The following is a 55,460-nucleotide window of genomic DNA, read 5'->3' as shown; positions in this document are numbered from 1 at the left end:
CGATCGCCCTCGTCCAGACCGCCGCGCGGCACCACACCGCCGAGGATCCGGACGCGTTCGCCGCGGACGTACGCCGTGTCGCCGAGGCATACCCCGGTGTCCACCTGCTCGCGTATCCGGAACTGCACCTGTGCGGTCACGAGCCCGAGGAGGACCCCGCCGCGGTCATGACCGCGGCAGCCCGGCCCCTGGACGGCCCCCGCGGTACCCGGCTGGCGGCACTCGCCAGGGAACTGGGCATCTGGCTCGTGCCCGGCAGCGTCTACGAAAAGGGCGCGGACGGCCGGATCTACAACACCGCCCCCGTCTACTCGCCCACGGGCGAACGGGTCGCGGCGTACCGCAAGATCTTCCCGTGGCGTCCCCACGAGACCACCGCGGCGGGGAGCAGTTTCGTGGTCTTCGATGTGGCCGGCCACGGACGCGTCGGTCTCACGATCTGCTATGACGCGTGGTTCCCCGAGACCACCCGCCATCTGGCGTGGCAGGGCGCCGACCTCGTACTCAACCTGGTGCGCACCCCCACCGCCGACCGCGCGCAGGAGGTCGTGCTCGCACAGGCCAACGCGATCGTGAACCAGGTGTTCATGGCCAGCCTCAACGCCGCGTCACCCGACGGCGTCGGGCGCAGCCTCGTGGTGGACCCCGAGGGGCATACGCGTGCCGAGGCCGGGCCAGGCGCGGAAGAGGTCCTGACCGACGTGCTCGACCTCGCCGAGGCCCGACGGGTGCGCACCCGGGGAACAGGGGGCCTCACACGGGTGTGGGACCCGTTCGAAGAGGGCGACACCCCGCTCGAACTGCCCCTGTACGCAGGCCGGATCGATCCCGAACGGTGGCGCCGCGGAGGGCGCCCGTGAGCGGTCCGCCGGCGCGGTGCCCGCTCGTACGGGCTCCCTCGGGAGACTGCCCCGCCAAAATGTCTCGGTCAGTTCGAAGTCCTTGGCGACCTGACCTACCGAGCGGTCACCTCGTCGGCACAGCCCGAGTGTGTCCCGGTGATTCCCGGTCAGCGGCGGCCGGTGGTCAGGATGACGAGGAACTGGCCGCCGCCCGGCTCGATGTCGGCAGTCACCGGCAGCCCCGGAACCAGTCGGGAGAACCGGTCCACCAGCCAATCCGCGGCTTCCTGGGCGTCCCGCCTGGTCGGGCAACGGCCCACCATCTCGCGGCCTCCCTTGCGCTCCAGCCTCCCGGCCACGGTGATCAGCGGCGCGGGTTCGACCACGTACAGGCGATCCGGCCAGGCGATGGTCACCTTGACCGCGCCCTTGCGGGTGTTGCATCCACGGTGCGCGAGCCGCTCGGCGACCTTGGCCTTCCGGTCGGCAGTCCGGCTGTCGACACTGGGCCCCCGCGGGTCGTTCACCGACTCCTTGGGGTCGACCGCTTCGTCGCACACCCAGCAGCGCCAACCGTCGCGCTCGGCTACATCATCAAGCAGACTCATCCGAGCAAACTAGCCTGTCCGGCCGCCACTCCGCGCATCAGGGTCCGGCAAAGTGGGGACGCGGGCCAGGAGCGGGCCGACGTCGACGCCCGGCCCCGGGGGCCCGATCAGCACCGCCAGGGCGTTCACCCCCCGGCGAAGTGATGTCATACCCATCATGACAGGTCAGAGGGTGTTTTCGTAGGACGAACGGCACAGGTGAACCGCCTTGTTCGGCCTCTCGGGCGCACCCAGAATCTTCGTCATGAATCACCCGGCGAAAGTTGATCAGGACGACATCGTGAGGGCGCGGAATGTGCTGCTCGCGTCGGGACGCCGCACTCCAGGCGAGGAAGTAGACGCCTATCGGGTTCTCGCCCAGGTCAGCCCCGCCTCGTACCTGCCGCTCCTGGCGAGGGCGCTGCAGCGTCTGAGCTACGACGCCGGCCGCGGCAGGCCGCGTCCGGACAGTCTCGCGCTGTGTGAGGAGGCGGTGGCCGCGGCGCGGTCCATCGATACGGCTGAACCCGCCCGTGCGGATGTTCTGTACGGGGCCCTCGACTCGTGCCAGAGAGAGCTGTACGCCGTGGGGCGACGCGCCGAAGGGCTCGCCATGCGCGCCGAGATGCTCGCCCTCGGCCGCGCACAGGCCCAACTGTCTGGAGCCCCCGTGGCCAGAGGGCTGAACGGGTGGGCCGCCGGCCTTTCCGAGGAAGGGCGGTATGCAGAGGCTGCCGATGCCATGGGTGAGTTGATCGCCGCGATCCTGCCGGGCGGGCCCGACAGCGGGAGTCTCGCCTGGTCACTCCTGGAGTGGATTGCCGCTCTCCGTGACGCCGGCCGTTCCGACGAAGCACTTGCCGCGTTCGAGACGCTCGTCAGCATGGAAGCGGCCGAAGCCGCGAACGACCGCGGCTCGATGGCCTGCCATCTCTACACGCTCATCGGATACGCGCACATGCTCGACACTCACGGCCGAGGGGAGCGTGCCGCCCTCGTACGGCAAGAGGCGCTGGCCTTGCTGACCGAGCTGGCCGATACCGGTGAGCGGAAGTCCTGGAGTGGCTATCAGGCGTCGTTCTGGGCGGTGCTGCTGTCCTTCTCCGGCGCCGAAGGCGATCGGCCTGCGTCGGATGGACCGCGTCCCCCTTCAGGGGCGGCGCCCATGCAGTGGTCGCCCGATGCCAAGCGGCGCTACTTCGACAGCCGCCATGCGCTCCGCGAAGAGGTGGACGGCCTTGCTTCGCGAGCCACCGAGGATCCGGACCGGCATCTGGCCGAACTGGTCCGGCTGCATCGGATCCTCACCGTCCGCTCCGCCGTCTACTGGGAGCACCGCACCCATCTCTTCGCGCAGCAGGTTCGCTCCCTGTTCGACGACGGAGTGGGCCTGGCCACCCGGCTGTCTCAGCACGACCCGGCAGACGGAACGCGAACCCTGGCCAGGATCCTGATCGACCGATCGACCTTCCATACCGCCGCCCGCGAGTTCAGGCCTGCCCTCAATGACTTCCGCCTAGCCCTGAGCTACCTGGGGGAGGTCAACTAGAGCCTGTCCGACGAGCCAAGTCGCAGCGGGGGTCTGCCTGTTCGCGGAGATCGTTGCAGGTGGCAGATACCCTCGCGTCGCGGTGTCCAGGTCATGGCTTCCGAGGTGCGCCGGACGATTCCTCGCGGCGGCAGGATCGATGTGCAGCACGGATATCTCGTGGCGAACGGGGACGAGCAGACCTTGTGGCGGCGTGGGATGTCGACCGAGCCGGCGGGGCTGGCAGGGGTTGTTTACGACCCGAGCAAGCCGAAGCTAGCCGATTTCACCGCCGACATGCCCGAAAACGTGCAGCGCAGGGAAATCACCCTGCTGTGCCTGACAGCGGTGGCCATCGCGATGCTGGTGCTCATGGCTGTGGGGGCTCTGCCCTGAGAGCCAGATGACCGCGCTGGTGCAGGCGTGGGCCGTGGATTCGCTGATTCGCTGTGCTCTCGCGCCCCTGACCGTGGGGTGGGACCGGTGCGGAGGGGTGGGTGGTTCGGTTCACGGCCCAGTCGGCCCGGCGGATGGTGCGGGGCCGGTGAAGAGGACATGGTCGACGGCGGCGTTGAGGGTCTCGATTTCGGCGATGAGGACGGATTCGCGGGTGGGCAGGGCGCGTTCGACCGAGAGTCCGTTGAGGACGGTGAGAAGGAACCTGACCTCGCGGGTGTGGTCTCCCGGGGGCAGTGCGCCTTCCTCGGCGAGCACGGTGAGCCAGTGCTCGACACGACGCTCCGCCTCCCGCTCATGGGCGAGGTAGGCGGCGCGTACCGGTTCGGTCGGCTCGGGTTCGATGAAGCTCCGATAGATCGTGCTCCATGCGGTTCGCGCGTCCTCGTTGGTGCCGAGCGGTGCGAGGACCTGGCGCAGACAGTTCAGCAGCCGTTCGCGGGGCGGCAGTGCCCGGTCCCGGATCGGGTCGTCGGGCAGGAGGTGTTCGTAGATCCTCGCGAGCAGGCTGTCCTGCAGCGCGCGCTGGGTGGGGAAGTGGAACCTCAGCGAGCCAGTGCTCACTCCCGCACGCGCGGCGACCGCTCGCACGCTCAGCTTCGCCGCGATGTCCTCGGCGATCATTTCCGCGGCGGCCTGGAGGATCTTCTCGCGTGTTTCCATGCTCAGCTCTCCCTCACTTCTCCCAGCTTTCTCAACTGTACTGGCACGCCGTACTAGTACAGCGTGCTAGCGTCTCCTCTAACACGCTGTACTAGTGATGTTGCGGCTGATGGGCAAAGGGGTGTGCGGAGAATGGCGTGGAAACAGTGGGCGGCGTCGAAGCGCCTCAAGCCGGGAGACGGCAGGGAACTGCAGCGGTTCCGCTGGTGGCAGCTCCCGCTGCGCTCCCTGTTCTGGCTACGGCTTCCCGGTGCCGACGGGCACGCCCGCGTGCACGCCGTCGACGTACGGCACTGGGCGCGGTTGGACAACAGCAGGATCCGGGCGCATCTGTTCCTGGACGGCAGGCACGTGGCCGAGTCGAAATTGCCCGCGGTCTTCCCCATGGACGGGGGTGTCATCGAGGTGGCGATGAGCAACTACGGCATCAAACGCTGCCACTACCGCCCCTTGGGCGGACAGCCGCGCCAGCTCACGCCCGACCCGGCCTCGGCGGAGGGACGGCGGGCGCGTTTCGGCGCCCGCCATCCAGGACTGAGCCGGGCGATCAGCATCGGATCGGTGTTGCTGCTTGTCATCGGTGTGGGCCTGAACCTGTTGCAGCTCGCTGAGCCGGTCTCTCACATTCCTCCCGTCGCGCAGCGGGTCGGAACGTTCGAGTCGCCGATACACCTGCCGATCTGGCTGAACCTCGCACTGGGGTGCGGGGCCGTTCTGGCGAGCATGGAGCGCGCGCTCCGCCTGCGGTACTCCTCTCTGCTCGACGCGGCCGGTCACTGACCCCTCGAAACGAGGAAGGCACGACCACGTCAGCCCTCTTCGGCCGGCTTCTTGCGCGACCGGCACGGCCCGGTCATGCGGAATCGCACGGAATGACACGAGTACGGAGAAAGGAAGCTCATCATGATCCAGTCGAGGCCAAGGCCCGCCACCCGGTACGGGGTGGCGTTCGCCGCAGCCCTCATGGTCCTGACCGGGTGTTCGTCCGGCACCTCGGGGGCGCGCGGCACGTCCGCAGTGGGCGCGTCGGCCTCCGTCCCGTCCCCGGAGCCGCTCACCTGGAGCACGTGCGGGAAGAACCTCCAATGCGCCACGATCAAGGTGCCGCAGGAGTACACCGAGCCTGACGGCGCGCGGATCCCGCTCGCGGTCATGCGGCACCGGGCCACTGATCCCGACCAGCGCGTCGGCAGCCTGATCTTCAACCCGGGCGGACCCGGCGTTTCCGCCACCGAGACACTGCGTAATCTGCCCAGGACGGCGGGCACTCCTGGCGCCTTCTCGCCTACGGTGCTCGCCAGATTCGACATCATCGCGATGGACCCGCGCGGCGTCGGCGGATCGCAGGCCGTTCGCTGCCTGACCGACAAGCAGCGAGCTGCCGCCTCCGGCACCGCCTTCGACCCCGCTGTCCCCGGGGGCAAACCGCTGCCGCGGCTGCTGACCGACGCCGCCGCGTTCACTGACGGCTGCGTCAAACACCAGAGCAAAAGGTTCCTGGCCGGCCTGTCCACCGACAACGTGGCCCGCGACATCGACCAGGTCCGCTCCGCGCTCGGCGAGGACAAGATCACGTACTACGGTCTGTCCTACGGCACCGTGGTCGGCCCGATGTACGCCACCCTGTTCCCGCACCGCGTCCGCCAGATGGTGCTCGACGCACCCGTCGACACCAACCTGTGGTTCGGCGACTCCCTCACCTTCCTCAACGACGTCGCCGTGGCGAGTGAACGGACGCTCGACGCCTGGTTCAAGACCTGCCGCACCGAAGGGACCGCAGTGTGCCCGTTCGGAGCGGGAGACCCGCAGGCGGCGTTCGACACACTGATCGACACGCTGGAAGCGGAGCCGCTGAAGATCGCACCCGCCAAGGGCGTCACCCCGGGTGGTGAACTCGACGGTGCCATGGCCCTCGAGGCCACCCGAGCCCTGGCCGGCGACCAGAACACCTGGCCGTTGCTGACCTCGGCGCTGTTGGCCGCACAGGACGGCAACGGTGCACCCCTGCACACCCTGTGGAGCAGCGTCACGGTATCCCCCTTCCCCGTCCCCACCGCGATGTTCGAAGCCCACACCGCGGTACGGTGCGTCGACTGGCAGACCCCGGCCGGTATCGCCGCGCACAAGGCCGCAGCCACCAAGGCCGTCGCCGAGGCCAAGCGGATCGGGACCCGGGCCGCCTACTCCGCCCTGAACTGCGCTCGGTGGCCCGCGCCGAACAAGGACCGCGTGACCAAGCCGCTCACCGGCGCCGGTACGCCGCCGGTACTGGTGGTCGCAGGCCGACTGGACCCCGTCACCCCCCACCACTGGGCCGAGAGCATGACCCGAACCCTGGACTCCGCCGTCCTGCTCACGCGCGAAGGAGTCGGACACGGCTCCTATGGCACCAATACGTGCGTCAACAGCGCAGTTGACGCGGCCCTCGTCCACGGCACCCACCCCGCCGACGGCGCCGAGTGCAAGGCGGACACGCCCGCCACCACCCGCCCCCTGGTCCCGTCGAACCGTTGAGTCACAGCCGGCTTCACCCCCGACGCGTACGTACGAGCCGAGGCGGGGGGCAGGCGTGCGGTCTTCTGCTCTACGGGGCCGCCGGGCAGCATCGGCAGCGCGGCCCCGGGGTCCGGGGCCGGCCACGAGGACGACACGGCCGCCTGTAACGCCGGCTCAGCCTTTCGGTGGAGCGGGGACGGGTCATGCCTTGTCCAAGACGTTGGGCGAAGCAGGCTTCGGGACGTTCGGGGCCGGGGCGTACTGGGCGGCCTGGGTGTCGAACATGGCGGCGTACCGCCCGCCTGCGGCCATGAGTTGGTCGTGGGTGCCATGCTCGACGAGGCGCCCTTGGTTGAGGACGTAGATGTGGTCGGCGTGCCGGACGCCGGACATGCGGTGAGTGACCAGGACGACGGCCCGGTTCGGGGCGGCCAGGCGCCGGATACGGTCGAAGGCGGCGATCTCCGCTTCCGGGTCGAGGGCGGAAGTCGGCTCGTCGACGATCAGGACGCTGTCCGATCGCGATGTTGCGCTACGCCAGTGGGTGCGAGCCAGGCCCACCTTCTGCCATTCCCCGCCGGAGAGTTCGATGGCTCCGCGGAACATGCGGCCGAGCATGCTGTCCAACCCGTTGGGGAGTCTGGCGGTGACGGAGGCGGCTCCGGCGTAGTCGATGGACGTCTGCAGGTCGTGGGCCGACGCGTCGTGGTCGGGACGGCCGATGCGTATGTTCATCGCAGCAGTCACGGGCCAGCGCTGGAAATCCTGGGTGAGAAGGGAGACGCGGTTGAAGACCTGGGCGCGTTCCAGCTCGACGACGTCGGCCTGGCCCCACTTCACCGAGCCCTCGTGAGGTAGCAGCAGACCGGACAAGATCTTCATCAAGGTGCTTTTGCCGGAGCCGTTCTCGCCCACGACGGCGGTGACCGAGCCCATGGGGAAGGTGAGCGTCACATCGTCCAGGGCCGGTGCGTCGCGGTCGGGATACCGGTAGGTGACGTGTTCCAGGGAGACCTGCCTGACCTGGTCCGGGACGGGGTCGCCGGTCCGGGGGATGGCGCGTTGGGCAGCTTCGGCCAGGAACTGTCCGTGATCCCGGACGTAGAGGGACTCTTCGTGCAGCTGGTTGATGTTCATCACCAGGGCTCCCAGGCTCGCCGACCCGGTCCGCACCGCGATCACGGCAGTGCCGGCGACGGCGAGGCTCATATGGCCGGCCATGATCAGCCAGATCATGCCGCCGTAGGTGGCTGCCATGGCCGTTCCGGAGAGGGCGGAGGCGACCCATTCGGTGACGGCTTTGCTGGAGGCCAGGCGTTCCTGCTCCGCTTCCGCGCTCGCGGCCATGCGACCGTACCGGTCGAGGAGAAAGGGGCCGACGGCGTGGATACGTACCTCTGGGGCAGCCGTTCGCTCGATGAGGAGGTTCCCGATGAGACGGCTGGCCCGCAGGTGCTCGATCCAGCTCATCATCGACACATAGCGTTCCTGCGCCACCCGCATGGCGCCCCAGCCGCGGGGCGCGGCGATGACCAGCAGCATGGGCAGCAGCGCCGGATGCAGGATGGTCAGCACACCGGCCGTGGCGATCAGCGAGATGCTGCTGTTCAGGGCGGAGACGCAGGCGCCGATCATGCGGCGCGCGGAGGCGGGCCCGTACTGGGCGATGTCGATCAGGCGGCGGAAGTCCGGGTCGTCGATGGCTTCGAGTTCGACGGCGGTTGCCGCGGCCAGGTACTGCGTGGTGGCGATCCGCTCGACCTTCGGCTCCAGACGGCCGGCGCGAGAGGTCGACCAGCCGGCCAGGGCGGAGTTCACGACAGCGATGCCTGCGGCGGCGAGCAGGCCCGGCACCAAGCCGTGCAGCCGCTCGACGGCGTCACCGGCGCCCAAAAGCGCGTGCATGACCGCGTTGATGGCAAGCAGGCTCACCGCGGCGGCGATTCCCTGGCCGAGTTCGCTGATCGCCACCACCGTCAGCGCGCGGCGATCGGCGCTCCAGGCCATCCGCAGGGCGGCGCTGACGAGCCCGGGCATCTGGCGCAGCGCGGACCGCATGGTCAGGTCCAGGCCCGCGTGCTCGTGTTGGGACCAGCCCGTGTCGTAGCGCAACGGCCCGCCGAAGAGTTCGTGTTCCGCATCGGAGATCTGCGGCTCCGCCATGCGGACCTTGCCGAAGAATCGCTTCACTCACTGCCTCCCTGTGAGGACCAGTTCAGGGCCCGGTAGAACGGGCCTGGGTGAGCATGTGGAAGACGGCACTGGTGCGGGGGGTGGCAGTCCGGCGGGGAATTCTCCCTCGGTACCCCGAACAGCCCTTCATGCTTGTCCGGATCGAGTAATCGTCAAGACCTTTGGATGGGCAGTCAGAAGAAGCCGATCGAGTCCTTGAGGAGCCGAAGGGCTTTTGCGCGGTAGGTGGCGCCGTCGCGCCAGGCCGTTTCTGCCTGCACGCTGGTCGTCGTGACGCCCGCCCTCCCGGCCGAGTTCTCCGCGGGTACCAGGTGGCCGCAGGCGATGAGTGCGCCCACGCGAAAGAGGACGATGCCCAGTTGGCGGGCGGCCTCGGGCTGGGACAGCCAGTCCTCGTCTGTCACCCGCGGAACCCGCAGGAGCTTGGGATAGCGGCGTTCGTCTCGCGGTGTCATCAGGCAGCCCCCGCTACGCGGCGTTCGACGAGGTGACCGTTCTCGAAGCGGGCGCCGTCGCGGACGAGAGCGACGAGGTGGGGTGCGGTGATCGCGCACCAGTGAGCCTGAGCCTGGGCGGACTCGACGAGCTCGCACACCATCGCCATCGCCGCAGCCGGTCTCCCGGCCCCGCGGGTGGCCTCGGTCCTCGACATCACGGTACTGAACGTACCCTCGATGGGATTGGTCGAGCGCAGGTCCGCCCTCAGCGTTCCGCGAGGTACCCCTCCGAGGCTGATTCACAGGTCTTGAGCATGGCTCACCGGACGCGGAGCGATGCGATGCGCGTCTTCTTCGAGCCCGTGGGGAAGTCGCCTGATGGGCGCACCATGAAGTGCGTCAAGAATGCGGATTACGAGGCGCGCACGTTGATTTGGGGGCCGGAGCCCGGCGGCTCGCCCCCGCGGAGCGAGTCGTCGGGCCGGGCCGGATCAGGCTGCCGGAGAAGGTGCCAGCAGGTCCGCCGGGATGCCGCCCTTGTCAGGGGCGTAGAAGTTCCTGATCTCGGCCTCCCAGACATCCACCCTGATCCGGTTGGCGTCATCGGGCTCGAAGGCGTCGAAGAGGGCGTGGATGTTCGGCAGGTCGAAGCCGACGCCTCTCATCATGTCGGTGAACACCGGCCGGGTGACGGTACCGCTGCCGTCCAGGTCACCGAGGCGGGCGAAGCCGGCGGCGAACTCGCCGACCGCCCCGTTGAAGCGCTCCGGAGACAGGACGCACTCCTGGTACTCGTCGTAAGTGATCCGGCCGTCGTGATGGGCATCCAGCTCGCTGGCCAGCGTGTTCCAGTAGCGAGTGAAGCCGGCCCGCATGGCCTGCTTCCGTGCCTCGTCGGCTCCGGGCACAGCCGCGGCGACCCGGCTGCTCATCAGATGGAAGTCGTCGGCTTCCAGGACCCCGTTGCCGTCGGCGTCGAACAGGGTGAACACGAGTTTCACTCGGTTGACCGCTTCGCTTCGCATGGACTCTTACCTTTCGTCGGTCAGGAAGGCGGACGGCCGTGCGTGTACGACGCGGCATGCGGCGCGCGATGGTCCGGTTGCGCAGCGGTGGGCCGCTGACAGGTGCGGCGAACACCGCGCAGGGCTGGGACGGGCCGTGCGGGCCGGTCGCTTGATCGTCGCGCTCTCACTATGTGGCCTGCGCAAATCCCGTGTCGCCGGCAGAACTGCGTGTTCAACAGAAGGAATGAACATGGCGCCGCTCCGGCATGAACCGGTCGTCCGCCGCTCAGTAGGCGGCGCGTCCCGTGCCTCCTCAAGGCGGGGGCCCCGCCCATGTCGTCGGCCGGTCCGCTGGGCACCAAATGCACCTGGCCCCCACCCGTCGCCGTGCTGCACGCGGCGAGCCCCCGGTGGGGCCGCCAGGGGCGGCGCGCACGGCGCACTGGGTACGCCGGCCGTACCCCGTTCGGTCTCCGCGCGCCCTACCGAGGGGCTACGGGCCGCCTTGATGATGAGCGGACCGCACGAAATCCCAACGATTCCGCACACCTGCTTCCCGGCCAGGTGCTTACGCGGTGGACGGAGACCACGTTGTTGCTTCTCATCTCCCCGGACAGTGTCGAAGAGGCCCTCGACTGCGCGAAGGCGGCGGACCATCTGGACATCGTCGATGTCAAGAAGCCCGACGAGGGCTCCCTCGGCGCGAACTTCCCCTGGGTCATCAGGGAGATCCGCGAGGCGGTGCCGGCGGACAAGCCGGTATCCGCCACCGTGGGAGACGTACCCTACAAGCCCGGCACCGTGGCCCAGGCGGCACTCGGTGCGGCCGTCTCCGGAGCCACCTACATCAAGGTCGGCCTCTACGGATGCACGACGCCCGACCAGGCTATCGATGTCATGCGAGGGGTAGTCCGGGCGGTGAAGGATTTCCGGCCGGACGCCCTCGTCGTGGCGTCGGGGTACGCCGACGCCCACCGGGTCGGCTGCGTCAACCCGCTCGCCCTGCCCGACATCGCCCTGCGCTCCGGCGCCGACGCGGCCATGCTCGACACCGCGGTCAAGGACGGAACCCGGCTGTTCGATCACGTTCCGCCGGAGGTCTGTGCGGAGTTCGTCCGGCGGGCCCACGAAGCCGATCTGCTCGCCGCCCTCGCGGGCAGTGTGAAGGTGGGAGACCTCGGTGTACTGAACCGCATCGGCACGGACATCGTGGGGGTGCGCGGGGCGGTTTGCGAGGGTGGTGACCGCAACACCGGCAGGATTCAACCGCAGTTGGTGGCCGCCTTCCGAGCGGAGATGGACCGCCACGCCCGAGAACAGGCGGCTGCCGTCACCGCGGCGAGGTGACCGCCGGCATGGCCACGCGTCAACCCCGGCAGGCGTGCCCGACCCCCGGCGCGCGCTTCGCGGTCCTCGACCCGGCAACGGGTGAGGAGTTCGAAGAGGCCCCCGACGAGCAGCCGGACGAGCTGGACGCCATCGTGGGCCGGTCCCACGAGGCCTGGCGCGGCTGGCGGGCTGACGCCGCCGCCCGCACCACCGCATTGCTCGAGGCAGCGGACGCCGTGGAGGCGGCCGGGACGGACATCGCTCCCTTGCTCACCCGGGAGCAGGGCAAACCACTGAGCGAGTCGTACGCGGAGATCGCCCGCACGGCGGCCCGCCTGCGCTACTTCGCCGAGTTGGTCCCCCGGTCCGAGGCCATCACGGACGGCCGCCCCGTACGCAGCGAGATCCGCTGGCGACCGCTCGGGCCCGTCGCCGCGATCACTCCATGGAACTTCCCCCTCCAGCTCGCCTCCGCGAAGTTCGCGCCCGCGCTCGCCGCAGGCAACACGATGGTGCTCAAGCCGTCCCCCTACACACCCCTCGCCACACGGCTGGTCGGGTCCGTCATCTCCACCGCCCTCCCCGAGGACGTACTGACGATCGTCACCGGCCACGAACCCCTCGGCGCGCGCCTCGCATCCCACCCGGGGATGCGCCACGTGACTTTCACCGGTTCGATTCCCACCGGACGGGCCGTCGCACAAGGTGCAGCGGCCTCACTCGCCCGCGTCACCCTGGAACTGGGGGGCAACGACGCGGCCATCCTGCTGGAGGACGTGGATGTGGAGGCAATCGCTGAAAGGCTGTTCTGGGCGGCGTTCCGCAACTGCGGGCAGGTCTGCATGGCGGTCAAGCGCGTCTACGCCCCGGTCCGGCTGTACTCCCGCGTGGTCGAGGCCCTTGCGCAGCGTGCGAAGAACGTCGTCGTCGGAGCCGGCCTCGACCCGGGTACGCAGCTGGGGCCGGTCAACAACGCCCCCCAACTCGCCCGGATCGAGGACTACACGGCGCAGGCCCTGGCAGGCGGCGCCCGTGCCGTCGCCGGGGGCCACCGGCTGGACCGACCGGGCTACTTCTTCGCCCCGACGATCCTGGCCGACGTCCCAGCCAGTAGCCCGGTGGTGACGGAGGAGCAGTTCGGGCCCGTCCTGCCGGTGCTGCCGTACGGGAGTGTCGACAAAGCGGTCGAGGCAGCCAACGGCACCGGCTTCGGACTGGGAGGCTCGGTATGGGGGACCGACCTCGACCGGGCCGAGGAAGTGGCCGACCGGCTGGAGTGCGGAACGGCATGGATCAACCACCACGCCGAACTGTCCCTTGCCCAGCCCTTCGCGGGTTCCAAGGAGAGCGGCGTCGGCGTAGCGGGCGGGCCATGGGGGCTCTACGGCAACCTCAGACCATTCGTCATGCACCGGCCGCAGGAGGCGAGGTGATGAAATTCGACGCGGCGGTGTTGCGTTCGCACGAGAGCCGGTTCGCCGTCGAAGAGGTGCTCCTGCACTCGGGACCGGCCGACGGCGAGATCCTGGTCAAGATCGCGGGCTGCGGAATGTGCGGGACCGATCTCGCGGTTCGGCGTTCGGCGGGCCGCTCACCGCTGCCGGCGGTGCTCGGCCACGAAGGGGCCGGGGTCGTGGCGGATACGGGCGGTCCGCACACCGGCCTGAGCAACGGCGACCACGTAGTGCTGAGCTTCGACTCCTGTGGCCACTGCCGGAGCTGCATGGGCGCCGCCCCCGCCTACTGCGACTCCTTCGGCTCCCTCAACCTCTTCGGAGGGCGCAAAAAGAACGCCGCGCGGTTCACCGACGCGGCCGGGGGCGGACTGGCTCCCCGGTGGTTCGGCCAGTCCTCGTTCGCCGCGTACGCGGTCGTCCCGGCCCGCAACGCCGTGCGGGTCGACCCCTCGCTGCCCATCGAACTGCTCGGACCGCTCGGCTGCGGATTCCTCACCGGTGCCGGAGCGGTCTTCAACTCCTTCGGCGCCGGGCCCGGCGACACGATCGCGGTCTTCGGCGCAGGAGCGGTGGGCCTGGCCGCGGTGATGGCGGCGACCGCCTCCGGAGCCGTGACCGTGGCCGTCGACCGGCACCCCGAACGACTGGCCCTGGCCGAACGATTCGGCGCTGCCCCGCTGCACGCCGCCTCGCCCGACCTACCCGGCCGTATCAGGCAACTGACCGACGGCGGCGCGCACTATGCGCTGGACACCACGGCCTCCGCCTCGCTGATCAACGACGCCCTCCGGGCTCTGCGCCCGACGGGCCACCTCGGTCTGGTGGCACGGCTCCGCACGGCGTTGCCACTCGAACCGGGCGCACTGGACCGAGGCAGGAGAATCTCCCACATCTGTGAGGGGGACGCGGTGCCGGGCCTGCTGATTCCACGGTTGAGCGCGCTGTGGCAGGCCGGGCTGTTTCCCTTCGACGAGCTGATCCGTACGTATCCGCTCACCGACATCAATGAGGCCGAACGCGACTGCGAGGCGGGCCGCGTGGTCAAACCGGTCATGATTCCGTAGGGGAGAAGACGATGAGCGAGGCACACAGCGCCTCCTGCCTGCCGATCACCCCTCAGGGAGGGACAACCGATCGGACGCCACACCATCGCAGCGCCCCTCGGGTGAACAGGGAGACCTGAGCGGTCCAGTCGCGCGTCCATCTCCGAACCATCATTCGCAACCCTCGCTGTTCGTGTCTCGATTCGCCGACGGAGGAAACGTGGCCGGCACAACGCATCACAACACCGGTGTGGAAGGCGTGGAAGGAGGGGTGGGGGTGACCGCTCTCCTGGTCGCCGCGGCACGGGCGATCGAGACTCATCGCCACGACGCTCTGGCCCAGGACCCCTACGCGGAGCACTTCGTGCTCGCCGCACCGGCGTCCGCCGACTGGCCTGTGCGCATGCAGCAGGTCCCGGACGGGGACGCGAACCCCCTGTGGGGAAGGTTCGCGCGATATTTCGGCCTGCGAACGAGGGTGCTGGACGACTTCCTTCTCCGGTCGGTGCACTCGGGAAGCGCCCGCCAAGTGGTATTGCTCGGGGCGGGTTTGGATGCGCGGGCCTTTCGGCTCGACTGGCCTCCGGGCTCTGTGATCTTCGAGATCGACAGGAAAGAAGTGCTGTCGTTCAAGCACCAGGTGCTCGACGGACTGTCGGCCACCCCCAAGGCAGCGCGCGTACCCGTGCCGATCGATCTGCGCGCCGACTGGGTCGGAGCACTTGCCGGCGCAGGCTTCGACCCGGCCGCACCGAGCGTCTGGCTGGCCGAGGGGTTGCTGTTCTACCTGCCGCCTGCCGTCGAAACACACCTCATCGACATGGTGGGGCGTTTGACTACGGCAGGGAGTGCTCTGGCGTTCGAGGTCAAGCTTGACAAGAACTTGCTGGAATACCGCGACAGCCCGCTCTACACCTCGACGACTCAGCAGCTCGGCATCGACCTGCTCGACCTGTTCGACAGGGAGCCCCGGCCCGACTCCGCCGGTGATCTGGCGAGCAAGGGCTGGTCCACATCGGTCCGTACCCCCTTCGACTTCACGCGCCGGCACGGACGCGGCCCACTGCCTGAGCAGAACGACGCCCTGGCGGGCAACCGGTGGGTGTTCGCGAACAAGCCCGGACCGTGACGCGGCAGCCGGACGGCCGGGCCGTCGGCGCGACTCGGACACGGGCCCCTGCCCTCCGCCGGCCAACAGCCGGACTGGTCTCGGCGCAATCCCGGACGGCGCCCGCCCTCGCGGGGGACGGCGGCCCGGGTCAGTGAGCCTTTTCCAACCTCGTGGTGAGGGTGGCTGGTTGGTCGCGGACGTCTGTACAGCGCAGTGAAGCTCCTGGTAGACGGGTTCACGACCAAGATCACCCGTTGTCTTCCAGGAGCTTCCGTGCTTGTCTACCCGTCCGGGATCGACCTGTCCAGTTCGACCCTGCGGTTCCTCGCCCGTCACCTGCGTCAGCGCCGCCATGAGATCGGTAGCCGGTGGCGCCGACTGCCAGCGGGGCGCCAGGCACTCCTCACCCTCGCGCACCTGCGATGCGGCGACACCTACGGCCGGCTCGCCGCGGCGTTCAACGTCGGCATTCGCCACCGTCTACCGGTACATCCGCGAAGCCGTCGACGTCCTGGCCGCCCTCGCCCCAACGCTTGAACAAGCCGTCAGCACCGCGGCGACGAAAGCGTTCGTGATCCTGGACGGCACCCTGCTACCGACCGACCGACCGACCGCATCGCCGCCGACCGCCCCTTCTACTCCGGCAAGCACAAGAAGCACGGCATGAACGTGCAGGTCATCACCGACCCCTTAGGCTGCCTGCTCTGGGCATCGCCTGCACTGCCCGGAGCGGTCCACGACATGAAGGCCGCCCGCACCCACGGCATCCCCGCCGCACTGACCCAAGCGGGCCTCCGCTGCTGGGCGGACAAGGCGTACCAAGGAGCAGGCGGCACCGTCCGCGTCCCCTACCGCGGCCGCTGGGACAAACTCTCCGCAGGCCAACGAGCCGTCAACGCCTCCCACGCCAAGATCCGCGCGCTCGGCGAGCAGGCCATGGCCACCCTCAAGACGTGGCGCCTCCTGCGCAAACTTCGTTGCAGTACGACCCGCGTCACCACCATCGTCAAGGCCGTCCTCGCCCTGCAACTCGCAGCGCACTGACGAGACCGGAACCAACAACGCAGAAAGGACCCCAGCATCGTGCCTGACGTCAAAGTCACCTACGACAAGACCGTGAACGCGGCGTACATATACTTCACCGACCCGCAGGTCAGCGTGAGATCAGCACACACCTATCCCTGCGATCCGATCGATGTCGACGGCATGATCAACCTCGACTTCGACGAGCAGGGCCGCCTCATCGGCATCGAGGTCCTAGCCGCCACGTCGAAGCTCCCCGAGTACGTGCTCCAAGCCGCCGAGCCGCCGGACTCCGAGGGCAGTTGAGCCCGGGAGCAGCCCGGCGATTGTTACCCTGCACAGCCGCCAGCACAGGTTGGAAAAGGCTCAGTGTTCGCAGAGCGAGAATCGTCGCTCGTAGAGCTGCTCGTTGTGCTCGGCGACGAAGAACTTGCGTTCCCGCATGAGCTGTTCGCGATAACCCTCGGCCTGCTCGCGCGTCATAGTCGCGGTGTCGGACCATGGCTGCTGGGGTGGCACATCGGATGTCGGGACGATTCGTGCCGAGGGGCCGACCAGGAAGAAGGCGAGAATTTTGCGGTGTCCCGGGCGGGCGGCATCCGTGAGGCGGAATGAGCCGACGCGGCGTTCCGCTCGCCTCCTCCACCAGACAGAACAGTGAGGGGTGAACCAGATCCAGCACCTGACCCTCGGATCCGGGATGCCAGTCCTTTTCTGCTTCGGGGGCCTGTTCCAGTACCCGGACCGCCTCACGCAGCCGTGCCGTGCCCTGAGCTTTTCGTCGACGAGTGTGTGCGACTGCCACACCCCGTCGACGGCGGACACCTCGATGCCCGTTCGTCCGTCCCGCAGTCCGGCGTAATGCACGAGTTCGTCGAGTAAGGGCTGTCCCGTAATCCCTGGTGGATCAGCGCGCGGCGTCAGATGCGGTGCGTCGCAAGGCGGAGGGAACGCGGACAGGGCAGTCAACCAACTCTTCTGATCCTCCGAGGCGGCGTGCGGTGGCGGGAAGGATACTTCAGCGGACCGACCGTGCAGTCACCGTCACACTTCCTGTCGTGGCCGGTGCGGGCCCGCCACCGCTGTGGTCGGGAAGCGGACGGGGGCGGTTGCTGTTCTTTGGACCGCCAGTCCGGTGCCGCACCGGACTTCGGTCCGGCTATGACCAGCGCTCGAGTTCGGCGTCGATGCGTGGGTTGGCGCGGGCTCACTTCTCACCGGGGCGAGCTCCCGACGGGGAGGTCGACGCCCGCGGAGTCCCCGTGTTCGGACCGACCTCAGAAGCTCGTCCCGAGCTTCGCCGGCCGCACGCCTGCCGACGGGCTGCCTTCCGCGAAACGAATACTCGAAAGGCGATACCGCAGTGCCTGCTGGGTAGGCGCGTCATGAAGATGACCGATGCAGACCGAGGAAGGCAAGGTGACTGTGCCATGAGTACGGCGGAGCGGCGGGCCCACAACGCCGATGACCCGGTGAACGTGCTTGTTTCGCGTGCCTCGCAGCAGCTCTCGGAGCTGGTCCGGGAGGAGATGCGGTTGGCCCGGGTGGAAATGACGCAGAAGGGCAAACGCTTCGGCAAGGGTGGCGGTCTGTTCGGCACTGCGGGGTTCCTCGGCATCCTGGCGGCTCAGGCACTGGTGGTGACCGCCATAGCCGTTCTCGCGTTGGCGTTGCCGGTGTGGGCCGCGGCCCTCATCGTCGCCGCGCTGTTGGCGGCAACGGCCGCGGGGACGGCTATGGCAGGAAAGAAGCAGATCGCCCTGGCGGGCGCCCCCGCTCCCGAACAGGCCATCGACAGCGTCAAGGCGGATCTGGCCGAGATCAAGGAGAAGGCACACCGATGAGCGACGAATCCCGAACCAATACCGGAAACCCCACCCCCGAGGAGTTGCGCGAAAAGGTGGAGCGTACCCGTGACGAACTCGGGCAGACCGTCGAGGCTCTGGCGGCCAAGGCCGACATCAAGGAGCAGGCGAAGGAAAGGACCGCCGCCGTGAAGGAACAAGTCGCTGAGAAGGCCGCCCTGGTCTCCGACCAGGTCCGCGACAAGGCGGGGCAGGCGGTGCAACAGGTGAAGGAGACCGTGCCCGACCCCGTCCTGGCGAAGGCCACCCAGGCGGCGGCGCACGTGCGGGAAGGCGCCGGCCGGGCGGGGCAGTACGCGGCAGCGGCGACTCCCGATCCGGTCCGCGAGAAGGCGGGGCGGGTCGCGGCTTCCGCACAGGCCAACCGCACACCGCTGATCGCGGGCGGTGTGCTTCTCGCGGTCGTCCTGCTGGTGCGTCGCAGCCGTAGCGGCCGCCGATGAACGCGTCCAAGATCGCCTACAAGCCGGTCGGGATGGCCCTGGGTGCCGTGAGTGGTGTGATCGCGGGCGCCGCGTTCAAGCAGACATGGAAGATCATCGAGGGCGAGGGCGACGCTCCCGATGCCATGGACGAGCATCGCTCGTGGCAGCAGATTCTGATCGCCTCGGCCATTCAGGGCGCGATCTTCGCTGTGGTGAAGGCCGCCGTCGAGCGCTCCGGCGCCGTGGCCACACGACGTGTGACCGGAAGGTGGCCGGGCTGAGATGCGTCGGCCGCACCTCCGTTGACCGGGCGGAACGCGAACGAGGGCGGGCCGAGGGGAGGTGCCGCACATCGGTCGCGAAAGCTGTCGACTCGGACGTCCCAGGCCTGCGGAGCGGCGGGCAGTGCGGCACAACGGCAGGAGCTCGTCCCGGAGGTGCGGCACCGCGGGGGCTCCGCGGGGGTGCGCACGTCTCGCAAGGATTTTTGGGGGCATCCGGAGTACAGGAAAGGAGGGCCGCCGGATGACGACTCCTCTCAGGCACTTACCCAGACGCATGCCCGCTTGGGCGAAGGTGGTGACCGCCTTCGTGGTGGTGCTCGCGGTTCTGTTCGCCGGCATCAGGCTGGCTGTGCTGCCGGGCATCAAAGATCTGCTGGGCACCGAGACGACGGACCGCTCGGGCCCCGCTCTCCTCAAGTCCATCAAGGACATGAGCCGTTATGACGCCGCCTCGGGCAACTTCCAGGTGGTCGTCGACCTGGAGAAGGACGCCAAGTTCCTGCCGGACGCCGTCCGCGGCTCCCGCACGCTCTACGTGGGTGCGGGCACGGTGGAGGCGTACGTCGACCTCGGCAAGGTCGGCGAGAACGACGTGACGGTGAACGACGACCGCACCTCGGCCACACTCCGGCTCCCGCACGCGCAACTCGGCAAGCCCGCGCTGGATGCCGACCACTCCTACGCCGTCTCCAAACAACGCGGCCTGCTCGACCGTCTCGGAGACCTGTTCTCGGACAACCCCAACGGTGAACACGCCGTGCAGAAGCTCGCGGTCTCGCACATCGGTGATGCCGCCAAGGGCAGCGGACTGACCACGAGGGCCGAGGCCAACACGACCAGCATGCTGGAGGGCCTGCTGCGTTCCCTGGGCTTCGAGGAGGTCCGAGTCTCCTACGGCACCTGAAGGCGGCGCCCCGGTGCGCCGGCAGCCGCTGCCGTGTCGGCGGTGCTGGGGCGTGTCAGCCGAGGTCACCCGGGAGAGCGCGAGCTCCGTCGCTCCGAGTCTCCCAGCTCTACGAGCCACCCGTCCCGGGCCCCGAACTTGCCGAACGGTACGACACCTTCGGGATCGATCCCACGTCCTGCACCAGGCAGCGGGTGTTGGTCATCGGCAAGGGGAACTCCGCGTTCGAAACCGCCAACGGCCTTGTGGAGAAGGCGGCGGTGATCCACGTCGTCGGCCCGCACTCGGTCCAACTCGCCCGGAAGACGCACTACCTCGGGCATTTGCGCGCGGTCAGCAGCAATAGCGGTGTGCGGACGGCGCGGGACCGTAACCGGCTGAGAACGCGGAGGCCGTCGAGCGCCGGCAGGCGTCGGTCCAGGACGAGTACGTCGTACCGCTGCGAAAGGCCGAGATGAAGGCCTCGCCGGCCGACGGCCGCGTACCCCTGGTCCCGCAGTATGTCGGAGAGCATGTCCACCAGCTCCCGGTCGCCTTCCACCAGCAGAAGCCGCCAAGGACCGACGTTAACCGGTGCGCCCATCGGATGCGGGCGTCCGTTTCTTCGTCAGCGCGGTCACGGGATATCAGGCGCTGAACTCAACCGTTCCATCCGCGAGATATTCCACCCACTGCGGGGCCCCTTCTCCATCGCGGGGGACTAGAGCCGCGAGACATAACTGTCGCCTTAGCTTGGCCGCTCGTCTTGCGGGGGTCTTCCTCTGCCGCCCATGGAGATCCCGCGCCGAATTCGCCCGCTGACCCGGGCGAATTCTGATTCTCGCCTTCAGAAGATATGCGGGAAAGGGCGTTCGTGAATCAGCGGGCCGAAAGGGCAGGCGCACTCGCGGAGGTGCCCGCCCCTGTGCCCCCGGAAGCGAACGTGCGGCAGGGCAGGGGCAGGACGCGGGGTGGGGCACGAAATTCCCGCGAGGTCAAACGTCGGGTTCGGCAATTGACAGAGCGCGTGGTGGCATGCCCTCGGGGCCGTCCCAAATCGCGGTCCGGTCACCTCTTCGAGAATTGACAGAATGCTGGGCGGCATGCCCTCGGATGCGTCGGAAATAGCCGACCGTTATTGGTTCGCCAAGGGATTGACACTCGCCTGAAGTTTGCTTACGGTCCGCTCGTCAGGTTTTCCGGACCGCATACAAAGGTGTTCATGACTACATCGACGTTGCCGAATTCCAAGCAGCAGTTGATTCTTGCCGTTCTCATGGTGTGTTCACTGCTGATCTGGCTGGACAACACCGTCCTGAGTACCACCCTGGAGACCCTCGCGGACCCGGCCCGTGGGCTGAACGCCAGTCCGGCCGAGCTGCAGTGGGCCACGGGCTCGTACACGCTGGCCTTCGCCACCTTGATGTTCACCGCGGGCGCGCTGGGCGACCGCTTCGGTCACCGGACCGTGCTCGCGACGGGCCTGGTGGTCTTCGCCGCGTCCTCGGTGTGGGCGGCGTTCGCGGGCGACGCGGGGCAACTCATCGCCGCGCGGGCCGCCATGGGGGTCGGCAGCGCGCTGATCATGCCCGGCAACATGGCCATCCTGATGTGGACCTTCACGGGCCCGGGGCGGTCGACCGCGATCGCCATCTCCTCGACCTCCGCCGGCGTCGGCATGGCCGTGGGCCCGGTGCTCACCGGCGTGCTGCTCGACCATTTCTGGTGGGGTTCGGTCTTCCTGGTCAACGTCCCGGTCGTGATCCTCGCGCTGATCGGCATCGTCCTGCTGGTCCCGGACTTCCGCAGCCCCCTCGTGCGACCGCTGGACCCGGCCGGAATGCTGCTGTCGACCAGCGGCCTGGCGGCGCTCGCCTACGGACTGATCCGCTCGGGGCAGGTAGCGGCCTGGGGGCGTACGGACGTCTGGGCGCCGATCGTCGTCGGACTGATCCTGCTGGCCGTGTTCGTCCGCGTCGAACTGCGCAGCAAGATGCCGAGCTTCGACCCCCGGCTTCTCGCCCAGCGCGCTTTCGGTGGCGGCAACGCGGCCCTTGGAGTCCTTCTGTTCGCCATTTCCGCCATCACCTTCTACAACGCGTTCTACCTGCAGGGCGCCCGCGGTTACACGCCGATCGAGGCGGGTCTGGCCGGCCTCCCGACCGCCCTCGGCGCGATCCTGGGGGCACCTGTGGGCGCGCGCCTGGTGCGCCGGTGGTCGCTGAGGCTCGTCGCCGTGCCGGCCCTCACCGTGGCAGCGCTGACCATGGGCGCGTACGGGCTCTTCGGCCTGAGCACTCCCCTCGTCCTGATCGAGGTCCTGCTGCTGGTCCAGGGCCTGTCCATCGGCATGGTGCTCGGTCCGGTGACCGCGGCGCTGATCAACACCCTGCCCCTGGAACGCGCCGGCGCCGGCTCGGCCGTCACCAACACCGTGCGCCAGACCGGCAGCGTGATCGGGATCGCCGTCGGCGGCACGATCATGTCGATCGTGTACCGGGGCGCGATCGAACCCTCGTTGCACGCTGTCCCCGGACCGGCGCGGGACCAGGCGCGGGTATCCGCCGAACAGGCCCGGCACGTCGCCACGACGTCCCACCTGCCCGCGCTCGGGCATGCCGCCGATGACGCGTTCATCCACGCCATGCACGTCGGGGCGATCTGGATCATGCTCATCGCGCTCTTCGGTGCGGCGGTACTCCTGCTGGCCCTGCGCGCGGTCCGCGAGCCGGAGCCCGCGCAGGGAGACGTCCCGACCACGGACGGGGCGCCCAGGACCGGAGCCGCTGCCCGGCTCGTCCGCGAGGGCGACGACGTAAGGGTCCGCTGACGCATGGGAACCAGACAGACACTCCCCGAGAAGCGGTCGGACAGTCAGGCCACCTACCTGCCCGACCGGCACGTATTCGCCCTGTGGACCTGGGCCGACGGCGCCGTGGGGGCGGCTCCGCCGGTCGGCGACGTCGAGACCGTTCCCCTGGCCGTGCCGACGCCGGACCTCGGCAGGCTCAAGGTGTCCGACGTCGACTGCGTGCTGATCGAGCCGGACCGGCTCGCGGCCGTGCCCCTCGACTCGCCCGGCCGGTCGGTGGAGGCCTGGCGGTCATGGATCGCGGGCGGCGAGTCGGCCCTGCCGATCGCCGCGCACGCGGTCCCCGACCCCACAGGTGTCGCCGTGACGACGGCAGAGCACGCGGGCGGCGTCTTCCGCCGCACCACCGCGGTCGGGGCCGAGATGCGCACGGCGCTCACCGCCGATCTGCGGCCGTACCAGGTGCGCGGGGTGAGCTGGCTGTGCGAGACCATCGAGATGCACGGCGGTGCGGTGCTGGCCGACGAGATGGGACTCGGCAAGACCCTGCAGACCATCGGTTGTGTCGCCGGACGCGCCGAGGCGGCGCCGCAACTGGTGGTCTGCCCCACGTCGTTGGTGGGGAACTGGGCGCACGAGATCGCGCGGTTCGCACCCGGACTGCGGACCACGATCTGGCGCGGCGGGCCGCTTACCGAGGTGGGCAGCGGCACGGTGGTGCTCACCGGCTATCCCACCCTGCGCATGCACGGCCCGGCCCTGGCGGGGGTCCAGTGGAGCACCGCCGTCTTCGACGAGGCGCAGTTCCTGAAGAACCCCCGTACGCAGGTGTCGAAGGCCGCGCGCACCCTCGCGGCCGACGCGCGCATCGCCCTGACCGGAACGCCCGTCGAGAATCACCTCGACGAGCTGTGGGCCCTGCTCAATCTGGTCGCACCGCAGCTGTTCGCGAACCGGACGCAGTTCCGCCGTCGCTTCGTGCGGCCGATCGCGGACGGCTCCCCGGCCGCTTCCGCCCGGTTGCGCGGGGCCATCGAGCCGGTCGTGCTGATGCGGAAGAAGTCCCAGGTCGCAGGGTCACTCCCACCCAAGATCCACACCGATCTCATCTGCGACCTCAGCGAGGAGCAGGAGCAGCTGTACGACCGGCTGCTGGACCAGGTCGTGGACGACGGCTTCGGCAGCGGCGCCCAGCGGCAGACCAGGGTGCTCGCGGTCCTGACGTCACTCAAGCAGGTCTGCAACCACCCGGGTCTGATCACGGACGACCTCGGTGAGTTGTCGGGCAGGTCGGGCAAGCTCGATCTGTGCGCCGACATCGTGGCCAACAACGTGGAGAACGACTCTCCGACCCTCGTCTTCACCCAGTACCGGCAGACCGGTGAGCTGCTGGTCCGGCACTTCGCCGAACAGTTCGGGGTGCGTACGCCGTTCTTCCACGGTGGCCTGAACCAGGAGCAGCGGGCCGGCATCGTCCGCCGGTTCCAGTCCGACGACGGTCCGAAGGTGCTCGTCCTCAGTCTGAAAGCAGGGGGCACCGGGCTCACGCTCACGCGCGCGGCCGACGTCATCCACTTCGACCGGTGGTGGAACCCGGCCGTGGAAGCCCAGGCGTCCGACCGGGTCCACCGGATCGGTCAGACCCGCACGGTCACCGTCACCACCCTGACCACCGGTTCCACTGTCGAGGAGCACATCGCGGCCATGCACCGGCGCAAGTCCGCGCTGTCGGACATCGCCGACACATCGGGCGTCGCCGAGCTGACCCGGCTGGACGACGACCGTCTCATCGAGGTCCTGCGCCGGAAGCGAGGCAACTGACCATGGCCGACCGCGACTACGGTTACACGAAGTGGGGCAAGGACTGGGTCCGGTTCGCCGAGTCGTTGCGCCAGACCCGCCCTGATCCGCAGCTGCCGAGCGCACGCCGCGCGGCACAGGACGGGAAGGTTCAGATCACGTTCGACGACCGGACCGTGCGCGCCGTCGTGCACCGGGGCCGCGGCACCTCGGTGGTTACGATCGCGGTGGCGCCGATGTCCCCGGGGACGACGGCCGAGATCTCCCGTCGGCTGAGCGGCATCCAGCCCCTCCTCACCGACGACCTGTATCGCGCGATCGCCGAGGCGGGCCATCCGCCCGCCCCGGCCCTCGACAGCGTGGCGTGCTCCTGCCCGGCCGCCACCCAGCGGTGTGTCCATGAGCTGTCCGTCTACTACGACATGGCGCGGCGCATCGACGACGACCCCCGCATCGCTCTTGACGTGCAGGGCTTCTTCCTCGCCTCGGCAGGTAGCGGCCGGGCGCCCGCCGAGGCGACGGCGCAGCGCTGGGTCGCGCTCAACGCCCTTGATGCGGCGGCCTACTTCACGGATTCCTCTTGACGCGGCCGGCCTGTGGGGGAGCGGTGCGCCGCATGCGGCCGGCTGCCGGAGGCGCTCCGGCAGCCGTCAGTGCTCACCCTCCTCCGGGGTACCCCCTGCGGGCCGGCGCGTCCGTTTGAGTTCGGCTTCGTAGAGGTGGTTGCGGCCCTGGGCCAGATCTTGGACCAGCCGCTGCTCAAGGTCGGTGAAGGGGCGGTGGTAGGTGTCTTCGTAGGCCTCGACGATCTGGAAGGTCCAGTGACCGGGGATGACGTTGCGCCCGAGGATCTCGCGCTCCACCGTGTCGGCCTCCTCGGAATGCCCCGCCTCACGCAGCAGGCGCACGGCGTCACCGACCTCGAAGTCGGCGGTCCCGGTCAGCTGGTGGAACTCGTACAACGCGCCGCGGGCCCGTGCGGTGGTCTCCAGTGCCTTCGATAACGCTCCCAGGGCTTCCACGGTCTTGTCGCTCACGCCCGCAGGACGCAGGTGCGCAGTGTCCTGCTCCTTGGTCTCTTCGTCGCCCATGTACTCAGACCTGCCCCGCACACGCGCCGTGCTACCAGCACACCTCACCTCCGTACCCGAAGCGGAGCATCGAGGGCGGCAGCTTCCGGACGAGGGCTGGGGCGGAATGCGCCGCAGTCGTGTGAACCCTGCGCCCGTTCGGAGGCGGTGGCGCGGCGGGCCGGGATCGGGGTGGTGCGGCGACTGCCGAGTGTGCCGGGCCGGCTACCGCTCGGCTGCTGGGCCGGTCGGACCCTCCCTGCGGGGCAGTCGGGTGGATGCGGGGCCGGTCGAGGCTGGGCAGCCGTCGAACGCGGCACCTGAGTCCCATGTCGCCTCAGAGTTCACAGATCCGCTATACCGTGCCCGGCCTCAGCACCAGGACGGGAGGCCAGATCATCGACCTGCTGGCTCTGCGCCTGCACTCCCTCAATGACCTGGCCCTGACCCTCAAGCACATCCACTGGAACGTGGTCGGCCCGCACTTCATCGCGGTGCACCAGATGCTGGACCCCCAGGCCGTGGCCGTGAGAGGCATGGCCGACGCCGTCGCCGAGCGCATCGCCGCGCTCGGCGGCGAACCGCAGGGAACCCCCGGGGCTCTGGTGGCCGCTCGTACGTGGGACGACTACAGCATCGGGCGCGCCGACGCGATCGCCCATCTCGGCGCACTCGACCTCGTCTACACCGGCATCATCGAGGACCACAGGAAGGCGGCCGCGAAGGCCTCCTCCCTTGACCCGGTGACCGAGGACCTCCTCATCGAGCACCTACGTTCCCTGGAACAGTTCCAGTGGTTCGTGCGCGCTCACCTGGAGAACAGCTCCGGGGCCCTCACCACCGAGGACGCCGGAACCGAGGACCGTGCGGCCGGAGCCGCCGCTCCGTCCGGGAAGCCGGCCGGCCGCAAAACCACGCCCCGCGCCGCCAAGAAGGCCCCGGCCGGCAAACGCGCCCGCTGACGGTCCCCGAGGCGAGCGAACCCCGTCGTCTGCCGGTGTATGCGGGTAGCGGGCCGGCTGAGACCAACGAGAGAAGGGCACCTGTTCATGACGAAGAAGAGCAAGAAGCTGTCCAAGGGTGACGACGTCGAGTGGAAGAGCCACGGGCAGGAGGTCGAGGGTTCCGTCACGCGGAAGATCGACCGGCGTACCGAGGCCGCCGGTCGTACGGTGGACGCTTCGAAGGACGACCCTCAGTACGAGGTCAAGAGCGACAAGACGAACAGGACGGCCGTGCACAAGCCCGAGTCGCTGCGCAAGAAGAGCGGCGGCTCGTGAGCGGCGCGGACGACGAGGACCGGCAGGACGTCATTGACCGCTTCGGCGAATCGGTCAACATGACCGCCGGTGAACTGGACAAGTGGCTGGCGACGGACGAGTCGCGCGAGGTGGGGCAGAAGAGCGGCGACGACGCCGAGTCGACCGGTCACGCTTCGGGCCGTCGGATCGTGGAGCTGCTCCGCACGAAGAAGGGGGACCTCAGCGGGAGCGACCTCGCCCACATGCGCAAGGTCAGCGCCTATGTGCGACGGCACACCGGGCAGCGCCCCGAAGGAGACATCACAGAAACCCGGTGGCGCTACTCGCTCATGAACTGGGGCCACGACCCGACGAAGTAGGACCGGGTCCGGCCGTCGGCACCGGCGGACCGAAGGCGGCCGACCGCTTACGCGCAGAGAGGCGTGGACGCACCCTCTGCGACTGCCGCCATCCGTGTGGAGGCCGATGGCCCTCCGCGCGTGCCGATGCTGTGGCCCGCCGCAGCGGGCCGCACTCAACGAGACCGGTCCGAAGCGGGCCACACATAGGGAAGACCCTCGGGATCATCCGGGAACAGGGGCGCATAGATGGCCGGGTCCTTGGTCCGCAGCGCCGACCGATGACTGCGGTGGAATGCGGGGTCTCCCAGCCAGGGCGGCAATTCGCCATCCGTCGTGAGCTGCTCCTGCGTGCGCACGGCTGCGCCGGGGTGATGCACCGCGAAGTCGGTCATCAGCGAGGCGGCGCACGTGTCCCCGTGGCCGGCTTCTGTCCATACCCGGCAGATCTCGAGCCCGTAGCGCACCAACGCCTCTTCGTAGCCGGCCCACATGCGGACGGCGGGGTGATGCCGCCAGCCGTAGCCGGGGACGGTCAGGCCGCGCTGCACCTGAAGTGCCTCGACGCGCTGCTTGCCCAGGCGTCGCCGGTCGAGCACGGTCGCTGACGCGGCGAAGTCGGGATAGGGGAGAAACGTCTGCATGATCGTCCCATGTCCGAGTGACGGGGCGGAGAACGACGCGGGACGTCCCTCCCCAGAGGCCCGAGCCCGGGAACGTACGGTCAGCCGTATCCGAAGATTCGAGCCACGAAGAACGCGGCGATGATGACGGAACCGAGGAGGAGCAGACCCACCCAGATGCCCGGGTGTTCCCACATGCCTCCGTCCGCGCGCTCTTGGTGCGCTTCGCTGATCGATCCCTCAACAGGCGGTGTCTCTCCCGGAGGGTTTGCTGAAGAGGCCATACGTCCATCTTCTCCCCCTCGCCCCCTTTGTGCATTGTCTCCAGGACGCGTTGCCTCCGGAGCTGCCTGCCAGGTGTGAGCGCGTACGCACCGTGCCGGTGCCGACGAGGTCGAGCACCCGAGAAGGGCGACGACGGCGTCCCTGACATGACCTGTCATTACCGGTAGGGCGGACGGTCGGCACATATCATCACGCTGCCGACAGCGCATCGCGGGAAGAAGGCTCCGCTCCTCGGGCGGTGGAAGCGCCGCAGTCGTCGACCCGGGCGAAGGGAGCGGAGTGTGGGTACGCACGATGAGCGTGTCTTTGCGGCCGGTGCCGTCGTGGACGTACCGACGGCTGATGCCGGCCTTCGGCGCAATGACCCGCACCGTGGCCCTGCCGTCGAACGGCGGGCCCGGTGAGCCGGCGCGCTGCGGAGGTGTCCGAGGTAGTGGTCGTCGGCGGCGGCGCCGCCGGCCTCAGCCTCGCGTGCCGGCTCGTCGACTCCGGCACTTCGAGCGTGACAGTGGTGGAACCGCCGGATGGCCCCTCGCGTCCGGCGGAGCGGACCTGGTGTTACTGGGACGAAGGCGTCGGTGACTTCGACGAGGCGGTCGAGGCCACCTGGTCCCTGCTCCGCGTGCACGGTCCCGACGGCCGGGCGCTCACCGTCGATCCGGCGCCGTTGAGTTACCGCATGGTGCGTTCCGCGGCGTTCGAACGGCTGGCGCACTCACGTCTGAACCGTGCGCCCGGCGGACGCGTCCTGCGAGCAACGGCGGACACCGTGCGCGATGTGCCCGGAGGTGCGGAGGTCCGTTGCACGGAGCCCGACGGCCGGACATCGACCCTGCGCGCCCGCCGCGTCTTCGACTCACGGCCCCTGCCCGCCCTGCCACCTGCCCGGACGCAGTTGGTGCAGCACTTCCGCGGCTGGTTCGTGCGCACGCCCACGGACCGCTTCGATCCCGCGGTGGCCGACTTGATGGACTTCCGGGTGCCGCAGCCGCCACGAGGGCTCGCCTTCGGTTACGTCCTGCCGCTGTCGGCTGACCGGGCACTCGTCGAGTACACCGAGTTCTCCAGGGCACCACTGACCACCCAGGCGTACGAGTCGGCGCTCGACCGCTACAGCCGCGAAGTGCTGGGCCTCGGTGCGTTCACGGTGGAGGCGGCGGAGCAGGGCCTCATTCCCATGACTGATGCGCGCTTCCCCCGGCGCATCGGGCCGGCCGTCTTCCGCATCGGGACCGCGGGCGGCGCCACCCGGCCGGCCACCGGCTACACCTTCGCAGCGGTGCAGCGGCAGAGCAGGGCCATCGCCGCCGCCGTGCGTGACGGCCACGGCACCGTCCCCCCACCCCACGGCCGTCGCGCGCTCGCCATGGACGCGGTGCTGCTGCGCGCCCTCGACACCGGACGGATCAACGGCCCGGAGTTCTTCACCGCCCTTTTCCGCCGTACCCCTCCCGCCCGCCTGCTGCGCTTCCTCGACGGCGCCACCTCACCCTGGGAGGAGTGGCGCATCGGGCTGAGCACGCCCATCGCTCCGATGCTTCGGACCGCCATCGAAGTCCCGTTCCTGCCCCGCCGCTTCCACCCCGCCCCCCGGACCGAGAAGGGCCCCCGATGACACTGCTGCGCGACCACCATGACCTGGCGCGGGACCTCGACCACGCAGTGCCCGACCTCGGCCGCGGCACCGCCCCCGCTCCAAGGCGCGCCCGGTGAGCGCGAGGCGACCACGCGGCTCCGCCCGGAGGGGCCGCGACCGCAAGGCCGAGGTCGTGATGCCCGCACCGGGCCGCAGCCGCTTCGAGCCGGGACACGCGCCGTCCGTCGCGGTGATCGGCGGCGGCATCGCCGGTCTCGCCGCGGCGACCCTGCTGTCCGAACGCGGCGCCCGCGTGACCCTCTACGAACGGGAGGACGCCCTGGGCGGCCGCCTCTCCGGCCACCGCACCCGCCTGGCCGACGGCTCCATGGCGACCATGAGCCGCGGCTTTCACGCCTTCTTCCGTCAGTACTACAACCTGCGCGGCCTGCTGCGACGCACCGACCCCACCCTTGGGCGGCTCACCCCCCTGGCCGACTACCCCCTGCGTCACAGTGGCGGCCTGACCGACAGCTTCGCCCACGTTCCACGCACCCCACCGTTCAGCGCACTCGGATTCGTCGCGCTGAGTCCGACGTTCGGCTGGCGTGACCTCGCCACCATGAACGCCCGTGCCGCGCTGCCGCTCCTGGACATTCGCGTGCCCGAGGTCTACGAGCGCTTCGACGAGGTCAGCGCGACCGGCTTCCTGGAAGGCGTCCGGTTTCCCGAGGCCGCCCACCACCTGGCCTTCGAAGTCTTCTCGCGCAGCTTCTTCGCCGACCCGAGGGAACTGTCCGCAGCGGAACTACTGCTGATGTTCCACATCTACTTCCTCGGCTCGGCCGAGGGCCTGCTCTTCGACGTACCCAACGACCCCTTTCCGCAGGCGCTCTGGGAACCGCTCGGCGACTACCTCCAGCGCCTCGGGGCGGAGCTGCGCACCGGCACGCCCGTACACGGCGTGCACCCGCGCGACGGCGGGGGAGCCGAGGTGAGGACCGACACCGGCGTGGACCGTCACGAAGCCGTGGTGCTGGCCCTCGACACGGGCGGGCTGCGACAGGTCGTCTCCGCCTCGCCCGCCCTGGGCACCCCCGCCTGGCGCGACGGCATCGCCGCGGTTCGCACCGCCCCGCCCTTCCTGGTCTCCCGCCTCTGGCTCGACCGGCCGGTCCGCGCGGACCGGCCGGCCTTCCTGGGCACGAGCGGGTACAGCGGGCTGGACAACATCAGCGTCCTGGAACGCTACGAGGGAGAGGCTGCGCGCTGGGCCGCACGCAACCAGGGTTCGGTAGTGGAACTCCACGGTTACGCCGTCGCAGCCGACGCGGAACCGGAGAGCGTGCAGAACGCGCTCATCGAACAGCTCCGCCTCGTGTATCCCGAAACGTGCGAGGCGCGCATCGTCGACGCCCGACACGAGTGGCGCTCGGACTGCCCGCTCTTCCCGGTCGGCTCCCACCGCCGCCGCCCCACCGTGCGGACGCCCCACGCGTGGCTCATGCTCGCCGGCGACGCGATCCGGTGCGACCTCCCGGTCGCGCTCATGGAGCGGGCAGCCACCACCGGGTTCCTCGCGGCCAACACCCTGCTCGCCGGCTGGGGTGTCCGCGGCCAGGTGCTGTGGACGGTTCCCCGGGCCGGCCGCTCTCCGGCGCTGCGAGCGCTGAGCGCCCTCGCGGACAGCAAGCGCGACGCCCGCCGGTAAGCGTCCCCGTCCGCAGAAGCGGCCCGGCCCACTCGTACACACCCAACCGGGCCGCACAAGCCCGCGACCTCACCCCGGGAACCGTCCGGTGCTGCGCAGCGCCCAGCGTCGCTCGGCGTAGGCCAGGTCGTCGCGCCACAGCCGCCCGGCCGTACGGCGGATCAACGGGCGCAGCACGGGAGCGACGGCCCTGGCCAGGGCGAAGCCGCGCCGGTCGGAGGCGGCGACGATCGCCTCGATCACGGCGGTCCGTGGCCGGCCGGCGACCGCACTGGTCAGCGGTGTGGCGTGGGTCTCGACCACGGAGGTCGCCCCCTCACCGTCGGTGATGCGCATGACGACCGTGCGCGGGCCCGGCGCGGTGAACTCGGCCCGCACCGGCACCACCAGCCGGCCCGCCACCCGGAACGAGACGTCGACGACGAAGGCGTCGTCCTCGTCGCCCCGCGGTTCACGTACCACGGTCAGGTCGACGAACGCGTACGGATGGAACCACGAGCCATGCCATGGATCGAGGCGGTTGGCCACCACGTCCTGTGGTTCGCACCGCCCCACCGCCGTGAACACCGCGTCGACCCCGCTGCCGGGCGCGGGGCGCACCGGCACCGGCGGGCGCGGCGACGGCTCCTCGCCGCCCACCGAGTCCAGCCGAACCCACACCAGTACCCCGTCGTCATGGACGGGGTACGGGCTCCAGCCGGCGAACGGTGAACCGTCCAGCGCCATTCCGTGCCAGTGACACACCAGCGTGCCGCAGACCACCCGGCTGTCGCGCAGAGGGGCACCCAGGTGCGGACAGGCGCCGGGGCCCGCGTGCAGCGCACCCGGTGCCGGGCGCCACAGCACCACCTCGACACCGCCCACCGTCCTGCCGCACGGAGGCCCCCCGAGGGCCACGTCCCTGGAGGCACCGACAACGAACCAGTTGCCGGAAGGACGTGTGGAGGCCCGCTGGAGCGCGTCGGCGATCAGCGCCGGCCGCGCCTGGCGCCAGGTCGGCGGCTGCGCTGCCCAGCGGGGCCCACGGCGCCGCCGCAGCGGCGGTGTCCAGCGCACGTCGTCCACTCGGTCCGTCACTGCTCGGAACCCTTGCGCACCGGTGACGCGACGGCGGCCGCAGGTGCCGGGGCCGGCGCGTGGGTGGCGCGCCACCGCGCACGGGCCACCTGCAGAGCACCGGCCGCCGCGGTGGCCGCCCGCCGACGGCGGGACACCACCGCACGTTGATGCAGCACGGTGAAGTCTTGCTGTGCGATCGCGTCGAGAATGCCGCCGTAGAGGACGAACGCGGCACGGATACAGGGGCGCACCTGAGGATCGAGCATGGCGATGCCCGGTTCCGCCGACCGGTAGACCTCCCGGGTCATGGCCTCGGCGGCGACGAGCGCCGCGCGGATCCGCGGGTCGCGGCGCCCGGTGTGGCGGCTCCATTCCAGCAGCGGCCGGTCCACGCCGTGGGCGGTGAGCAGATCCGCGGGCAGGTAGACACGGCCTCTGTCCAGGTCTTCGCCCACGTCCCGCAGGAAGTTGGTCAGCTGGAACGCGACCCCGAGAGCAGCCGCGTGGGGCGCTGCCTCGCAGCGGGGTACGACGGTGCCGAGCACGGGCAGCATCTGAAGCCCGATCACCGCAGCCGAGCCGTGCATGTAGTCCCGCAGGTGGGCGTAGGTCGGATAGTGCGTGACGGTCAGGTCGGCGCGCATGGATGCCATGAAGGCGGTGAACAGTGTGGGATCGATGTCGTACCGGTACGCGGCGTCCGCCACGGCTCGCACCACGGGCTCGTCCCCGCTTCCGGTACGCAGCCCGTGCGCGAGGTCGCTCTCCAGGCCCCGCAGCAGCCGGTCGCGTTCGTCGGGGGTCCGGCCTCGGCCCAGGTCGTCGACGATGTCGTCCGCCCAGCGGGCGAATCCGTACAGTGCGTGAACGGCGGAGCGGCGTTCGAGCGGCAACAGGCGAGTGGCCAGGAAGTAGGTCCTTCCATGGCGCGCGTTGAGCCGTCGGCAGTGGGTGTAGGCGGCGCGCAGGGCCGGGCTCGTGATGCCGGCGGCGTCAAGTTCTCGACGGGTCATCGAAGCCTGCCGCGGTCGGGGGCGCAGGAGGCGGAAACGGCGGCCGGAGCCGACCGGTCGCGGGCGGCGCGGTGCCGGCCGGGGCCGGGGCCGCCGGTGACGCGGGCGGCGGCGAGCTTGCCGCTGATGAGCACGGTGGGGACGCCGACGCCGGGGGTGGTCCCGCAGCCGGCGAGCACGACGTTGTCCAGTCCACGTACCAGGTTGCGCGGTCTGAACGGACCGGTCTGGGCGAACGTGTGGGAGACCGAGAACGGGCTGCCCGCCGCGTGCCCCTGTGCCTGCCAGTCGAGCGGGGTCACCAGCAGCTCCTCCTGGATGCTCTGGGCGAACCCGTCGAGGCCGCGACGTTCCAGCTCGGCGATCAGGCTGTCGCGATAACGCGGGCCGAGGTCACGCCATGTGGCGGCGGAGGGGCCGACCGTCGTGTTCGGGCAGGGCGCCAGGACGTAGTGAAGGTGGCGGCCCGGCGGGGCCAAGGAGGAATCGTGCGCCGTCGGCCGGGTGATCAGAAGGGACGGGTCACTCATCAGGGCTCCCGTGCGCGTCAGTTCATCGAAAGTGCGTTCCCATGCCCCACCGAAGGAGAGTGTGTGATGGGCGAGAGAGGGCCAGGTGCGGTCGGTCCCGGCGTGCAAAACCACCGCGGACGGCGAATGACGCAGCCGTACCGGGCGACGGGGCGCCCGGCCCAGCAGCCGGTGCGCGGCGGACAGTTCGCACGTCAGCACCACCGCATCGCAAGGGATGCGCTCACCTGAGGCGAGATGGACGGCACGCACGCGCCCCGCCGAACGTTCCAGCGAGCTCACGTCGGCCGACCACCGGAGCTCGGCACCGGCACCGGCCGCCGCGTCTGCCATGGCCCGGGGCACCGCGTGCATGCCGCCCTTGGGGAACCAGACGCCTGCCACGGTGTCCATGTAGGAGATCACCGCGTAGGCGGCGAGGGCCCGGGCGGGGGCGACTCCGGCGTACAGGGCCTGGAAGGAGAACACGCGGCGCAAGCGCGCGTCCGAAAGGAAGCGGCCGATCCGGCCGTCCAGCCGCCCGAAGCCGCCCAGTGCCGCCAGCCGCGCGAGGTCGGGGTGCAGAAGCTGGAAGGGCGAGTCGAAGTTCGTATCGATGAAACGGCGCATCTGCGCCCGGTACAGGCGCTCGAGCCAATCGCGCAGCTGTCGGTAGCCCGCGGCCTCCGCCGGACCGGCGAAGCGTCTCACCTCCTCCTCCATCGCTTCGCCGTCGGTGTGCACGTCGAGCCCGGTCCCGTCCGCGAACGCGGCCCGGTAGGCGGGGTGCAGGGCCACCAGTTCGACGTGCCGGGCGAGGCTGTCACCGACCGCGGCGAACGCCTCGTCGATCAGGTGCGGCATGGTGAGCACGGTGGGGCCGGTGTCCACCTGGTACTCGCCGAGCTGTACGCGTCCGGCTCGCCCGCCCGGACCGGCGTCCCGTTCGACGATCGTGACCCTGCGACCCGCTCCCAGCAGATGGAGTGCGCAGGAGAGACCGGACAGCCCGGCACCGACCACGACGACGTGGTCGGTGGGTCCTACCACCGTCCTCACCCGATCTCCTCGGCGTGCTGCGAGCCGACGCCCGAGACCTGCTCGACGAGAGCGGCGAACTCCTGCCGCACGGCGGGGCAGGCGCCGCTCGCCGCGAAGTGCCGCCGACCGGCACCCGACAGCTCCGCGATCTTCGCCTCCACCGCGGACCGGGCGCCCGTCCGTTCCAGCGCCGCGCGCATCCGCTCGACGCCGCAGTCAGCTCCCGTCTGTGCGCCCGGGGCGAGAACGGCGGTGGCGTCACGGTCGTCGGCGGCGTCGGCGAGCCGGAGGGCGACCGCGAGGAGATAGGTGAGCTTGCGTGAGCGCAGGTCGTCGTCGGAGGGCTTGCCGGTCACCGCCGGGTCGCCGAACGCACCGAGAAGGTCGTCCCGGAGCTGGAAGGCCAACCCCGCGCACCGTCCGGCGGCACGCAGGGCAGTCAGCTCCCGTCCGTCCGCGCCGGCAATCGACGCACCCAGCGCCATGGGCCGCGCGACGGTGTAGAGGGCGCTCTTGAGCGTGGCGATCGTCAACGCCTCCTCGACACCGCCCGAGCCGCTCGCCTGGGCGTGGATGTCGCGGTACTGCCCGGCGACCATCTCACCGCGCATGGAACGCCATTCGTCGAACAGCGATGAGCCGTGCGGCGATCCGAGCGCGGTCTCCGTCAGGAGGTCATCGGCCCACGCCAGCGCCAGGTCACCCGCGAGCACGGCGGCCGAGGTCCCGAACGACTTCGCGAAGCCGTTCCCCTTCCCCGGCCGGTGCCGCTGGGCGAATTCGACGTGTATGGCCGGTGAGCCCCGGCGCAGCGGCGACCCGTCCATCACGTCGTCGTGGATGAGGGCGCAGGCCTGGAGCAGCTCGAGGGCGGCGGCCGTGCGCATGACGGCGGCGGGGTCGCCCGAGCCCCCGGCCGCCCGCCAGCCACACCACACGAACCCCGTCCGTACTCGCTTGCCGCCGCGCAGTACGAACGCGGCGACGCGCATGGCGATGTCTTGGGCGAAGACCGCGTCGACCTCGCGCGCTTGCCGGGTGCGCGCGTCGAGTACCCGTTCCAGGACGCTCTCCACGGCCTTCGTGGCCCCGGAGACGGTGAGCAGTGCATCGTCCGGTTCGGCAGGTCCGGCCGCAGTCGGCCGCAGTCCACGCATGCGCAACCCCATTTCGCTCGGTCGACCGCACACCGTTGCTTGTGCGGTATGCCAGGGTTCTGATGCGTTCATCCCTGCCCGGCCCGGAGCCTGTCCCGGGCCGACTCACCCCAGCGGCCCAGTGAGAACCGGTCCGGTGCGGTGAGCCGCGCGGTTCCGCTCCTGCCGACGGGTGTCCGCGAGGCCGACCAGGCCGACCGCGGCGGACTTTCGGCCCGGCAGGTGCCGGCAAGCAGCGACTGCTCCTCGACTGCGACGGCGCTCAGCAACGCCCGGTGAGCGCCAGGGTCAGTGCGAGCCGGTCAAGCCCGGCCTCGCTCCGGCGGGTCCGCCCACGACCGTGAGCAGGTCCACGACGAAGATCAGCGTCGAGCCCGCCGGGATCGACGCAGAGGGCGACTGCTTGCCGTAACCGAGACGCGGGGGAACGATGATCTCGCGTCGGCCGCCGACCTTCATTCCTCTCACCCCCCGGTCCCAGCCCTTGATGACCTTGCCGCCGCCCACGGCGAACTTGAACGGCCGGTCCCGCTCCCAGGAGGAGTCGAACTCCCTGCCGGACGCGAACGTGACCCCTACGTAGTGAACCTGGACGACCCTGCCCGGCTGTGCCTCGGGTCCGTCTCCGACCACGAGGTCCCGGATCGTCAGCTCGGTGGGCGCGTCACCCTGCGGGACCTCGATCTCGGGCTTCGTCAGTTCGCTCATCACAGTCCCTCGCTCGCCACCGGAATCCCCCGGAAGGGTTGGCCGGACACATGGACCCTCCATGCGGCAGGCGATCACGCTACCGGCAGAGCCCACGGCGAAACCGCTTCCTCGCGCAGCCGCACGGGCGCCCTATAGTTGGCGTTATGAGTCGCTGGGCGGAATTGGCCGGGAAGGCGTCCGGGGAGGACTACGCCGCACGATTCGCGGCCCTGGCCCGGAGCGGCAAGAACGTGCACGGTGAGGCGCGGTTCTGCGCGGCTCTCGCGCCGGTCGGAGCGCGGGTGCTGGATGCCGGGTGCGGTACCGGACGCGTCATGATCCGGCTCTCGGAACTCGGGTACGACTGTGTCGGGGTGGATCTGGACGCGTCGATGCTGGCAGTGGCGAGGGAGCAGGCTCCCGGACTGCCTTGGTTCCAGCTCGACCTGGCCGAGTTCGACCCGGCGCCGCTCGGTATCGCAGGAGACTTCGACCTCGTCGTCGCCGCCGGCAATATCTTCCCGCTGCTCGCCCCCGGCACCGAGCCGACGGTGCTGGAGCACTTGTCCGCGGCGCTGCGCCCGGGCGGTCTGCTGGTCGCCGGCTTCGGCCTGGACGAAGCCCACCTGCCGGTGCCGGCCGGCCTCACGCTGTCGGACTACGACGGCTGGTGCGCCGCGGCCGGCCTCACCCTTGTCGACCGGTTCGCCACCTGGGATGCCGACCCCTATGACGGCGGCGGTTATGCCGTCAGCGTCCACCGTCGGTGAGTGTGTACGGGACGTCTTGATTGCCGCGCCCACCCGACGGAAGACGTAGCCCGGGAGGTCCGGGTCCTTTCGAACCGCCCGCATCGCCTCGTGGTCGGAGGGGCCAATGAACAGCCCCTGGTCCCGCATGGAGCCGGGGCCAGGGGCTGAGGCGCCGGATCACCGCCGGCGTCGTGGGGTCAGCGTCTGCGGGAAGGGCGGGCGGTTCCGATTCCCGCGACGTGCAGGGCGAGCAGTGCCAGGCCCAGGAGCATGAGGTTCACGGAGGCGAAGACGTCGTTGGTGGTGATGTCCGCGGCGTTGACCAGGAAAGCGATGACGAACAGGACGGCCGCTGCAATGCCGAGCATGGAGTGCTCCTCTCGTTGGGGGTGAGGTCCGTGTGCCCGGACATTCCGCGGACAGACCCCGTTTCCGCTTCGACTTCGGCCTCGGGAGACGTGGCCGGGCCGCGTGCCGGGGTGAGGGGGGTTCTCCTCCAAGGCCGGGGTACACGGGTGACGAGGACCGAACGAGGGAGGTGCGATGGCGAAGGACACGTCGCTGCGCGCGATGGGATGGGCTCAGACGTTTCCGGTGTCGCAAGGTGTGCGGGCCGGCCGGCGGTGGACCAGCGAGCATCTGGCGTCGTTGGAGTGGACCAGGGACGCCCCCGAAGTAGTGGACGCGATACTGCTCAGTGTTTCCGAACTGGTCACGAACGCGCACGTGCACGCGCACAGTGACGCCCAACTGGTTCTGACGTGGGACAGCCACTGCCTGCACGTGAGTGTCCACGACTCGAACCCCCTGCCGCCCACGAAGCAGTCCGAAGACCTCACGACGACCGGGGGCCGCGGACTGGCCATCGTCGACGCGCTCGCCGACGGCTGGACCACACATCCGCAGGCGTCGGGCAAGACCGTCACGGCGTGCTTCGTACCGCCGGGCGCCCCGAAGCCCCGGCACGGCCGGGACGTCAGCTGAGCCGAGAGCCTCCGCGACCCGTAGCTGGAGGACGGGTGTCCGGGTGCGCGGCCTACCACCGTGTCGGCCGCCCGGGATGCCGGTGGCCCCCGGTCCTACCGGGGGCCACCGGCATCCCGGAGAGAGCGCGCCGCGCCCTCAGGAACCGACGCGTGAAGCCCACACACCGCTCGGGGGCAGTCCTGCCCAGCCGTTCCGCCGGGCTGCTGTTGCCCGCTTCCTCACAGTTCCCGCAAGGCAGGCAGTAGTTTCTCCTCCGCCCACCGCAGATACGGCTCCTGCTGGTCCCCGCCGATCTGAACGAGGGCGACCTCGGTGAATCCGGCCTGGGCGTAGGGCCGTACCGCCTCGACGACCGCTTCGACGTCGTCGCCGCAGGGAATGGACCGGGCCACGTCCTCGGGCCGGACGAACTGCGTGGCGCCGGCGAACCCTGCCGGGTGCGGGAGTTCCGAGTTGACCGGCCAGCCGCCGCTGAACCAGCGGAACTGGTCGTGGGCGCGGGCGATCGCCGCGTCGCGGTCGGTGTCGTAGCAGATGGGCAGCTGACCGACCTTCGGCTTGCCTCCGCCGCCGTGTCGCTCGAACGCGGTGATCAGCTCCTGTTTGGGCTCGGTCGCGATCAGCAGGTCGGCGCGGCGGCCGGCGAGGTCGCAGGAGCGCACGCCCGAAACGGCGACGCCGATGGGAGGGGGCGAATCGGGCAGATCCCACAGCTTGGCATTCGACACGTCGAAGTGAGCACCGTGGTGATCGACCGTCTCCCCGGAGAGGAGGGCGCGGATGATTTCCACCGCCTCCTCCAGCATCTCGAGACGGACCTGGGCGGAAGGCCAGCCGTCGCCCGTGACGTGTTCGTTGAGGTTCTCGCCCGAGCCGAGTCCCAGCCGGAAGCGCCCCTCGGAGAGCAACTGCATCGTGGCCGCCTTCTGCGCGACCACGGCCGGGTGGTAGCGCTTGGTCGGGCAGGTCACGTACGTCATCAGCGGGATGCGCTCGGTGGCCTGCGCGGCGGCCCCGAGCACGCTCCAGGCGTAGGGGGCGTGGCCCTGGGAGCTCAGCCAGGGGAAGTAGTGGTCCGAGGTGACGGAGAAGTCGAAGCCGGCCCGCTCCGCGCCGACCACATGGCTGACGAGATCGCGTGGGCCGGCTTGCTCGGTCATCATCGTGTATCCGATGTGCAACATGTCGCTCTTGTCCCTGGGGTTGTACCGCGTGCGAGGGGGAGGCCTGTGGTCAGGTGCGAGGCTGCGCGTGGCGCGGCCCCGGACCCTCGGTCACTTCGTCCGGAGCCGGAGATCGACTTCCTTCTCCTGGTCTCCCGAGGCCGTTCCCCGTTCCTCCACGGCGAACGTCTCGCTCAGGACGTCGCGGATCCGGTCCACTGCCACGTAGGCGCCCTGCAGCGTGGCTGCGACCGGTGCGCTCAAGGAGGAGCCGGCCGACTCCGTCCGGGCGTCCTGTCCGGTCGGCTCGAACTCGGCGGTCCACACCGCGGGGTGGTCGCCCAGTTCCTCCTGGGGAGTCGTGCCGGAGGGGCCGTGGGCGGGGAACGCCTCCCGCAGGACGCCGAAGACCGCGGCGGCGTCCTCCCTGGAGGTCTCTGCGAGGGTGACGGTAACCATGGCGGTCACTCTCCTTTCTGCTCCGCGAGAAGGGAGCGTGTTTCTTCGGCGATCTGCCTGGTTTCGCCGGTCGGGACGACCAGAACGGCTTGGCTGTTCCGGGGGCGCTGACGACGTGCCCGTGTGCCGGCCGCCCTTCGCGTACCCACCGTCCGGTACTCCTCACCCGGCTCCGTGCACCCGTTGCTCCCATGGGATGCGGGACAGGGACGGTGTGCGAGTACACGGAGACCGAACGGATGAGCAAAGGACCCGCACGGGCCCCCGGCGAGTGCTTCAGCGGCGTTTGACCAGGGCGCGGGCGGACTCGACGATGTGGGAGCGGGAGATGCCGGCCGCGTCGAGGAGCTCGGCGCTGGTGCCCGATCCCGGCAGGCTCGTGACGGCGAGGTGGGCGAAGCCGGGGTGGCTGCCGGACGCCGCAAGAGCCGAGAGGACCGCTTCACCGATCCCTCCCTCGGGGTGGTGGTCCTCCACGACCACCAGAGCGTCCGTGTGCGAGGCGGCGCTGACCAGGGCGTCGGAGTCGATGGGCTTGACCGAGTACAGGTCGATGACACGGGCCGGGATGCCGTCGGCAGCGAGCTCCTCGGCGGCGGCCAGGCACTCGTGCAGAGTGACACCGGCACCGATCAGGGTGACCCGGTCGTCGTCACCACCGCCGCGCAGGGTCTTCGACCCTCCCGGCGGGAAGCTCTCGTCCTCGGCGTACAGCACCGGGTAGGCGCCGCGCGTGGTGCGCAGGTACGAGATGCCCTCGATGTCGGCCATAGCGGCCGTCAGGGCGGCGGCCGAGGTCGCGTCGGACGGATACAGGACGGTGGATCCGAGGACCGCGCGCATCATCGCCAGGTCCTCGACACCCATCTGAGAGGGGCCGTCGGCGCCGATCTCCACACCGCTGTGGGTTCCGCACACGGACATGGTGATCCCGGAGACGGCGGCCATCCGGATGAAGTCGTGCGCCCGGGTGAGGAAGGCGGCGAAAGTGGTGGCGTAGGGGCGGTAGCCGCGGACGGCCATACCGACGGCGGTGGCGATCATCTGCTGTTCGGCGATGTAGGTCTGGAAGTACCGCTCCGGGTGGGCCTTCTCGAAGTCCTCGGCGTGCGTCGAGTTGCCGACCTCGGCGTCCAGGACGACCACGTCCGGGCGGGCGCCGAGGGCAGCCAGTGTCTTGCCGTAGGCGACCCGTGTGGCGACTTCGTCCCCGACGTCGTAGCGAGGCAGCTCCACCGGGCCCGCTGCCGGGGCCGGGACACGGGCGGCATCGGGGGGCCGGGGGCCGCGCACCCGCAGGTCGCGTACGCCGCCCAGTTCCGCCACGGCGCGCTCGGCCAGATCCTCGGGCAGCGGCTTGCCGTGCCAGTTCTCCTGGTCGGCGACCTCGCTGACGCCCCGGCCCTTGACGGTCCTGGCGACGATGACGGTGGGGGCCTTCCCATCGGCGGCGGTGGTCAGGGCCCGGTCCACCTCTTCGAGGTCATGGCCGTCGATCACGAGGGCCCGGCAGCCGAATGCCTCGGCACGTCGCGCGTAGGCGGCCGTGTCCCACTGGAGCTCGGTCGGCCCGCTCTGGCCGAGCCTGTTGACGTCGACGATCGCGGTGAAGTTGGCCAGCTGGTGCTGCCCCGCCTTGTCGAGTGCTTCCCAGACCGAGCCCTCGCTCATCTCGCTGTCCCCGCAGAGCACCCATACCCGGTACGGCTGCTTCTCCAGGTCGCGGCCCGCCAGCGCGATGCCTACGCCGTAGGCGATGCCCTGGCCCAGGGAGCCGGTGGCCACGTCCACCCAGGGCAGGACCGGGGTGGGGTGGCCCTGGAGGCGGTGGCCGAGGCGACGGTAGGTGGTCATCAGCTCTTCGTCACTGATGGCTCCGGCGGCCTTGAACATCGCGTAGAGCAGGGGTGACGCGTGTCCCTTGGAGAAGATCAGGTGGTCGCCGGCCGGATGGTCCGGCGCGGACCAGTCGTAGTGGAGGTGGCGAGCGAGCAGCACGGCCATCAGGTCGGCCGCCGAGAGGCTGGAGGTGGGGTGCCCGGATCCTGCGGACGTGCTGGAGCGCACCGAGTCCACGCGGAGCTGCTGGGCGAGTTCGAAGATCTGGACCAGATCGGTGTCGGAATCGAGCGTGGTCGGTCGGGTGGACATGGCCGGGCCTTTCGTGGGGGGCGGCGATACGACGGGAGGAGAGTTCCCCGGATCCGGGCGGTCCATCACGCCCGGGGGCCGCTTGACCTCGTTCGGCCGTGGGCCGCAGGACGCGAGGGCGACGACCGCACGGTCCTCGACGCCGCCGCCCCGTGGCCCCGGGGCCGGCGCGGTTCGCTCCGGCGGCCCACGCCATCGGAGTGCAGCGGCCGCCTTCCGCGCCTCACCCGGCGGCGTCGGCCCGTCGCGTACAAGTCACCCTCGCGTGGTCGCGTACAAGTCACCTCGCGTACGGGTCACCAGTCGGCGCCTCGCTCCGCCCGGGGCCGACGGCCCTGCGGCACCTCACGTCAGCTGTGGCGGTGCGCCGTGCCGGAGGCTCCGCCGAAGAGGCGGCCGACCGCACGGAACGGCAGGCTCACCACCGTGGCGACGGCACTGCCGATGGAGCGGAAAACGTCTGCGATTGCCTGAAGCATGGAACTGTCCTTTCCTTCCGGCTCGGCCCGCTCTCCGCACAGGAAGTGAGGTCGCGTGGTCGAGCGTCCTCGTCGCGTACCCCTGCTTCCCACGGGGAAACGGGCCCCTGCCCGCCCGCTTTCTCGTGTACGCGGGCGCGGCCATGCCTGTGGGGGAGGAGGCACCGAGCCTCGCTTCCGGCCCCTGCGCATGGCGAAGGTGGTGTATTTGACTATAGAGCGTTCGGGGGTACGACGTCAGATGGCCGTGTGACGCCGCCGCGCCGGTCGGGTCGGCGCCGCACCCCCTACAGCGGCACCGCCCCGCCGTGCGGGCAGGGAGCGCCGACGCCAGACTGCAGCCGTAGGGGGAGCAGCCTGATCCGGACGAGAGGGGCGGCAGTGGCGGCGTCGGAGACCGGCGATGAACTGTTGGGCGAGTTCCTGGCCGATCCGGCCAATGCGACGCTGGACCTCTCCGCGGCCGTGGCGCGCTGTTCGAAGGCGCTCGGTCTGCGGCAGTCGGTCGTCTACCTCGCTGATCTACAGCAGCGCGTGCTGGTTCCGCTGTTGGACAACGTCACCGAACTGGACATCGACGGATCGCTCGCAGGATGGGCCTATCGGACCCAGTCGTTGCGGGTGGAGGAGTCGGACCACTGCGGGCTGACCACCTGGCTGCCCCTCGTCGACGGAGCGGAACGCCTCGGTGTCGTCGCGGTGCTCTCTCCCACCCTCGACGCGGCCCTGCTGCGCCGTGGCCGGACCCTTGCCTCGCTGCTGGCGATGATGATCACCTCCAAGCGGACGTACAAGGACTCCTTCGTGCGGCGTACGCGTACGGAGCCCATGCAATTGCCCGCCGAAATGCTGCGGGCCTTCTTGCCGCCCAGGACCATCGGAACCCCGGGTGTCGTGTCGACAGCGGTTCTGGAGCCGGCTTACGAGATCGGCGGGGACGCGTTCGACCATGCTCTGACCAGCACGTCGTTGCACGCGTCGATCTTCGACTCCATGGGCCACGACCTGGCCGCCGGCCTCACCACGTCGGTCGCCCTGGCCGCGTGCCGCAACGCACGCCGCACCGGGTCCGATCTGCCGCGCCTCGTCGACGATGTCGACACGGCTCTGTCGCAATGGCTTCCGGACGGGTTCTGCACCGGTGTCCTGGCCCAGCTGGACCTGGCGAGCGGGGTCCTGCGATGGGCCAACTGCGGTCACCCGGCCCCCCTGCTGATCCGCGACCGGCAGCTGGTTCCCGGCGCGATGGAGAGGGACGCGGACCCGCCGATGGGCTATCCCTCCACCTTCGCCACCGGCGACCGGCAGGTTCACCGGATCGAACTGGAGCCGGGGGACCGCGTGCTGATGTACACCGACGGCGCGACCGAGTCCCGCATGCGCAACGGAACGGAGTTCGGACTCGAGCGCTTCGTCGACTACGTGGTGCGCGCCGCCGCCGCCGGAGAGCTCGCGCCGGAAACACTGCGCCGTCTCATCCACTCGCTTCTGGAGTCCGAGAGCACCGGTCTGCGGGACGACGCGACCATCCTGATGCTCGAATGGTCACGGCCCCAGCGCTGAACACCCCAGCGCTGCACACCCCGGCCCCGAACAGCGCCGCGCAACTCAGATGTTCTCCCTCGGGACGCTTTCGTTCCACGTACGGGAGAAGACCCTGCGGCCGTCCTCGTATCCGTCCAGCGTGGCGTCGACGTGGAAAGCGTCGGCATCCGACGTCAGGGCGGTACGGGTCTCCACCCGGATGTCCCAGCCCGGGCGCCTGAACCGCATGGTCCAGGCGGACTCGCCGCTCACCGACCCGAAGTCGTCGGCGACGGAGGTGTACTTCTCGCCGGCCCGCAGCCCGACCTCGATGCCGTTCTCCTCGTACCGCTGGAGTCCGCGGTCCTTGATGATGTCGAGCGAGGAGTGGTAGTCGACCAGATTCCTGGACACGGTCCACGCCTGTTCCGGCTCGGTCAGCTGGGTGACGTCCGGCGGCGCGCAGCCTTCGGGTTCACCGAAGGCCGGTGAGGGCACGAGGTCCGGGGCCTCGGCCGGCCGGACCGGCAGGGTGAGGGAACTGCCGGTCTCGTGGATGCTCAGGACGGCGGGCGCGGGTGCCGGCCAGACCAGCGGCCAGTACGAGGTGGAGAGCGAGAGCCGGATGCGATGTCCGGCCGGGAAGACCTGCGCGACTCCGTTGAGGGGGATCCGGACCCGGTACTTCCTGCCCGGTTCCAGTGGCTCGGGTCCGTCGTCGCCCGCCCGGTGCGCGAGGTTCAGCACGCCGTAGGTGACCCTGGTCGCCCGGCCGTCCTCCGCCACGTCGGACAGCCGGACGGCGATCTGCGCCGTCTCCCGGGACGAGGACACCAGGAGTTCCACCGCGGGCGCGCCGAGGATCTCGACGCGTTCCGCCAGCGGCTGCGTTTCGAAGACGAGCGAACCGCCGTCCTCCTCGCGCTGGTCGTACGGCAGGTCCGGCGGAGCGTTGTACGAAGCCCACTTGCCGGCGAACTGCCCTACCGAAAGGGGGGATTGGATCGTGTGGACACGCCCTGCGGATTCATCCTCCCGTGCTGGAGCGGGCTCCTCCCCGACGCGCACGATGCTGTGGTCGCGCAGGGGGTGCGCCACTTCCCGGACATGGGGCGAGGGCCAGCCCGGCTCTCCCACCCAGCGGCCCGGGCGCTCCTCGTAGGACGTGGAGGGAGGCACGCTCTCCTGCATCCAGGCGCGGATCATGGGCCCGTCCATCGCGCCGTTGTCGGCTCCCTTGAGCCAGTGGTCCCACCAGCGGACCACCTCCTGGAGGTAGCCGATGGCCGGTCCCGGTTCACCGAGGTGGGGAAGCTTGTGCGACCAGGGACCGATGAGGCCCTTGCGAGGCACATCGACGCGGCTCAGCAGCCGCGTGACGGCGTTGGAGTACCCGTCGGCCCACCCGCTGGAGGCGAGCACGGGGCAGTTCAGAGCCGCGTAGTCCTCACTCAGCGACGCGTGGCGCCAGTAGTCGTCGCGGTGCTGGTGGCGGAGCCATTCGAGGACCCACGGCCGCGCGGAGTCCAGGCGTTCCCGCCACATGTCCCGCCAGCGTTCGCCGACCACCGCCGGGTCGGGAGGGCACGTGGCGTACGCGAACATGGTTCCGGCCTCGGCCAGGTTGTCGGAGAGCATGGCACCACCGACGTAGTGCATGTCGTCCGCGTACCTGTCGTCGGTGAAGGACGCGATGACGATGGCGCCCAGACTCGGCGGTCGGCGAGCGGCGACCTGGAGCGCGGAGAACGCGCCCCAGGAGATGCCCATCATGCCCGTGGTCCCGTCGCACCAGGGCTGATCGGCGAGCCAGGCGAGCACTTCTTCGGCGTCGCACTGTTCTCGTTCCAGGTATTCGTCCAGCAGGACGCCCTCCGATTCACCCGTGCCCCGCAGGTCGACGCGGACGCAGGCGTAGCCGTGCCCGGCGATGTAGGGGTGGTGGATCGCGTCGCGGGTGGAGGTCAGGTCGTTCTTCCGGTACGGGACGGCTTCCAGGATCGCCGGGACGGGTTCGCCGTCGGAAGTGACGGGGCGCCAGATCCTCGCCGACAACAGGACCCCGTCCGACATGGCGATGGTGACGTGGTCCTCCTTCTTGACCGCGTGGGGGAGTCGATCGACGTGTCGCATCTTGATGGTGTGCTCCTTTCCGCCCGGTCCGGTCACGACGTGTCCCGGTCGCGGCCGCCCGGAGCGGTGTCGTCGAACGTGAGGCCCAGAGCCGCGACGCACTGGTCGAACTTGCGACGCAGGCCCTCCTCGTCGTCGGCACCGGTGAAGATGTGGGCGATCTCGTAGCTGTAGCTGTCCTGCTGGGACACGGAGGACAGCTTCTGTCCCTCGGCCGGTACGACGTCGATCCGCACCCCGGGTATCGACCGTTCGATGGCTGCCAGCTCGTCAGGCGTGGGCACCTGGTGCACCGTCCCTTCACCGAACCACCGGTAGTACCACTTGGCGGCAATGCGGTACGGCCCCTGCCCGCTCGGCGACGCGGGGTCCCGCCCGAGCGCGAGGCGGATCATCCGGTGGTGGTTCGGGGCACCGTCGACGTAGTCGAACAGCTCCGCGTGCGACTGGGAGTGCCGTGGGTTGATCTCCAGCAGGGAGATGTCGCCGGTCTTCGGGTCGTAGAAGTACTCGATGCTGAACGTGGCCGAGTCCATGCCGATCTGCCGGATGGTCCGCTCGCTCACCTCATGCAGTTTCCGGATCACCGTCGGAGGGAGGGTGCTCGGGTACTGGTGACGAAGGAAGGAGGAGGAGCCGGGGTAGTTGATCGAGTCCAACACGCCGTAGACGGTGACCTCCCCGTCGTACGCGAAGCCCTCGACGGCCACCTGGATGCCGGTCATCGCTTCCTCGGCCAGACAGACCTGCCCTCCCACTCCTGACATCTCCGGTGGGAGTTCCAGGAGATCGAGCACCGAGTCGAAGGGCTTCCCGACCCTGCCGATCCCCTCCCGGATCTTCCCCACGGCCACGCGGAACTCCGTCATGTCCGAGACTCCGTATGCCAGTTCCGACGAATAGGCGAGAGCGGGCTTGAGCCACATGGGGAAATTCACCCCCTCGGGCGGCTGAGGATCGGCACTGTCCAGATCCACCCGTCCGAAGTTCGGGTACGCGTCGATCACCTTCCGCTGCTCCAGCCGGCTCCAGTACTTGTGCTCGCACTTGACGACGGACTCGAGGCTCGTGGTGCGCGTGCCGTACTCGCTGCCGAGCATCGGCACGAGCGTGCTGACGGGGAAGTCCCAGTAACCGACGATCGCGTCGATGCTGCCCTCGTGCTTGTCCAGGACCTCCCGGGCCCGGCCCATCAGATCGTCCACCGACACCTCTCCCTCCTGCAGCTCGGTGATGCTCAGCAGAGGATGGAACCGGTACGTTCCGGCTTCCGGGACGGCTTCGAGGGTCGGCAGATTCGCCTCGTCGAGGCCGAGTACGAAGATGTTCTTCCGCTGTGCGGACACCGTGCGGTCCTTTCGTGGGGGATGCACGGCGCGTACCCGTCACTCACACTCCAAACCGAAGCGGCCCGGCCGCCCCGCGCCGCCCGTGGTGACGCCCCGTTCGCTCCTCGACACCCCGGGCAACGGTGGACTCGGCGCGGCAACGTCGCCGTCCGGTCCCTGTCCGGGACCCGCTTTTCCCTGTCGCACCGCCCTGCGGCTAGTTTGGGTCCAGGACAGATACGCAGGCCCGTGGCGGCAGAGGTGCACGGGGAACGGAAGGTCGGGGAGAGTGTCGCTGCGCCAAGGTGATCCAGCCGAGATCGGCGGCTATCCGCTCGAGGCGCGGCTCGGCTCGGGTGGCATGGGCACGGTCTTCCTGGGCCGTACGAGCTCGGGCCGGCCTGTCGCGATCAAGCTGATCCACCAGCAGTTCGCGGGGGACGACGAGTTCCGCATCCGTTTCCGGCAGGAGGTGGCGGCGGCGAGGCGGGTGAGCGGCGCGTTCACCGCCGCCGTGGTCGACGCCGCACCCGAGGCCGAGCAGCCGTGGATGGCGACGACCTACATCGAGGGGCACACGCTCGCCCAGCACATCGCCGCGGCGGGCCCGCTGAACGGGGCGGAGCTGAGGAGGCTCGCCATCGGGCTGGCTGAGGCGCTGCGCGACATCCACCGGGTGGGCGTCGTCCACCGTGACCTGAAGCCCTCGAACGTCGTCCTCTCGGCCGAGGGGCCACGCGTCATCGACTTCGGTATCTCGCGTGCCACGGACCAGCAGACGCTGACGATGACGGGGCGGGTCATCGGTACGCCGCCCTTCATGTCGCCCGAGCAGTTGCAGGCGCCGCGTGGAGTGGGGCCGGGGTCCGACGTCTTCTCGCTGGGGACGCTGCTGGTGTACGCGGCGACCGGTCGCGGGCCCTTCGACGCGGACAGCCCCTACATGACGGCGTACCAGGTGGTGCACGAGGAGCCGTCGTTGGACGCCGTGCCGGTGGCCTTGCGCGCGGTCGTCGAGTCATGCCTGGACAAGGAGCCCGCGGGGCGTCCTTCGGCGGACGAACTCCTCGTGCTGCTACGGGACCTGCCCTCCGACCTGGGCGGGGCCGACGCGAACGGGAGCGGCACGGGCCGCACCCGCGACATGATCACCCAGCAGCACTTCGCGGCGGCCACCCCGGTGCCGGTCGTCCCCGGCGCGGGGAGCACCCCTACCGCGAACGGCCGCCCCAGGGCTCGCCGCTGGCGTCCCGTGCTCGCGGCCGCGGTCGCGGTGGCAGCGATCGGAGGGGGAGTGGCCGCGCTGAACGCGGGCGGCTTCGCGGGGGACAGCGGCGGTGACCGGAACGCCGGCGTCGCGGCGGCGGGGGCCGCCCTTCCGGAGGGCTTCGGCCCGTGGCACAAGACGGTGCTGGGAGGTCGCGAGGACATCCCCGACGAGCTGCGTTGCCTCACGCGCGGCGACGCGCTGTTCTGCGGTGGCGGTGGTGTGGTCGCCAGTCGTATCAGCACCGTTGACGGCTCGCGAGCGTGGACGGTGAACAGCCCGGGGGTTCCCGTCCAGGGCATGCACCTGGTGGGCGCCACCGACGACACGGTGCTCGGTTACCGCATCGCCGCAGCCGACGCCACGCAGGGTTCCGCCGTCGAGGTCGTGGCCGTCGACGCGGACAGTGGCCGGGAGTTGTGGTCCGTGCCCAACGGCGCCGAGTCGCAGGCCGTCACCGGCCGGTCCCAGGACGCCGTCGTGCTCGGCTCCGCCGTCGTGACGGTCGATGCCTACGACTCCCGTCTCGAGGCCCGGGACGCGCACAGCGGTGACCTCGCCTGGAGTACGCCGTTCCCCATGGGCATCCGGTGCGCGCCCGTCCCGGTGGGCCCCCGGCTCTTCGCGATGTGCGCGTCGGATGGGGAGATGGACGCCTCGGAGGTGAGCCACCCCACCCTGTACTCGGTCGACCGCGCCACGGGGGCCATGGGCAGGCCCATCGCGATCGACGGCCCCGCCGTGCCGATGGGCGTCGCCGGCGGCAGTCTCGTACTCCTCCAGGAGCGCACGGAGGGAGCGGCGTCGGGCGGTTACGACGGGGTGGCGCGGTTCGACCCGGCCTCGCGGAAGGTCACGTACTCCCGACTGGCCAAGACGTACGCGGGGACGCCGGGCATGGCGGACGGCACGGTCTACGTGAGCGGGCAGACCGGCCTCGTCACGGCGCTGGACCCCGCGACCGGTCGCAGGAAGTGGTCCCGGCAGACGAGCGTGGAGGGCGCGTCGGGCCCCGTGGCGGGAGCCGGTGCGCTGTATTTCAGCTCGGCCAGCGGCCGGGTGGTCGCGCTGGCGCCGCGCGACGGCAAGACTCTGTGGACGACAGATCCGCAGGCCGACGCATCGACGGGCGAGCAGGGCGCGAGTCCGCGGGTGACCGTCGCGGGACGCGCGGTGATCGTGGCCGCGGCCGGCAACACGCTCTTCGCCTTCGACGCGCAGAACCCGCCGAAGTCGGGCTGAGCCGGGCGGCACCGCGCCCGCCCCCACATGGCCGCTCCGCCGCGAGGTGCGGCGCGCCGCGGGCCGAACTGCTCTCAGCCGAGGCCGCGATGGCCGGCCCACAGCTCCCCGGCACGGCCGGCGGCGCTTGAGATCAGGGCCGTCAGCTCGGGCCTGTCGGGGACGGGGAAGGACACGTACGCGCCCCGGCCGCCGGCGACCGGTCGGCCGTACGCCTTCGCTGCGAGGCGACCGTCCGGGAGGAGCCGGACGTTGAGTGTGCTCAGTGTGAACGCTTCACCGCGTCGGGTGTCCGTCCAGCGGAGCGCCTCCGGGATCGTGATGTTGATGGCCAGAGCGCTCACTTCCAGGTCGTTGCTCATGGCCGGATGGTCTCACGCGTGGCCGCGGGCAACCGATGCCGTCGAGGGCTCCGGGCCCCGTTGTCAGGGGGCGGACGCTCCCGCCGCGTGCGAGCCTTGACGACCGCATTATGATCACGTCGATCGGCCAGGGGGGTCGGATCTTTAGGGCCTCTGGGGGCGACGCCGTGGGTGTCATCGTGGGTGCGATTGTTGCGGTATTGGTCGTTGTGGGCGGGTGGTGGGTCGTTAGGACCTACAACCGGCTCGTGCGGCTGCGGAACCAGACGCAGGCTTCGTGGGCACAGATCGATGTGCAGTTGAAGCGGCGGCATGAGCTGATACCGAACCTCGTCGAGGGAGCGCGCGGTTACGCCGCTCACGAACGCGCGACCTTCGAAGCGGTCACCGCCGCGCGTGGGGCGGCCGTCAGCGGGGGGCTCGGTGTGACGGACCGGGCCGTGGCCGAGGACGCGCTCACCGCGACGCTGGGCAGGCTGTTCGCGCTCGGGGAGAGCTATCCGGAGCTCAAGGCGGATCAGCACTTCAGCACGGTGCAGACCGAGTTGAGGTCGGCGGAGGACAAGATCGCGTACGCCCGGCAGTTCTACAACAGCGCCGTGCAGAGCTACCACACCGCCCTTGAGAGCTTCCCGGGGAACATCGTGGCAGGGCTGGGAGGCGCGCACGAGCGGCGGGAGTACTTCGAGACCGCCGCCGCGGCGCAGGACGCGGTCCAGGTGAGATTCGCGTGACGCTCATCGAACAGCTCTACTGGGGCGGTGCCGGGCTGATCGTGCTCTGGCTCGTCGCCTTCGGGTGTGCAATGGCCGCCACCCGCAACGGCGTGGTCACGCCGGGGCCGGCGACCCAGGAGTTCGGGGACGACCCCGAATCCCCGGCCGTGGTCAGCCTGCTCGGAAACAACTGGCGGAGCGTGGAGCATGCCGCCGCGGCGACTCTGCTTGACCTCGCGGCCCGCGGGCTGATCGAGCTGCGGCAGCCGGGCGACGACCCGGCCCGCAGCAGCGTTCACGTCACCGGGGCCGGCCGGGAGGCGACAACGCTACTGCCGTACGAGCAACGGGTACTGAACCGCGTCGCCGCACGCTCGGCCAACGGCGGTGCGCCCATCGGGGCGATCGCCTTCCGTGACGCCAAGCGCGCCGCCGCCTGGAACGCGGAGCTGCGCAAGGAAGTCATCGGCGAAGCCCGGCTGCGTGGCCTGTCCCGGTTCCGGTTCTCGCCGTTGCTCAGCAGTGCGTTCCTGTTCGGTGCCTTCGTCCCCGGCACGCTGTTCACCTCGGCCGCGGTCATGGGAGGGCACAACGTGCGCGCGGCGTTGGCCGTCGGTGTGGCTCCGGCAGTCGCGCTGATGTTCCTGCTGGCCAAGTCCATGGGTGAGCGGGCGACACCGCGGGGCCGGGAACGCGCCGGGCACTGGGCCGGGCTGCGCGCGTGGCTGACGGCGCACGAGGACTTCGCCCAGTTGCCGCCCGCCTCCGTGACGGTCTGGGACCGCTACCTCGCGTACGGGACCGCGCTCGGCGTCACCAGCCTCACCAGCCGGCTCCTCGGCTTCGACTCGGGAGACCGGCGACGCGTCTGGTCCTCGTACGGAGGGACCTGGCGGCCGGTACGGATCCGCTACCCGCGCATGCGCCCCGGGTTCGGCCGCCCGACGAACCGGCTGCTGCATCTGGCGATGGGGGCCGGCGTGGTCGCGGCGGGTCTCTGCGCCTTCGCGGTGCTGCGGCAGCCCGACTGGTCAGTGGCGGTCGACGCACACGGCGAAGGCGGGCTGCGCCGGCCGGGACTGGTGCTGAGCGCCGGCTGGGTGGGCAGCGCGCTGCTCGGGCTCGTGGTGGCCGGCAGGTTCAGCCGCTGGACGCTGTTGCTGGCGTTCCTGGCGATGATGCCCGGCAACCTCGCGTGGGACGACTGGTTCAGCGACGCGGCAGCCCACGAGGGCCCGCTGCTCGGCGAGCTGGTGGCCGTCGTGATCTTCGGCGCCCTGGCGGCGTACCTCCTGGTACTCGCCTGCCTGGAGCGGCGGGAGCCCGACACGATCACCGGTGAGGTGCTGCGCATGGAGTCGCGCAAGGGCAGGGGCGCGGCACGCTTCCTGGCCCTGGACGAGGGGGACACGGACGTGACCACCGCCTGGGCGCTCCCCGCGGCCTCCCAGGGCATCGCGACCGGCGCCCAGGTGCGACTGAAGGTCTCGCGGGGCACCCGTACCATCCGCTCCGCGGAGCTGGTGAGGGCGGCCATGCCGGAAGGCGACCGGGCGAAGGCCTCCGAAATCGCGTCGTAGCAAAGAAGGCGCCCGAGCGCCTCCGCAGTGAACGGCCGACTGCGGAGGCGCTGCCGCTGAGCGTGCTGTACGGATACGTGGTGCGTGATCGCGCTGCTTGTGCGTCGAGACGGCGTCGCCCAGGGAGAACGCCGCTCGAGATGCGTCGCCGGCAGGAGCGGCCAGACTGGAAGCCGGCACAACAACGTCGCACAGACGCCGGGAGCACCAGTACGGCGACGGCGCACCGCGCGGGATACGGACACGGACCGTGCACGCGGTGCGAGCAGGCTGCCAGTGCCTGCGCGGGCTCCTGCTCCGCTGCGTGGAGGCGCCATGTCCGTACCGAGCCCGCTGACCGGCCGCACCGTGGTGGTGACCGGCGCCGCCCGAGGTCTCGGTGCCGCGATGGCCCGGGCGCTGGTGCGGCGCGGCGCCCGGGTGGCGCTGCTGGGGCTGGAGGAGGGCGAGCTGGCGAGGACGGAGGCCGAGCTGCCCGAGAAGGCCGCCCAGCGGTGGGTCGTCGACGTGACCGATGCCGCGGCGATGGAGGAGACGGCAGCGCGCGTGCGCTCCCGGTTCGCTCCCCCCTCGGTGGTCATCGGCAACGCGGGCATCGCCGCGGCCGGCCCGCTCCTGGACTCCGATCCGCACCTGTGGCGGCGGATCGTCGAGGTCAACGTGGTGGGCAGCGCGGTAACGGCACGCGCCTTCCTGCCCGACCTGCTGCGCACCCGGGGCTACTACCTCCAGGTGTCCTCACTCGCGGGGCTCGCGCCGGCGCCACTCATGAGCGCCTACTGCGCCTCCAAATCGGGCGCCGAGTCGTTCGCACAAGTACTGCGGGCCGAAGTGGCGCACCGGGGCGTGGAGGTGGGCGTGGCCTACTTGAGCTGGGCGGACACCGAAATGATCAGGGCCGGTGACACGTCCACTGCCCTGAGTGCGCTGCGGTCGGCGCTCCCGTGGCCGGCCTCGCGCACCCATGCGGCGCCCGAGGTCGCGGAGCGGCTGGTCCGCGGCGTCGAACGCCGTGCCGCGGCGGTGTACGCCCAGCAGTGGGTGCGCGGAGTACGGCTCGCGCGTCCCTGGATGCCGCCGCTGGTCGTCCTGCGCTCCCGGCGGATGATGCGGCGTCTTGAGAGGGACGGTGGCGTCCCGGCGACCGGGCCCCTGGGAGCGGGCGGCGAGGCGGCGGTGTGACGGCATGACCGGTTTAACACTGATCGGGATCGGCCCGATCGACACGGTTCACCGGCGTCCGGTCACCGGAGAGCCGAATGGACCAGGCGATCGGGGGCACCCCGCCCAAGGGGGACACCATGCACATCACGGAGCACAGCGGCCACGACCAGCTGGGGCGAGAACGCTCCGGATGGGGCCGCTCGGCGCAGCCCGTACAGCAGAGGAAGGACGATCCGTTGTCCGACACATCCCATTCCGAGCCCAGGAAGCCCGAGCCGGAATTTCCCCAGCAGGACCAGCAGCACCCCGGATGGACGGGCCCCATGGACCCGCCCCCGGATCACGGGGAGGAGTCCTATCGAGGCACAGGACGGCTCCGGGACCGGAAGGCGGTGCTGACGGGCGGTGACTCGGGTATCGGGCGCGCCGTGGCGCTGGCCTTCGCCCGGGAGGGCGCCGACGTCCTGTTCACCTACCTGCCCGAAGAGGCCGACGAGGCGGCGGAGACGACCCGTCTCGTCGAGGAGGCCGGACGCACCGCTGTGGCCGTCGTCTGTGACATCCGCGAGGAGGAGGAGTGCCGGCGGCTCGTCGAACGCGCCGTGGAGGAATGGGGCCGCATCGACATCCTCGTCAACAACGCCGCCTATCAGATGTCGCAGCCGGAGGGCATCGCCGCGATCACCACCGAACAGTTCGACCGTGTGGTGCGTACCAACCTGTACGGCATGTTCTGGCTGTCGAAGATGGCGTTGCCGCACATCCCGCGGGGCGGTTCCATCATCAACACCACCTCGATCCAGGCGTACAAGCCCAGTCCGCACCTGCTGGACTACGCCATGACCAAGGGCGCCATCGCGACCTTCACACAGGGCCTGGCCCAGATGGTCGCCGCCGACGGGGTCCGCGTCAACGCCGTGGCACCGGGGCCCGTGTGGACGCCCCTGATCCCCGCGACGCTCCCGGACACCAAAAAGTTCGGCAAGCAGTCCCCGCTGGGCCGCCCGGCCCAGCCGGCGGAGATGGCTCCGGCCTTTGTCTTCCTCGCCTCCCCGGAAGCGAGCTACATCACCGCGGAGATCGTCAACGCCACAGGCGGCTCCCCGATTCCGTAGCGCGCCGGACGCCGAAGACCGGACAGCGCTTCGTGCACACGGCCGTGGCCGTCACGGACCGGACGAACATGAGAGGCGGACAGCATGCGTGCTCTGACCTGGCAGGGACGGCGGGACGTGCGGGTGGAGACGGTCCCCGACCCGGTGATCGAACAGCCGGACGACGTGATCGTGCGGATCACCTCCACCGGGATCTGCGGCTCCGACCTGCACCTGTACGAAGTCCTCGGGCCGTTCCTGGACCCCGGCGACATCCTGGGACACGAATCCATGGGCGTGGTGGAGGAGGTCGGCCCCGAAGTGAGCGCCCTCGTACCCGGCGACCGGGTCGTCATCCCGTTCAACGTCTCGTGCGGCACCTGCCACATGTGCTCCCGGGGTCTGCATTCGCAGTGCGAGACGACGCAGGTACGCGCGTACGGCTCCGGCGCCTCGCTCTTCGGCTTCACCAAGCTGTACGGGC

General features: G+C 70.2%; 54 protein-coding genes and 3 pseudogenes (2 of these 57 cut by a window edge). 33 read left to right on the top strand and 24 right to left on the bottom strand.

Annotated elements, in window-relative coordinates:
- Positions 1-860, top strand: partial view of a carbon-nitrogen hydrolase family protein gene (locus ACFYPA_RS21485; protein ID WP_389133568.1) — the 3' portion only. 16 nt of this gene lie to the left of the window's left edge; only the last 860 of its 876 coding nucleotides appear in the window; its start codon lies off the left edge, out of view; its stop codon occupies positions 858-860.
- Positions 861-1,009: 149 nt separating this feature from the next.
- On the opposite strand, the gene ACFYPA_RS21480 is transcribed toward ACFYPA_RS21485, so the two are convergent.
- The gene (locus tag ACFYPA_RS21480; protein WP_389133566.1) at positions 1,010-1,450 is read right to left on the bottom strand and encodes a hypothetical protein; all 441 of its coding nucleotides are present in this window, start codon (positions 1,448-1,450) and stop codon (positions 1,010-1,012) included.
- A 244-nt stretch (positions 1,451-1,694) separates the two neighbouring features.
- On the opposite strand from ACFYPA_RS21480, the gene ACFYPA_RS21475 reads away from it, so the two are divergent.
- Positions 1,695-2,978: a hypothetical protein gene (locus ACFYPA_RS21475; RefSeq protein ID WP_389133564.1), complete on the top strand. Its 1,284-nt coding sequence runs from the start codon at positions 1,695-1,697 to the stop codon at positions 2,976-2,978.
- 93 nt (positions 2,979-3,071) lie between these two features.
- The gene (locus tag ACFYPA_RS21470; protein ID WP_389133561.1) at positions 3,072-3,353 is read left to right on the top strand and encodes a hypothetical protein; all 282 of its coding nucleotides are present in this window, start codon (positions 3,072-3,074) and stop codon (positions 3,351-3,353) included.
- Between the two features lie 111 nt (positions 3,354-3,464).
- Here ACFYPA_RS21470 and ACFYPA_RS21465 read toward each other — a convergent pair whose 3' ends face one another.
- Complete coding sequence (locus ACFYPA_RS21465; RefSeq protein ID WP_389133559.1) at positions 3,465-4,076, bottom strand: TetR/AcrR family transcriptional regulator; 612 nt, start codon at positions 4,074-4,076, stop codon at positions 3,465-3,467.
- A 132-nt stretch (positions 4,077-4,208) separates the two neighbouring features.
- On the opposite strand from ACFYPA_RS21465, the gene ACFYPA_RS21460 reads away from it, so the two are divergent.
- Complete coding sequence (locus tag ACFYPA_RS21460) at positions 4,209-4,856, top strand: hypothetical protein (RefSeq protein ID WP_389133556.1); 648 nt, start codon at positions 4,209-4,211, stop codon at positions 4,854-4,856.
- A 123-nt stretch (positions 4,857-4,979) separates the two neighbouring features.
- Entirely contained in the window at positions 4,980-6,590 is a 1,611-nt protein-coding gene (locus tag ACFYPA_RS21455) for an alpha/beta hydrolase (protein ID WP_389133554.1), read from the top strand.
- A gap of 183 nt (positions 6,591-6,773) precedes the next feature.
- Here ACFYPA_RS21455 and ACFYPA_RS21450 read toward each other — a convergent pair whose 3' ends face one another.
- The 4 genes from ACFYPA_RS21450 to ACFYPA_RS21435 form a co-directional block, all read right to left on the bottom strand.
- The gene (locus ACFYPA_RS21450) at positions 6,774-8,762 is read right to left on the bottom strand and encodes an ABC transporter ATP-binding protein (protein ID WP_389133551.1); all 1,989 of its coding nucleotides are present in this window, start codon (positions 8,760-8,762) and stop codon (positions 6,774-6,776) included.
- A 176-nt stretch (positions 8,763-8,938) separates the two neighbouring features.
- Positions 8,939-9,220 carry a DNA-binding protein gene (locus ACFYPA_RS21445; RefSeq protein WP_389133549.1) on the bottom strand — a complete coding sequence of 94 codons (282 nt, stop codon included), beginning with the start codon at positions 9,218-9,220 and terminating at the stop codon, positions 8,939-8,941.
- Positions 9,220-9,417: a hypothetical protein gene (locus tag ACFYPA_RS21440; protein WP_389133546.1), complete on the bottom strand. Its 198-nt coding sequence runs from the start codon at positions 9,415-9,417 to the stop codon at positions 9,220-9,222. Before ACFYPA_RS21440 ends, ACFYPA_RS21445 begins: the two co-directional genes overlap by 1 nt.
- A gap of 276 nt (positions 9,418-9,693) precedes the next feature.
- Positions 9,694-10,227 carry an EF-hand domain-containing protein gene (locus ACFYPA_RS21435; RefSeq protein WP_359320013.1) on the bottom strand — a complete coding sequence of 178 codons (534 nt, stop codon included), beginning with the start codon at positions 10,225-10,227 and terminating at the stop codon, positions 9,694-9,696.
- Positions 10,228-10,800: 573 nt separating this feature from the next.
- Here ACFYPA_RS21435 and ACFYPA_RS21430 point away from each other — a divergent pair.
- The 6 genes and pseudogenes from ACFYPA_RS21430 (at position 10,801) to ACFYPA_RS21405 (ending at position 16,478) form a co-directional block, all read left to right on the top strand.
- Positions 10,801-11,556, top strand: coding sequence for a (5-formylfuran-3-yl)methyl phosphate synthase (locus tag ACFYPA_RS21430; protein WP_359085655.1), 756 nt, complete (start codon positions 10,801-10,803; stop codon positions 11,554-11,556).
- Positions 11,557-11,564: 8 nt separating this feature from the next.
- Positions 11,565-12,971, top strand: coding sequence for an aldehyde dehydrogenase family protein (locus tag ACFYPA_RS21425; protein ID WP_389133542.1), 1,407 nt, complete (start codon positions 11,565-11,567; stop codon positions 12,969-12,971).
- Positions 12,971-14,059, top strand: coding sequence for an NAD(P)-dependent alcohol dehydrogenase (locus ACFYPA_RS21420; protein ID WP_389133540.1), 1,089 nt, complete (start codon positions 12,971-12,973; stop codon positions 14,057-14,059). The genes ACFYPA_RS21425 and ACFYPA_RS21420 overlap by 1 nt, the downstream gene beginning before the upstream one ends.
- A 199-nt stretch (positions 14,060-14,258) precedes the next feature.
- Positions 14,259-15,167 carry a class I SAM-dependent methyltransferase gene (locus tag ACFYPA_RS21415; RefSeq protein ID WP_389133538.1) on the top strand — a complete coding sequence of 303 codons (909 nt, stop codon included), beginning with the start codon at positions 14,259-14,261 and terminating at the stop codon, positions 15,165-15,167.
- Positions 15,168-15,422: 255 nt separating this feature from the next.
- Positions 15,423-16,193, top strand: a pseudogene (locus ACFYPA_RS21410) (transposase family protein).
- Between the two features lie 39 nt (positions 16,194-16,232).
- Positions 16,233-16,478, top strand: coding sequence for a DUF2283 domain-containing protein (locus ACFYPA_RS21405; protein WP_356502294.1), 246 nt, complete (start codon positions 16,233-16,235; stop codon positions 16,476-16,478).
- 60 nt (positions 16,479-16,538) lie between these two features.
- On the opposite strand, the pseudogene ACFYPA_RS21400 reads toward ACFYPA_RS21405, so the two are convergent.
- Positions 16,539-17,054 (bottom strand): annotated as a pseudogene (locus tag ACFYPA_RS21400) (DUF4246 family protein); the annotation flags it as partial.
- A gap of 548 nt (positions 17,055-17,602) precedes the next feature.
- Between ACFYPA_RS21400 and ACFYPA_RS21395 the strand changes: the two are divergent.
- The 5 genes and pseudogenes from ACFYPA_RS21395 to ACFYPA_RS21375 all read left to right on the top strand — a co-directional run.
- Positions 17,603-18,016 carry a phage holin family protein gene (locus ACFYPA_RS21395; RefSeq protein WP_359085659.1) on the top strand — a complete coding sequence of 138 codons (414 nt, stop codon included), beginning with the start codon at positions 17,603-17,605 and terminating at the stop codon, positions 18,014-18,016.
- Positions 18,013-18,480 (top strand): DUF3618 domain-containing protein, encoded by a 468-nt coding sequence (locus ACFYPA_RS21390; RefSeq protein WP_359320005.1) that lies wholly within the window; start codon positions 18,013-18,015, stop codon positions 18,478-18,480. Before ACFYPA_RS21395 ends, ACFYPA_RS21390 begins: the two co-directional genes overlap by 4 nt.
- A complete protein-coding gene (locus ACFYPA_RS21385; RefSeq protein ID WP_359354009.1) occupies positions 18,477-18,743 on the top strand; it encodes a DUF4235 domain-containing protein in 267 nt (88 codons plus the stop codon). Before ACFYPA_RS21390 ends, ACFYPA_RS21385 begins: the two co-directional genes overlap by 4 nt.
- Before the next feature lie 244 nt (positions 18,744-18,987).
- On the top strand, positions 18,988-19,650 hold the full coding sequence (locus tag ACFYPA_RS21380) for a DUF4230 domain-containing protein (protein WP_359085662.1): 663 nt from the start codon (positions 18,988-18,990) through the stop codon (positions 19,648-19,650).
- A pseudogene (locus ACFYPA_RS21375) lies at positions 19,647-19,934 on the top strand (hypothetical protein); the annotation flags it as partial. The gene ACFYPA_RS21380 and the pseudogene ACFYPA_RS21375, both read left to right, overlap by 4 nt.
- Positions 19,935-19,960: 26 nt before the next feature.
- Here the strand turns inward: ACFYPA_RS21375 and ACFYPA_RS21370 are convergent.
- On the bottom strand, positions 19,961-20,233 hold the full coding sequence (locus ACFYPA_RS21370; RefSeq protein ID WP_389133535.1) for a response regulator: 273 nt from the start codon (positions 20,231-20,233) through the stop codon (positions 19,961-19,963).
- Between the two features lie 618 nt (positions 20,234-20,851).
- On the opposite strand from ACFYPA_RS21370, the gene ACFYPA_RS21365 reads away from it, so the two are divergent.
- The 3 genes from ACFYPA_RS21365 to ACFYPA_RS21355 are packed head-to-tail and all read left to right on the top strand — an operon-like array spanning position 20,852 to position 24,825.
- Complete coding sequence (locus tag ACFYPA_RS21365; RefSeq protein ID WP_389133533.1) at positions 20,852-22,459, top strand: MFS transporter; 1,608 nt, start codon at positions 20,852-20,854, stop codon at positions 22,457-22,459.
- 3 nt (positions 22,460-22,462) lie between these two features.
- Positions 22,463-24,262 (top strand): DEAD/DEAH box helicase, encoded by a 1,800-nt coding sequence (locus ACFYPA_RS21360; RefSeq protein WP_389133531.1) that lies wholly within the window; start codon positions 22,463-22,465, stop codon positions 24,260-24,262.
- Between the two features lie 2 nt (positions 24,263-24,264).
- Positions 24,265-24,825 (top strand): hypothetical protein, encoded by a 561-nt coding sequence (locus ACFYPA_RS21355; protein ID WP_389133529.1) that lies wholly within the window; start codon positions 24,265-24,267, stop codon positions 24,823-24,825.
- A 66-nt stretch (positions 24,826-24,891) separates the two neighbouring features.
- Here the strand turns inward: ACFYPA_RS21355 and ACFYPA_RS21350 are convergent, their stop codons facing one another.
- The gene (locus ACFYPA_RS21350) at positions 24,892-25,332 is read right to left on the bottom strand and encodes a hypothetical protein (RefSeq protein WP_389133526.1); all 441 of its coding nucleotides are present in this window, start codon (positions 25,330-25,332) and stop codon (positions 24,892-24,894) included.
- Positions 25,333-25,640: 308 nt separating this feature from the next.
- On the opposite strand from ACFYPA_RS21350, the gene ACFYPA_RS21345 reads away from it, so the two are divergent.
- The 3 genes from ACFYPA_RS21345 to ACFYPA_RS21335 all read left to right on the top strand — a co-directional run bounded on the left by ACFYPA_RS21345 (position 25,641) and on the right by ACFYPA_RS21335 (position 26,932).
- Positions 25,641-26,273, top strand: a complete 633-nt coding sequence (locus ACFYPA_RS21345) for a DNA starvation/stationary phase protection protein (protein WP_359319993.1) — start codon at positions 25,641-25,643, stop codon at positions 26,271-26,273.
- A gap of 87 nt (positions 26,274-26,360) precedes the next feature.
- Positions 26,361-26,591 carry a DUF2945 domain-containing protein gene (locus ACFYPA_RS21340; protein ID WP_359319991.1) on the top strand — a complete coding sequence of 77 codons (231 nt, stop codon included), beginning with the start codon at positions 26,361-26,363 and terminating at the stop codon, positions 26,589-26,591.
- Complete coding sequence (locus ACFYPA_RS21335; protein WP_359319990.1) at positions 26,588-26,932, top strand: DUF3140 domain-containing protein; 345 nt, start codon at positions 26,588-26,590, stop codon at positions 26,930-26,932. The genes ACFYPA_RS21340 and ACFYPA_RS21335 overlap by 4 nt, the downstream gene beginning before the upstream one ends.
- A gap of 155 nt (positions 26,933-27,087) precedes the next feature.
- On the opposite strand, the gene ACFYPA_RS21330 is transcribed toward ACFYPA_RS21335, so the two are convergent.
- Entirely contained in the window at positions 27,088-27,555 is a 468-nt protein-coding gene (locus ACFYPA_RS21330) for an MSMEG_6728 family protein (RefSeq protein ID WP_389133522.1), read from the bottom strand.
- A gap of 80 nt (positions 27,556-27,635) precedes the next feature.
- Positions 27,636-27,818, bottom strand: a complete 183-nt coding sequence (locus tag ACFYPA_RS21325; protein ID WP_359085672.1) for a DUF6480 family protein — start codon at positions 27,816-27,818, stop codon at positions 27,636-27,638.
- Between the two features lie 422 nt (positions 27,819-28,240).
- Here ACFYPA_RS21325 and ACFYPA_RS21320 point away from each other — a divergent pair, with 422 nt between their 5' ends.
- Positions 28,241-29,434, top strand: a complete 1,194-nt coding sequence (locus ACFYPA_RS21320) for a lycopene cyclase family protein (protein WP_389133519.1) — start codon at positions 28,241-28,243, stop codon at positions 29,432-29,434.
- A gap of 157 nt (positions 29,435-29,591) precedes the next feature.
- A complete protein-coding gene (locus ACFYPA_RS21315; RefSeq protein WP_389133821.1) occupies positions 29,592-31,106 on the top strand; it encodes an FAD-dependent oxidoreductase in 1,515 nt (504 codons plus the stop codon).
- Positions 31,107-31,175: 69 nt separating this feature from the next.
- Here the strand turns inward: ACFYPA_RS21315 and ACFYPA_RS21310 are convergent, their stop codons facing one another.
- From ACFYPA_RS21310 to ACFYPA_RS21290, 5 genes are all read right to left on the bottom strand, one after another.
- On the bottom strand, positions 31,176-32,183 hold the full coding sequence (locus ACFYPA_RS21310) for a DUF5914 domain-containing protein (protein WP_389133516.1): 1,008 nt from the start codon (positions 32,181-32,183) through the stop codon (positions 31,176-31,178).
- Complete coding sequence (locus ACFYPA_RS21305; protein ID WP_359319976.1) at positions 32,180-33,178, bottom strand: phytoene/squalene synthase family protein; 999 nt, start codon at positions 33,176-33,178, stop codon at positions 32,180-32,182. The genes ACFYPA_RS21310 and ACFYPA_RS21305 overlap by 4 nt, the downstream gene beginning before the upstream one ends.
- Complete coding sequence (locus ACFYPA_RS21300) at positions 33,175-34,746, bottom strand: phytoene desaturase (RefSeq protein ID WP_359085677.1); 1,572 nt, start codon at positions 34,744-34,746, stop codon at positions 33,175-33,177. The genes ACFYPA_RS21305 and ACFYPA_RS21300 overlap by 4 nt, the downstream gene beginning before the upstream one ends.
- On the bottom strand, positions 34,743-35,885 hold the full coding sequence (locus ACFYPA_RS21295) for a polyprenyl synthetase family protein (RefSeq protein WP_389133513.1): 1,143 nt from the start codon (positions 35,883-35,885) through the stop codon (positions 34,743-34,745). Before ACFYPA_RS21295 ends, ACFYPA_RS21300 begins: the two co-directional genes overlap by 4 nt.
- Positions 35,886-36,173: 288 nt before the next feature.
- Entirely contained in the window at positions 36,174-36,593 is a 420-nt protein-coding gene (locus ACFYPA_RS21290) for an FKBP-type peptidyl-prolyl cis-trans isomerase (protein ID WP_359085679.1), read from the bottom strand.
- 146 nt (positions 36,594-36,739) lie between these two features.
- Here ACFYPA_RS21290 and ACFYPA_RS21285 point away from each other — a divergent pair, with 146 nt between their 5' ends.
- The gene (locus ACFYPA_RS21285; RefSeq protein WP_359319971.1) at positions 36,740-37,345 is read left to right on the top strand and encodes a class I SAM-dependent methyltransferase; all 606 of its coding nucleotides are present in this window, start codon (positions 36,740-36,742) and stop codon (positions 37,343-37,345) included.
- A 179-nt stretch (positions 37,346-37,524) separates the two neighbouring features.
- Here ACFYPA_RS21285 and ACFYPA_RS21280 read toward each other — a convergent pair whose 3' ends face one another.
- A complete protein-coding gene (locus ACFYPA_RS21280) occupies positions 37,525-37,695 on the bottom strand; it encodes a hypothetical protein (protein ID WP_359085681.1) in 171 nt (56 codons plus the stop codon).
- Between the two features lie 175 nt (positions 37,696-37,870).
- On the opposite strand from ACFYPA_RS21280, the gene ACFYPA_RS21275 reads away from it, so the two are divergent.
- Positions 37,871-38,311 carry an ATP-binding protein gene (locus tag ACFYPA_RS21275; RefSeq protein ID WP_359085682.1) on the top strand — a complete coding sequence of 147 codons (441 nt, stop codon included), beginning with the start codon at positions 37,871-37,873 and terminating at the stop codon, positions 38,309-38,311.
- A gap of 221 nt (positions 38,312-38,532) precedes the next feature.
- On the opposite strand, the gene ACFYPA_RS21270 is transcribed toward ACFYPA_RS21275, so the two are convergent.
- The 4 genes from ACFYPA_RS21270 to ACFYPA_RS21255 form a co-directional block, all read right to left on the bottom strand.
- Complete coding sequence (locus ACFYPA_RS21270; RefSeq protein ID WP_359354033.1) at positions 38,533-39,498, bottom strand: LLM class F420-dependent oxidoreductase; 966 nt, start codon at positions 39,496-39,498, stop codon at positions 38,533-38,535.
- A 90-nt stretch (positions 39,499-39,588) separates the two neighbouring features.
- Entirely contained in the window at positions 39,589-39,936 is a 348-nt protein-coding gene (locus ACFYPA_RS21265) for a hypothetical protein (RefSeq protein WP_359085684.1), read from the bottom strand.
- A 276-nt stretch (positions 39,937-40,212) separates the two neighbouring features.
- Positions 40,213-42,087 carry a transketolase gene (locus ACFYPA_RS21260; protein WP_389133506.1) on the bottom strand — a complete coding sequence of 625 codons (1,875 nt, stop codon included), beginning with the start codon at positions 42,085-42,087 and terminating at the stop codon, positions 40,213-40,215.
- Positions 42,088-42,437: 350 nt separating this feature from the next.
- Positions 42,438-42,566 carry an LPFR motif small protein gene (locus ACFYPA_RS21255; protein WP_359085686.1) on the bottom strand — a complete coding sequence of 43 codons (129 nt, stop codon included), beginning with the start codon at positions 42,564-42,566 and terminating at the stop codon, positions 42,438-42,440.
- Between the two features lie 381 nt (positions 42,567-42,947).
- On the opposite strand from ACFYPA_RS21255, the gene ACFYPA_RS21250 reads away from it, so the two are divergent.
- The gene (locus tag ACFYPA_RS21250) at positions 42,948-44,129 is read left to right on the top strand and encodes a PP2C family protein-serine/threonine phosphatase (RefSeq protein ID WP_359085687.1); all 1,182 of its coding nucleotides are present in this window, start codon (positions 42,948-42,950) and stop codon (positions 44,127-44,129) included.
- A 45-nt stretch (positions 44,130-44,174) separates the two neighbouring features.
- On the opposite strand, the gene ACFYPA_RS21245 is transcribed toward ACFYPA_RS21250, so the two are convergent.
- Positions 44,175-46,223 (bottom strand): CocE/NonD family hydrolase, encoded by a 2,049-nt coding sequence (locus ACFYPA_RS21245; RefSeq protein ID WP_389133502.1) that lies wholly within the window; start codon positions 46,221-46,223, stop codon positions 44,175-44,177.
- Positions 46,224-46,255: 32 nt separating this feature from the next.
- Positions 46,256-47,569, bottom strand: coding sequence for an acetyl-CoA carboxylase biotin carboxylase subunit family protein (locus tag ACFYPA_RS21240; RefSeq protein ID WP_389133500.1), 1,314 nt, complete (start codon positions 47,567-47,569; stop codon positions 46,256-46,258).
- A gap of 271 nt (positions 47,570-47,840) precedes the next feature.
- Between ACFYPA_RS21240 and ACFYPA_RS21235 the strand changes: the two genes are divergently transcribed.
- Positions 47,841-50,060 (top strand): serine/threonine-protein kinase, encoded by a 2,220-nt coding sequence (locus ACFYPA_RS21235; protein WP_389133497.1) that lies wholly within the window; start codon positions 47,841-47,843, stop codon positions 50,058-50,060.
- 74 nt (positions 50,061-50,134) lie between these two features.
- Here ACFYPA_RS21235 and ACFYPA_RS21230 read toward each other — a convergent pair whose 3' ends face one another.
- Positions 50,135-50,422, bottom strand: a complete 288-nt coding sequence (locus ACFYPA_RS21230) for a hypothetical protein (protein WP_359319964.1) — start codon at positions 50,420-50,422, stop codon at positions 50,135-50,137.
- 248 nt (positions 50,423-50,670) lie between these two features.
- Here ACFYPA_RS21230 and ACFYPA_RS21225 point away from each other — a divergent pair, with 248 nt between their 5' ends.
- From ACFYPA_RS21225 to ACFYPA_RS21205, 5 genes are all read left to right on the top strand, one after another.
- Positions 50,671-51,156: a LemA family protein gene (locus ACFYPA_RS21225; protein WP_359085692.1), complete on the top strand. Its 486-nt coding sequence runs from the start codon at positions 50,671-50,673 to the stop codon at positions 51,154-51,156.
- Positions 51,153-52,718: a DUF2207 family protein gene (locus ACFYPA_RS21220; protein WP_359085693.1), complete on the top strand. Its 1,566-nt coding sequence runs from the start codon at positions 51,153-51,155 to the stop codon at positions 52,716-52,718. Before ACFYPA_RS21225 ends, ACFYPA_RS21220 begins: the two co-directional genes overlap by 4 nt.
- Positions 52,719-53,033: 315 nt before the next feature.
- The gene (locus ACFYPA_RS21215) at positions 53,034-53,900 is read left to right on the top strand and encodes an SDR family oxidoreductase (RefSeq protein WP_359319962.1); all 867 of its coding nucleotides are present in this window, start codon (positions 53,034-53,036) and stop codon (positions 53,898-53,900) included.
- 77 nt (positions 53,901-53,977) lie between these two features.
- On the top strand, positions 53,978-54,997 hold the full coding sequence (locus ACFYPA_RS21210; RefSeq protein ID WP_359319960.1) for an SDR family oxidoreductase: 1,020 nt from the start codon (positions 53,978-53,980) through the stop codon (positions 54,995-54,997).
- Between the two features lie 84 nt (positions 54,998-55,081).
- A protein-coding gene (locus ACFYPA_RS21205; protein WP_359085696.1) for an alcohol dehydrogenase catalytic domain-containing protein crosses the window boundary here: on the top strand, positions 55,082-55,460 show its 5' portion. The gene runs 806 nt beyond the window's last position; 379 of the gene's 1,185 nt are visible here — the first part of the coding sequence; the start codon lies at positions 55,082-55,084; its stop codon lies beyond the right edge, outside the window.

The sequence above is a fragment of the Streptomyces sp. NPDC005775 genome (genome assembly GCF_042871565.1).
Classification (GTDB): domain Bacteria; phylum Actinomycetota; class Actinomycetes; order Streptomycetales; family Streptomycetaceae; genus Streptomyces.
The sequence above is the reverse complement of the archived record's forward strand: the minus strand, read 5'-3'. Positions and strand labels throughout refer to the sequence as shown.

Bases quoted from the DNA above. Each gene is read 5' to 3' on its own strand.
- ACFYPA_RS21315 (WP_389133821.1), top strand. From the start codon at position 29,592: ATGCCCGCACCGGGCCGCAGCCGCTTCGAGCCGGGACACGCGCCGTCC.
- ACFYPA_RS21455 (WP_389133554.1), top strand. From the start codon at position 4,980: ATGATCCAGTCGAGGCCAAGGCCCGCCACCCGGTACGGGGTGGCGTTC.
- ACFYPA_RS21270 (WP_359354033.1), bottom strand. From the start codon at position 39,498: ATGTTGCACATCGGATACACGATGATGACCGAGCAAGCCGGCCCACGC.
- ACFYPA_RS21385 (WP_359354009.1), top strand. From the start codon at position 18,477: ATGAACGCGTCCAAGATCGCCTACAAGCCGGTCGGGATGGCCCTGGGT.
- ACFYPA_RS21260 (WP_389133506.1), bottom strand. From the start codon at position 42,087: ATGTCCACCCGACCGACCACGCTCGATTCCGACACCGATCTGGTCCAG.
- ACFYPA_RS21305 (WP_359319976.1), bottom strand. From the start codon at position 33,178: ATGACCCGTCGAGAACTTGACGCCGCCGGCATCACGAGCCCGGCCCTG.
- ACFYPA_RS21480 (WP_389133566.1), bottom strand. From the start codon at position 1,450: ATGAGTCTGCTTGATGATGTAGCCGAGCGCGACGGTTGGCGCTGCTGG.
- ACFYPA_RS21345 (WP_359319993.1), top strand. From the start codon at position 25,641: ATGTCGCCTCAGAGTTCACAGATCCGCTATACCGTGCCCGGCCTCAGC.
- ACFYPA_RS21420 (WP_389133540.1), top strand. From the start codon at position 12,971: ATGAAATTCGACGCGGCGGTGTTGCGTTCGCACGAGAGCCGGTTCGCC.
- ACFYPA_RS21255 (WP_359085686.1), bottom strand. From the start codon at position 42,566: ATGCTTCAGGCAATCGCAGACGTTTTCCGCTCCATCGGCAGTGCCGTC.
- ACFYPA_RS21265 (WP_359085684.1), bottom strand. From the start codon at position 39,936: ATGGTTACCGTCACCCTCGCAGAGACCTCCAGGGAGGACGCCGCCGCG.
- ACFYPA_RS21275 (WP_359085682.1), top strand. From the start codon at position 37,871: ATGGCGAAGGACACGTCGCTGCGCGCGATGGGATGGGCTCAGACGTTT.
- ACFYPA_RS21465 (WP_389133559.1), bottom strand. From the start codon at position 4,076: ATGGAAACACGCGAGAAGATCCTCCAGGCCGCCGCGGAAATGATCGCC.
- ACFYPA_RS21350 (WP_389133526.1), bottom strand. From the start codon at position 25,332: ATGGGCGACGAAGAGACCAAGGAGCAGGACACTGCGCACCTGCGTCCT.
- ACFYPA_RS21215 (WP_359319962.1), top strand. From the start codon at position 53,034: ATGTCCGTACCGAGCCCGCTGACCGGCCGCACCGTGGTGGTGACCGGC.
- ACFYPA_RS21380 (WP_359085662.1), top strand. From the start codon at position 18,988: ATGACGACTCCTCTCAGGCACTTACCCAGACGCATGCCCGCTTGGGCG.
- ACFYPA_RS21230 (WP_359319964.1), bottom strand. From the start codon at position 50,422: ATGAGCAACGACCTGGAAGTGAGCGCTCTGGCCATCAACATCACGATC.
- ACFYPA_RS21440 (WP_389133546.1), bottom strand. From the start codon at position 9,417: ATGTCGAGGACCGAGGCCACCCGCGGGGCCGGGAGACCGGCTGCGGCG.
- ACFYPA_RS21330 (WP_389133522.1), bottom strand. From the start codon at position 27,555: ATGCAGACGTTTCTCCCCTATCCCGACTTCGCCGCGTCAGCGACCGTG.
- ACFYPA_RS21290 (WP_359085679.1), bottom strand. From the start codon at position 36,593: ATGAGCGAACTGACGAAGCCCGAGATCGAGGTCCCGCAGGGTGACGCG.
- ACFYPA_RS21470 (WP_389133561.1), top strand. From the start codon at position 3,072: ATGGCTTCCGAGGTGCGCCGGACGATTCCTCGCGGCGGCAGGATCGAT.
- ACFYPA_RS21445 (WP_389133549.1), bottom strand. From the start codon at position 9,220: ATGACACCGCGAGACGAACGCCGCTATCCCAAGCTCCTGCGGGTTCCG.
- ACFYPA_RS21285 (WP_359319971.1), top strand. From the start codon at position 36,740: ATGAGTCGCTGGGCGGAATTGGCCGGGAAGGCGTCCGGGGAGGACTAC.
- ACFYPA_RS21425 (WP_389133542.1), top strand. From the start codon at position 11,565: ATGGCCACGCGTCAACCCCGGCAGGCGTGCCCGACCCCCGGCGCGCGC.
- ACFYPA_RS21435 (WP_359320013.1), bottom strand. From the start codon at position 10,227: ATGCGAAGCGAAGCGGTCAACCGAGTGAAACTCGTGTTCACCCTGTTC.
- ACFYPA_RS21210 (WP_359319960.1), top strand. From the start codon at position 53,978: ATGGACCAGGCGATCGGGGGCACCCCGCCCAAGGGGGACACCATGCAC.
- ACFYPA_RS21475 (WP_389133564.1), top strand. From the start codon at position 1,695: ATGAATCACCCGGCGAAAGTTGATCAGGACGACATCGTGAGGGCGCGG.
- ACFYPA_RS21390 (WP_359320005.1), top strand. From the start codon at position 18,013: ATGAGCGACGAATCCCGAACCAATACCGGAAACCCCACCCCCGAGGAG.
- ACFYPA_RS21340 (WP_359319991.1), top strand. From the start codon at position 26,361: ATGACGAAGAAGAGCAAGAAGCTGTCCAAGGGTGACGACGTCGAGTGG.
- ACFYPA_RS21360 (WP_389133531.1), top strand. From the start codon at position 22,463: ATGGGAACCAGACAGACACTCCCCGAGAAGCGGTCGGACAGTCAGGCC.
- ACFYPA_RS21365 (WP_389133533.1), top strand. From the start codon at position 20,852: ATGACTACATCGACGTTGCCGAATTCCAAGCAGCAGTTGATTCTTGCC.
- ACFYPA_RS21395 (WP_359085659.1), top strand. From the start codon at position 17,603: ATGAGTACGGCGGAGCGGCGGGCCCACAACGCCGATGACCCGGTGAAC.
- ACFYPA_RS21280 (WP_359085681.1), bottom strand. From the start codon at position 37,695: ATGCTCGGCATTGCAGCGGCCGTCCTGTTCGTCATCGCTTTCCTGGTC.
- ACFYPA_RS21295 (WP_389133513.1), bottom strand. From the start codon at position 35,885: ATGCGTGGACTGCGGCCGACTGCGGCCGGACCTGCCGAACCGGACGAT.
- ACFYPA_RS21355 (WP_389133529.1), top strand. From the start codon at position 24,265: ATGGCCGACCGCGACTACGGTTACACGAAGTGGGGCAAGGACTGGGTC.
- ACFYPA_RS21325 (WP_359085672.1), bottom strand. From the start codon at position 27,818: ATGGCCTCTTCAGCAAACCCTCCGGGAGAGACACCGCCTGTTGAGGGA.
- ACFYPA_RS21370 (WP_389133535.1), bottom strand. From the start codon at position 20,233: ATGGGCGCACCGGTTAACGTCGGTCCTTGGCGGCTTCTGCTGGTGGAA.
- ACFYPA_RS21245 (WP_389133502.1), bottom strand. From the start codon at position 46,223: ATGCGACACGTCGATCGACTCCCCCACGCGGTCAAGAAGGAGGACCAC.
- ACFYPA_RS21460 (WP_389133556.1), top strand. From the start codon at position 4,209: ATGGCGTGGAAACAGTGGGCGGCGTCGAAGCGCCTCAAGCCGGGAGAC.